This is a genomic window from Enterovirga rhinocerotis (assembly GCF_004363955.1).
GTDB lineage: Bacteria > Pseudomonadota > Alphaproteobacteria > Rhizobiales > Beijerinckiaceae > Enterovirga > Enterovirga rhinocerotis.
Map to the genome: position 1 here is coordinate 1 of NZ_SNZR01000019.1, position 56,651 is coordinate 56,651.

At 69.1% G+C, this 56,651-nt stretch carries 50 protein-coding genes, 1 tRNA gene and 1 pseudogene; 23 read left to right on the forward strand and 29 right to left on the reverse strand.

Going from position 1 to position 56,651, the window contains the following annotated elements; all coding sequences use genetic code 11:
• Positions 1 to 277: 277 nt before the first annotated feature.
• The 4 genes from EV668_RS24150 to EV668_RS24165 form a co-directional block, all read right to left on the reverse strand.
• Positions 278 to 1,276: a DUF6607 family protein gene (locus EV668_RS24150; protein WP_208111623.1), complete on the reverse strand. Its 999-nt coding sequence runs from the start codon at positions 1,274 to 1,276 to the stop codon at positions 278 to 280.
• Positions 1,277 to 1,654: 378 nt separating this feature from the next.
• Positions 1,655 to 5,248 carry a TonB-dependent receptor domain-containing protein gene (locus tag EV668_RS24155; protein WP_166652624.1) on the reverse strand — a complete coding sequence of 1,198 codons (3,594 nt, stop codon included), beginning with the start codon at positions 5,246 to 5,248 and terminating at the stop codon, positions 1,655 to 1,657.
• A gap of 160 nt (positions 5,249 to 5,408) precedes the next feature.
• Entirely contained in the window at positions 5,409 to 6,416 is a 1,008-nt protein-coding gene (locus EV668_RS24160; protein WP_245513436.1) for a FecR family protein, read from the reverse strand.
• Between the two features lie 84 nt (positions 6,417 to 6,500).
• Complete coding sequence (locus EV668_RS24165; RefSeq protein WP_133775094.1) at positions 6,501 to 7,013, reverse strand: RNA polymerase sigma factor; 513 nt, start codon at positions 7,011 to 7,013, stop codon at positions 6,501 to 6,503.
• 413 nt (positions 7,014 to 7,426) lie between these two features.
• Here EV668_RS24165 and EV668_RS24170 point away from each other — a divergent pair, with 413 nt between their 5' ends.
• Positions 7,427 to 8,062, forward strand: coding sequence for a LolA family protein (locus EV668_RS24170; RefSeq protein WP_133775096.1), 636 nt, complete (start codon positions 7,427 to 7,429; stop codon positions 8,060 to 8,062).
• A gap of 9 nt (positions 8,063 to 8,071) precedes the next feature.
• On the opposite strand, the gene EV668_RS24175 is transcribed toward EV668_RS24170, so the two are convergent.
• Positions 8,072 to 8,680 carry an NAD(P)-dependent oxidoreductase gene (locus EV668_RS24175; RefSeq protein ID WP_133775098.1) on the reverse strand — a complete coding sequence of 203 codons (609 nt, stop codon included), beginning with the start codon at positions 8,678 to 8,680 and terminating at the stop codon, positions 8,072 to 8,074.
• Between the two features lie 72 nt (positions 8,681 to 8,752).
• Here EV668_RS24175 and EV668_RS24180 point away from each other — a divergent pair, with 72 nt between their 5' ends.
• Together EV668_RS24180 and EV668_RS24185 are read left to right on the forward strand one after the other, a co-directional pair.
• Positions 8,753 to 9,154, forward strand: a complete 402-nt coding sequence (locus EV668_RS24180; protein WP_166652626.1) for a winged helix-turn-helix transcriptional regulator — start codon at positions 8,753 to 8,755, stop codon at positions 9,152 to 9,154.
• A gap of 117 nt (positions 9,155 to 9,271) precedes the next feature.
• Positions 9,272 to 10,327: an alcohol dehydrogenase gene (locus EV668_RS24185; protein ID WP_133775100.1), complete on the forward strand. Its 1,056-nt coding sequence runs from the start codon at positions 9,272 to 9,274 to the stop codon at positions 10,325 to 10,327.
• A 149-nt stretch (positions 10,328 to 10,476) separates the two neighbouring features.
• On the opposite strand, the gene EV668_RS24190 is transcribed toward EV668_RS24185, so the two are convergent.
• From EV668_RS24190 to EV668_RS24200, 3 genes are read right to left on the reverse strand one after another with little or no spacing between them, the layout of a single operon-like run.
• On the reverse strand, positions 10,477 to 10,920 hold the full coding sequence (locus tag EV668_RS24190; protein ID WP_133775102.1) for a TadE/TadG family type IV pilus assembly protein: 444 nt from the start codon (positions 10,918 to 10,920) through the stop codon (positions 10,477 to 10,479).
• Positions 10,917 to 11,492, reverse strand: coding sequence for a TadE/TadG family type IV pilus assembly protein (locus EV668_RS24195; RefSeq protein ID WP_133775104.1), 576 nt, complete (start codon positions 11,490 to 11,492; stop codon positions 10,917 to 10,919). The genes EV668_RS24190 and EV668_RS24195 overlap by 4 nt, the downstream gene beginning before the upstream one ends.
• Complete coding sequence (locus EV668_RS24200; protein WP_245513437.1) at positions 11,489 to 13,510, reverse strand: pilus assembly protein TadG-related protein; 2,022 nt, start codon at positions 13,508 to 13,510, stop codon at positions 11,489 to 11,491. The genes EV668_RS24195 and EV668_RS24200 overlap by 4 nt, the downstream gene beginning before the upstream one ends.
• 297 nt (positions 13,511 to 13,807) lie before the next feature.
• Between EV668_RS24200 and EV668_RS24205 the strand changes: the two genes are divergently transcribed.
• A complete protein-coding gene (locus EV668_RS24205; RefSeq protein WP_133775106.1) occupies positions 13,808 to 14,593 on the forward strand; it encodes a DUF72 domain-containing protein in 786 nt (261 codons plus the stop codon).
• 9 nt (positions 14,594 to 14,602) lie between these two features.
• Here EV668_RS24205 and EV668_RS24210 read toward each other — a convergent pair whose 3' ends face one another.
• Complete coding sequence (locus EV668_RS24210; RefSeq protein ID WP_133775108.1) at positions 14,603 to 14,887, reverse strand: hypothetical protein; 285 nt, start codon at positions 14,885 to 14,887, stop codon at positions 14,603 to 14,605.
• A 162-nt stretch (positions 14,888 to 15,049) separates the two neighbouring features.
• Positions 15,050 to 15,751, reverse strand: coding sequence for a response regulator transcription factor CtrA (gene ctrA / locus EV668_RS24215; RefSeq protein ID WP_133775110.1), 702 nt, complete (start codon positions 15,749 to 15,751; stop codon positions 15,050 to 15,052).
• A gap of 309 nt (positions 15,752 to 16,060) precedes the next feature.
• On the opposite strand from ctrA, the gene fliI reads away from it, so the two are divergent.
• Positions 16,061 to 17,404 carry a flagellar protein export ATPase FliI gene (fliI, locus tag EV668_RS24220; RefSeq protein WP_133775112.1) on the forward strand — a complete coding sequence of 448 codons (1,344 nt, stop codon included), beginning with the start codon at positions 16,061 to 16,063 and terminating at the stop codon, positions 17,402 to 17,404.
• A 34-nt stretch (positions 17,405 to 17,438) separates the two neighbouring features.
• A complete protein-coding gene (gene fliJ / locus EV668_RS24225; protein WP_133775114.1) occupies positions 17,439 to 17,849 on the forward strand; it encodes a flagellar export protein FliJ in 411 nt (136 codons plus the stop codon).
• A gap of 73 nt (positions 17,850 to 17,922) precedes the next feature.
• On the opposite strand, the gene phoB is transcribed toward fliJ, so the two are convergent.
• From phoB to EV668_RS24260, 7 genes are all read right to left on the reverse strand, one after another.
• Positions 17,923 to 18,615, reverse strand: a complete 693-nt coding sequence (gene phoB / locus EV668_RS24230) for a phosphate regulon transcriptional regulator PhoB (RefSeq protein WP_133775194.1) — start codon at positions 18,613 to 18,615, stop codon at positions 17,923 to 17,925.
• Between the two features lie 247 nt (positions 18,616 to 18,862).
• Positions 18,863 to 19,588 carry a phosphate signaling complex protein PhoU gene (gene phoU / locus EV668_RS24235; RefSeq protein ID WP_133775116.1) on the reverse strand — a complete coding sequence of 242 codons (726 nt, stop codon included), beginning with the start codon at positions 19,586 to 19,588 and terminating at the stop codon, positions 18,863 to 18,865.
• 16 nt (positions 19,589 to 19,604) lie between these two features.
• On the reverse strand, positions 19,605 to 20,450 hold the full coding sequence (gene pstB, locus EV668_RS24240) for a phosphate ABC transporter ATP-binding protein PstB (protein WP_133775118.1): 846 nt from the start codon (positions 20,448 to 20,450) through the stop codon (positions 19,605 to 19,607).
• Positions 20,447 to 21,352 carry a phosphate ABC transporter permease PstA gene (gene pstA / locus EV668_RS24245; RefSeq protein ID WP_133775120.1) on the reverse strand — a complete coding sequence of 302 codons (906 nt, stop codon included), beginning with the start codon at positions 21,350 to 21,352 and terminating at the stop codon, positions 20,447 to 20,449. Before pstA ends, pstB begins: the two co-directional genes overlap by 4 nt.
• A gap of 10 nt (positions 21,353 to 21,362) precedes the next feature.
• Positions 21,363 to 22,316, reverse strand: a complete 954-nt coding sequence (gene pstC, locus EV668_RS24250) for a phosphate ABC transporter permease subunit PstC (protein ID WP_133775122.1) — start codon at positions 22,314 to 22,316, stop codon at positions 21,363 to 21,365.
• Between the two features lie 107 nt (positions 22,317 to 22,423).
• Positions 22,424 to 23,455, reverse strand: coding sequence for a phosphate ABC transporter substrate-binding protein PstS (pstS, locus tag EV668_RS24255; RefSeq protein WP_133775124.1), 1,032 nt, complete (start codon positions 23,453 to 23,455; stop codon positions 22,424 to 22,426).
• Between the two features lie 144 nt (positions 23,456 to 23,599).
• Positions 23,600 to 24,835: a sensor histidine kinase gene (locus EV668_RS24260; protein ID WP_245513438.1), complete on the reverse strand. Its 1,236-nt coding sequence runs from the start codon at positions 24,833 to 24,835 to the stop codon at positions 23,600 to 23,602.
• 263 nt (positions 24,836 to 25,098) lie between these two features.
• Between EV668_RS24260 and EV668_RS24265 the strand changes: the two genes are divergently transcribed.
• A complete protein-coding gene (locus tag EV668_RS24265; protein ID WP_133775127.1) occupies positions 25,099 to 25,509 on the forward strand; it encodes a hypothetical protein in 411 nt (136 codons plus the stop codon).
• 100 nt (positions 25,510 to 25,609) lie between these two features.
• Entirely contained in the window at positions 25,610 to 26,335 is a 726-nt protein-coding gene (locus EV668_RS24270) for a pyrimidine 5'-nucleotidase (protein ID WP_133775129.1), read from the forward strand.
• 139 nt (positions 26,336 to 26,474) lie between these two features.
• On the opposite strand, the gene EV668_RS24275 is transcribed toward EV668_RS24270, so the two are convergent.
• From EV668_RS24275 to EV668_RS24325, 11 genes are all read right to left on the reverse strand, one after another.
• The gene (locus tag EV668_RS24275) at positions 26,475 to 27,179 is read right to left on the reverse strand and encodes an outer membrane protein (RefSeq protein ID WP_166652627.1); all 705 of its coding nucleotides are present in this window, start codon (positions 27,177 to 27,179) and stop codon (positions 26,475 to 26,477) included.
• Between the two features lie 439 nt (positions 27,180 to 27,618).
• Complete coding sequence (eda, locus tag EV668_RS24280) at positions 27,619 to 28,257, reverse strand: bifunctional 4-hydroxy-2-oxoglutarate aldolase/2-dehydro-3-deoxy-phosphogluconate aldolase (RefSeq protein WP_133775133.1); 639 nt, start codon at positions 28,255 to 28,257, stop codon at positions 27,619 to 27,621.
• A gap of 43 nt (positions 28,258 to 28,300) precedes the next feature.
• Positions 28,301 to 31,435 carry an efflux RND transporter permease subunit gene (locus EV668_RS24285; protein WP_133775135.1) on the reverse strand — a complete coding sequence of 1,045 codons (3,135 nt, stop codon included), beginning with the start codon at positions 31,433 to 31,435 and terminating at the stop codon, positions 28,301 to 28,303.
• 3 nt (positions 31,436 to 31,438) lie between these two features.
• The gene (locus tag EV668_RS24290) at positions 31,439 to 32,527 is read right to left on the reverse strand and encodes an efflux RND transporter periplasmic adaptor subunit (protein WP_133775137.1); all 1,089 of its coding nucleotides are present in this window, start codon (positions 32,525 to 32,527) and stop codon (positions 31,439 to 31,441) included.
• The gene (locus EV668_RS24295) at positions 32,524 to 33,159 is read right to left on the reverse strand and encodes a TetR/AcrR family transcriptional regulator (protein ID WP_133775139.1); all 636 of its coding nucleotides are present in this window, start codon (positions 33,157 to 33,159) and stop codon (positions 32,524 to 32,526) included. Before EV668_RS24295 ends, EV668_RS24290 begins: the two co-directional genes overlap by 4 nt.
• A 179-nt stretch (positions 33,160 to 33,338) precedes the next feature.
• Entirely contained in the window at positions 33,339 to 33,644 is a 306-nt protein-coding gene (locus tag EV668_RS24300; RefSeq protein ID WP_133775141.1) for a hypothetical protein, read from the reverse strand.
• A 51-nt stretch (positions 33,645 to 33,695) separates the two neighbouring features.
• Positions 33,696 to 34,754 (reverse strand): selenide, water dikinase SelD, encoded by a 1,059-nt coding sequence (selD, locus tag EV668_RS24305; RefSeq protein WP_133775143.1) that lies wholly within the window; start codon positions 34,752 to 34,754, stop codon positions 33,696 to 33,698.
• An 11-nt stretch (positions 34,755 to 34,765) separates the two neighbouring features.
• Positions 34,766 to 35,914, reverse strand: coding sequence for a cysteine desulfurase family protein (locus tag EV668_RS24310; RefSeq protein WP_133775146.1), 1,149 nt, complete (start codon positions 35,912 to 35,914; stop codon positions 34,766 to 34,768).
• A gap of 4 nt (positions 35,915 to 35,918) precedes the next feature.
• Entirely contained in the window at positions 35,919 to 36,137 is a 219-nt protein-coding gene (locus tag EV668_RS24315; protein WP_245513439.1) for a sulfurtransferase TusA family protein, read from the reverse strand.
• 20 nt (positions 36,138 to 36,157) lie between these two features.
• Complete coding sequence (locus EV668_RS24320; RefSeq protein WP_133775148.1) at positions 36,158 to 37,285, reverse strand: transglutaminase-like domain-containing protein; 1,128 nt, start codon at positions 37,283 to 37,285, stop codon at positions 36,158 to 36,160.
• Positions 37,282 to 37,821 (reverse strand): TlpA disulfide reductase family protein, encoded by a 540-nt coding sequence (locus EV668_RS24325; RefSeq protein WP_133775150.1) that lies wholly within the window; start codon positions 37,819 to 37,821, stop codon positions 37,282 to 37,284. The genes EV668_RS24320 and EV668_RS24325 overlap by 4 nt, the downstream gene beginning before the upstream one ends.
• 243 nt (positions 37,822 to 38,064) lie before the next feature.
• Here EV668_RS24325 and fdnG point away from each other — a divergent pair, with 243 nt between their 5' ends.
• The 15 genes and pseudogenes from fdnG to EV668_RS24400 all read left to right on the forward strand — a co-directional run bounded on the left by fdnG (position 38,065) and on the right by EV668_RS24400 (position 56,098).
• On the forward strand, positions 38,065 to 41,142 hold the full coding sequence (fdnG, locus tag EV668_RS24335; protein ID WP_166652628.1) for a formate dehydrogenase-N subunit alpha: 3,078 nt from the start codon (positions 38,065 to 38,067) through the stop codon (positions 41,140 to 41,142).
• Between the two features lie 14 nt (positions 41,143 to 41,156).
• Positions 41,157 to 42,095, forward strand: coding sequence for a formate dehydrogenase subunit beta (gene fdxH / locus EV668_RS24340; protein WP_133775156.1), 939 nt, complete (start codon positions 41,157 to 41,159; stop codon positions 42,093 to 42,095).
• Complete coding sequence (locus EV668_RS24345) at positions 42,092 to 42,781, forward strand: formate dehydrogenase subunit gamma (protein ID WP_133775158.1); 690 nt, start codon at positions 42,092 to 42,094, stop codon at positions 42,779 to 42,781. Before fdxH ends, EV668_RS24345 begins: the two co-directional genes overlap by 4 nt.
• 96 nt (positions 42,782 to 42,877) lie before the next feature.
• Entirely contained in the window at positions 42,878 to 43,807 is a 930-nt protein-coding gene (gene fdhE / locus EV668_RS24350) for a formate dehydrogenase accessory protein FdhE (RefSeq protein WP_133775161.1), read from the forward strand.
• A gap of 121 nt (positions 43,808 to 43,928) precedes the next feature.
• Positions 43,929 to 45,371, forward strand: a complete 1,443-nt coding sequence (selA, locus tag EV668_RS24355; RefSeq protein ID WP_133775163.1) for an L-seryl-tRNA(Sec) selenium transferase — start codon at positions 43,929 to 43,931, stop codon at positions 45,369 to 45,371.
• On the forward strand, positions 45,368 to 46,186 hold the full coding sequence (locus tag EV668_RS24360; protein ID WP_133775165.1) for a tetratricopeptide repeat protein: 819 nt from the start codon (positions 45,368 to 45,370) through the stop codon (positions 46,184 to 46,186). Before selA ends, EV668_RS24360 begins: the two co-directional genes overlap by 4 nt.
• Positions 46,183 to 48,012 (forward strand): annotated as a pseudogene (gene selB, locus EV668_RS24365) (selenocysteine-specific translation elongation factor); the annotation flags it as partial. The gene EV668_RS24360 and the pseudogene selB, both read left to right, overlap by 4 nt.
• 129 nt (positions 48,013 to 48,141) lie before the next feature.
• A tRNA-Sec gene (locus tag EV668_RS24975) sits at positions 48,142 to 48,237 on the forward strand.
• Positions 48,238 to 48,269: 32 nt separating this feature from the next.
• Entirely contained in the window at positions 48,270 to 48,857 is a 588-nt protein-coding gene (locus EV668_RS24370) for a hypothetical protein (protein WP_133775169.1), read from the forward strand.
• Positions 48,844 to 49,245: a hypothetical protein gene (locus tag EV668_RS24375; protein WP_133775171.1), complete on the forward strand. Its 402-nt coding sequence runs from the start codon at positions 48,844 to 48,846 to the stop codon at positions 49,243 to 49,245. Before EV668_RS24370 ends, EV668_RS24375 begins: the two co-directional genes overlap by 14 nt.
• Positions 49,242 to 50,156 carry a lipoate--protein ligase family protein gene (locus EV668_RS24380; RefSeq protein ID WP_133775173.1) on the forward strand — a complete coding sequence of 305 codons (915 nt, stop codon included), beginning with the start codon at positions 49,242 to 49,244 and terminating at the stop codon, positions 50,154 to 50,156. Before EV668_RS24375 ends, EV668_RS24380 begins: the two co-directional genes overlap by 4 nt.
• Positions 50,153 to 50,530, forward strand: coding sequence for a DsrE family protein (locus EV668_RS24385; RefSeq protein WP_133775175.1), 378 nt, complete (start codon positions 50,153 to 50,155; stop codon positions 50,528 to 50,530). Before EV668_RS24380 ends, EV668_RS24385 begins: the two co-directional genes overlap by 4 nt.
• A gap of 131 nt (positions 50,531 to 50,661) precedes the next feature.
• Entirely contained in the window at positions 50,662 to 52,392 is a 1,731-nt protein-coding gene (locus tag EV668_RS24390) for a hydantoinase B/oxoprolinase family protein (RefSeq protein WP_245513440.1), read from the forward strand.
• A complete protein-coding gene (locus EV668_RS24395; protein ID WP_133775178.1) occupies positions 52,382 to 54,400 on the forward strand; it encodes a hydantoinase/oxoprolinase family protein in 2,019 nt (672 codons plus the stop codon). The genes EV668_RS24390 and EV668_RS24395 overlap by 11 nt, the downstream gene beginning before the upstream one ends.
• 207 nt (positions 54,401 to 54,607) lie before the next feature.
• A complete protein-coding gene (locus tag EV668_RS24400; protein WP_133775180.1) occupies positions 54,608 to 56,098 on the forward strand; it encodes a M81 family metallopeptidase in 1,491 nt (496 codons plus the stop codon).
• Positions 56,099 to 56,131: 33 nt separating this feature from the next.
• Here EV668_RS24400 and EV668_RS24405 read toward each other — a convergent pair whose 3' ends face one another.
• Positions 56,132 to 56,620 carry a GNAT family N-acetyltransferase gene (locus EV668_RS24405; protein WP_133775182.1) on the reverse strand — a complete coding sequence of 163 codons (489 nt, stop codon included), beginning with the start codon at positions 56,618 to 56,620 and terminating at the stop codon, positions 56,132 to 56,134.
• Positions 56,621 to 56,651 lie beyond the last annotated feature (31 nt).

The following is a 56,651-nucleotide window of genomic DNA, read 5'->3' on the forward strand; positions in this document are numbered from 1 at the left end:
GCGCCCCGGCCGGCGCCGCGATGAGCAGCACCATCGCCGCGAGCCTCACGGCCCGCAGAAGAGCGCCGCAGCCACCCCGCCCGGCCCGGCCGGCCTCATGCGGGCGGACAGTCTCGATTACTCTGCGCATCCCTGTCTCTTCTCGTCGTCCCAGAAAGAGCGCCCGCTGGCTGGCTAACGGCCGTCTCCGGCCCTGGCTGGCTCGCGGTGCCATTCCCCAACAAAGGGGAAGCCGCATCCGTGTCGCGCCCGTCTCAGAGCCGCGGCGCGCCGACCGTCACCGCGTCGGTCCCGCGCCTTCTCCCGGCGCCCCGACCCAGGGGCGGAACAGCTCGCGGATCGATGCATCGCTCACGGGCAATCCGAACCGGGCCGCTTCAGACTGCCAGTACATCGCCCAGATCATCGTCATGCCTTCGACCGGGTATCGCAGGTGGATCCCCTGGTTCTGCTCGATGTTCCGGGCCCATTCGGCGCGAATGCGACGCCAATAGGATTCCGTCGCCTTCCAGTAGTGGTACCCGCCGCCGAAATCGTATCCCTTGATGCGCTGATAGGTGTTCATGCCCTTCTCGCGCACGAGAACCGACGCCGTCCGGCCGCCCTCTCTCCTGATCTTGGCGTTGTGCTGTTCGTGCTCCCAGCCCTGATCCGTGATCCGGTGGATATTGACGACCCGGAGGGCATTGTAGTCGCTGCGCTTCGTGTATTCGCGCCGCGGCAGCGGACGCCAGCCGAGATCGGACTTCCAGACCGCCGTACCGCCCGCATAGGTCCATCGCCCCGTGCCGCAATAGCGCGGCGCGTCGCTGACCTCGTAGACGCATTGCGTCCAGCCGCCGCGGGTCGTGGCCGCGGGGATCGAACGCACACGCCACGTCTGGTCGGCGACGAATTCCAGGCGCCGCGGCGCCTCGTAGTGCCAGTCCTGGCGCCAGTGCTTGAGCACGAAGCCCAGCGTCCGGTGCACCAGGAGATGCTGCAGCACGATGCGGCGGCCGGTATCCTCGGCGACAAGCACGACCTCATAGGCCTCGCTGCGCGACGGCGGCTTCGGCTGATAGCCGCGCGACGGAGCATGCTCGGCAAAGGCGAAAGTGACCTTGTACTCGCCGACCATCGACAGGATGGCCTGCCGGTCGCGCTCGGGGCCGCGCGTCTGCGCCACGGCCTCGAGGCGCCCCTGATCGCCGATGGGCCTGACGTTCTCCGTCGACAGGCAGCCGCCCAGCGTCAGGGACGCGCCGATCACGAGGGATAACGAGAGAGGTTTCATGAGGTTTCCTGCCAGATTTCGAATGGACGGTGCCGTGCCGTCGGTCGTTCGCCGGGCCGCATGACCCGACGCGGTCGATGTGTTCCGGCCGGAGGCCGCACGCCCCGCCCGGAGATTTGCGTGCCGTCTTCGAGCGATCCGACGCCGCGGATCGCGGCGATGGAATGCCTCGCCAGCAGCGAGGCCCCGAAGCCGAGGATCGCGGCCGCGGCGAGCGCGCCGACGACGAGGGCACCGAGAAAGACAGCCGGCGCCGTGCGCCCCCACCACGTCCTGAGAGACATCGCGACGGTCCCGGTCTTGGCGGCGCGCGGGGCGCCGGGCATCCGGCTGCGGCCCAGGATGGCCGCAGCCGGATGAAGCTCCACGCCCCGACGCTCAGAAGCGGTAGTTCACGCCGAGCTTCACCAGCGGAACGTCGAGCGTGCTCGTCATCTTGCGCCCGTTGATCGTGGTGTACGTCACAGGGAAACTACCGCGCGCGGCAGGGCTCACGACGCCGAGGCGTGCGTCCGGGAACGAGAAGGTCTTCGACGTCTGGAAGGAGTTCAGAAGGTATTCGCCCTTCACCGACCAGCCGTCGCCGATCGCGTATTCCACGCCGCCGCCGATCGCGAAGCCGACCCGCGAGACCCGATCCGTCTCGGTGAAGCTCGGAACCGTCACGAACTGGGCGACCGCCAGCGTGCTGGTGCCGTACGTCATCGTGGCGAACTGCGTGCGGCGCTCCACCTGCTCGGCGAAGGCGATGCCGCCGGTGCCGTAGATCATGAGATTGTCCGTCAGAGCGAAACCGAGGCGGCCGCGGATGGTCGACAGCCACTCGATGTCGCTCGCCCTGACCGCCTCGAGCTGACGGGTGAGATAGAGGTCCTGGATGCCGCCGCGGTTGGAGCCTTCGACCGCATAGGCGAATTGCGAATGCCCGGTCTGCGGCTTGACGATGTCGCCTTCGATACCGGCGACGATGCCGTTGCTCAGATGGTAATTGTAGCCGGCATTCGCGCCGAAGACGAAGCCGCGCCCGATCTTGTTCGGCCGCTCGAGAGCCGGATATCCCGCCATCGACCCGTCCGCAGCCGTCATCGTGCCGGTGTTTCGGCCTTCGCTGTAGCCGCTATGTCCGCCGACATAGAACCCCGTCCAATCGGTCTTGCCCTTGTTGCCCGGGAATAGGTCGGCGAAGGAGATGGGGGCGAACGGATCGCTGCCGCCGAACTTGCCGGTCAATCCGATGCGGACGATCCGTCCCGGCGCCGGGTTCGGAACCAGGCTGAGAGGATCCACGTAATAGGTGTCGGTCAGGTTCTCGACATTCGCCCAAGCGGTCAGGCTTTCGCTGAGCTTGTATTCCGCGAAGGCGTCGACCGTGTAGTACGGCTTCCACTTGACCAGCGCGATCAGGGTCGCGAGGCCCGAGATCGGATCGCCGTGCTTGACGTTGCGCGGTCCGGCATGCGTGACGCGGCCGCCGATCGTCAGCCTGTCGTTCAGCAGCTTCTGGGACGCGGTGAAACTGACCTGATATTGCGGCGGAATCTGATTGGTCGCGAAATCGGCCGAGATCGTGCGCGTCATGCAGCCCGAAAGGCTCTCGCAGAACTCGATGTTCGTATAATAGTTCGCCGCCAGATCGGCCGTAAATCCCTTGTATTCATAGCGACCCGACACCTCAAGACCTTCGAATTTGGCCTTTGGTATATTTACTGCTTGAAGAGCCGCATATGAGTAGCCGCTAGGGTGCTGCAGCGTAAGATTTAGTCTCGACACATAGTCTTTGATATTCCAGCTGAAATACCCAAACTTGATCATCGCCTTGTCTTCGTCGGCGAAGACGTTGTCGCGCGAGACGTTCACCCCGATGTCCCAGTTGCGCGCGCGCTCCGGCTTGATGTCGTCGTTCACGATCCCGATGAAGCTGGACACCGTCTCGAACAGGCTCGGCATCCGCAGCGTGCTTGAATAGTTCGCGTAGAACTGAGTGCCCTTCCAGGGCTCCAGCAGGATGCCGGCGGAGGGGCTCGACCCTTCTCCCTTCCGTTTCGGATTCGGGTTGTTCATGTCGGGGCGATTGAGGGCCGCGTTCACATTGAGATCGTGGCTCAGGTAGTTCGTGTACTTGATCCCCGTATGCAGGGTCAGCCAATCGACGGGCTTGTACGACAGCTTGGTGAAGACCGAAGCTTCTTCTCTCTTCCCGTGACGCGACGGGATATTGTTCAGTGCATCCGTGAACCGGGTCGGGTGGGTCGATTCCCACAGATACGATGCGCCGTAATCGAGCTGGAACGAGCCGATCCGACCCCATTCCCAGCGCGACGTATTCGACGCATCCGCTCCCCACATGCGCGAATCGAAGCCGATCCGGTGTTCGCGCGGCAGGTAGAAGGTTTCAGGCGAGATGCTCGGGTTTCCCGAGCGGATCGGCCCGCGCAACCGCAGGTCCGTGACCCAGAGATTGGCCCTCAGGTCGATCAGGTCGTTGTCGGACGGCTTCCAGCGATAGCGCGCGGTCCAGCTGTCGACCTCGGTCCGGGACGTTTGGCGTGCCGCGATCCCCTGGCTCGTGTCGCTCCCGTAGCGCGCGGCGAACATGTCGCCGGCTTCGCTCCGGAAACCGTTATAGCCGAGTTGGAGAGCATGCCCGTCCCCAAGACGAACCGTGCCCTTGAGCAGATAGGATTCGGTATCGAGCTGCGTGTTGCGGACCTCTTCGCCCTTTCTGTAGGTCGTGAGCCCCCCGTTGATGAAGAAGTTGGTGTAATAGGGCCGGCAGCCGGTCCAGGCGTTGCAGGTCGGCCTCGGACCGGTGTCGATCGGCACCGCGCCGCGTCCGTTGTTTCCGGCGAAATAGTTGCCCTGCTTGCGGTGGGCATAGCCGGCCAGGATGTCGAAGGCATCCTCCTTCCAGGCCGCGACCACGCTCCCCGAGCCGCTCGTCGGATTCAGGAGCCCCGGCTGGCTCATGCCGTCCGGCATGGCATAGGGGCGCAGGTTCGGATTGCTCACCAGCCCATGCTGGTTCGACCACTTGTACCCCCCGAGCAGACCCTCGCGAGGGGTATCGGTATTGGTGCCGAAGCCGCTCTTGACGAGGATGCCGAACCTGTCGCCCGGCTTGACGACATCGTTGGCGCTGATCGTCCGGACCGCCACCGTGCCGGCGATCGCACGGGACGAGGTGCTCGCCCCCTTGGTGATGTCGACCCCGCCGATCAGGTCGGGATCGATGAAGGTGCGGTTCGAGATGCCCTGGTAGCCCTGGTGGAGCGTCAGGCCGTTCTCGGCGCCGTCGATCGTGACTGCGACGCGGCCCATGCCCTGCATGCCGCGGATGTTCGGATCGATGCCGCCGGCGCCGTTGCGCGCCTCGCCCGACATGACGCCGGGCGTGCCGCGGAAGATGTCGGCCGGGCTCGAGCCGCGGAAGCGCTCGATGCTCTCCTGCGAGATGAAGGCCGTCGGCGCGGGCGTCGAATAGGGCGTCTCGGGCGTCCCTCCTCCGAACAGGCCCGATCCGCCGGTGCCGCTGACATTGATCGTGTCGAGCGCGATCGCGCCCGCCGGCGCCGCCCCGGCCGCACCGCCCTCCGCCGCCGGCCGCTGGATCGTCACGGTGTTGGCGCCGCTGGCCCTGTAGTCGATGCCGGTCCCTGCGAGCAGCCGCGCGAGCGCCTGCGCGTTGGGCGCCGATCCGCGGAAGCCGGGCGACTGGATTCCCCGAAGCTCCGCGGTGCGATAGGCGAGCTGCATGCCTGACTGATCGGCGAAGAGCCGAAGAGCCGAGGCGAGCGGCTGCGGCCCGATATCGAAGCTGCGGGCGGCCTGGGACGATTGCGCCGCCGCCGGCGCGGCCGGGACGACGAGGAAGAACAGCCCCGAACTCAGGGCCGTCGTCAGCAGAAGCGCCGTCCCGAGCCTTGCGTGAACCGTCCGCAGCGCACCGCGCTGCCTCCTGCCTTCAACCGACATCGAATGCCCCCAACATCGCATGCGCTCAACCGCGAGCAGCCGGACGACCGGCTGCCGGGAAGGGCCTGCGACGTCGCGCTGATGGGGCCCTTCGCAACAGAGACGCGCCAGGGGCGGGTTCACCTAAAGACGATGGTGAAACTTTTTCGAAACGATCGGGCTAGCCGACGACGATCATGATCCCGGGGATGCGCCGCGTCGCGAGACCCTGGGTCTCGGCGAGCGCGGCGATGGCGGCACCGGCCTCCCGGATCGAGAACACCGCGCTGACCGGGTCGCGGGCCCGGTCCCGATCGGCGAGGACGATACGCTCGGGCACATAGCGGCCGAGTTCCGCCAGCGCCTCGGCGAAGGGCCGGCCGTCGAAGATGACCCGGCCGGTTCGCCAGGCGAGTTCCTGACCGAGGTCGACGGCGACGGCCGGCAATGGCAGGCCGCCCGGCCGGTAGCGCGTCTGCTGCGCCGGGTCGATCTCGATCGCCTTCGTCCGCGGCACCGCTGCGGGATCGGACGGGCCGGGAGACACGACCGAGGTCCGCCCCGCCGTCACGGTGACCGCGACCTCGTCATCCGTCGCGCGAACGGCGAAGCTGCCCCAATCCGTGCTCGTGATCCCGTCCTGGGCGGCGACCCGGAACGGCCCGGCACCATCCGCCTTGACGTCGAACAGGGCCTCCCCGCGCAGCAGCGCCACAAGGCGAAGGCCCGGCTCGTACCGGACCGCGAGGGCACTGTCGGTATTGAGCGCGACCCGTGTCCCGTCGGGCAGCGACACCTCCCGCTGCTCGCCCGCGGCGGTGCGGTGATCGGCGTCCCACAGAAGCCTCAGCCGGGGCGCCGCGACCACGACGGCGGAGGCCGCGATCGCGGCGCTGCCCCCCACCAGGAACGCACGGCGGCCGGAATGGGCCTGTCGGGGCGGGCGGCGTTCGAGCGGCGGGCGGGCATCGAGCGCGCCGAGCTCCTGCCAGAACGCCCGCTCCCGCAGGAAGGCGGCGTCGTTCTCGGGCGATGCGGCCCGCCAGGCCTTGAACCGGTCGAGCTCGGCGTCGGACATGGTGCCGGACGAGATACGAGCGACCCAGTCCCGCGCATCCATGCCGGCCTTGTCGCGGATCCCCTCCCCTCGTTCGACGCGGTCGTCCATGGTCTCGCAGATCGTATTCATGGGCGAAGTCGGCCCTTTGGACCGCTTCTACCCTAAAGACGCGCGAGACGCGGCCTTACCTAAGCTGGGAGGGGAAGTTTTTTGTCAGTCCGGCAGGTGCTCGCGGAGCATCGCCAGACGCTCCAGGGCGCGTCGGATATGATAGTAGACGGCCGGCTCGGAGATGCCGAGCTCGGCGGCGATCTCGCGGAACGTCAATCCGTCGAACCGGTTCATCTCGAAGATGCGCTTCGTCTGCGGAGGCAGATCGTCGATCGCCTGGCGCATCAGCGCCACGGCCTGACGCCCGATGAGGATGCGCTCCGGCGAGACCGCATCTTCCGTCTCCCACAGAAGCTCCTGCACCTCGGCATCGAGCGACGCGCGGCGGCGCTCCTTGCGCCGATGGTCCGTCGCCGCGTTCCGCGCGACGCTCCGCACGAAAGCCGAGGGCTGCTCGATCCCGGCCTCCGACTGCTGGGCGAGCTTGATCCAGGCGTCCTGCATGACGTCGGCCGCAGCAACCTCTCCGGCGCGAATCCGAACCGTCGCTTCGATCCGAGACCGCTCGGACGCAAAGACGGCGAAGAGCCGCGAGAAAGAAGTCCTCTTGACCATGGAGCGCAATCGTCAGGGTGACGGATGAGACACGGGAAGCCGTATGCGAGCTTCCTGTTCACCCGATCCGCCTCTATCGACATCGAAAAAGATCGGCAACGCCAATACTTTATAGCCGTTCCAAGAGAAGCCTGTGCAACTTGGAGCGGCTCGAAATCGGTCAGGCTAACACCTTGAAACTTCGTCACGTCGTGCTGGCGTCGTTTAACCTCGCTTGATCCGGCGCCGCCCCGTTTGCCGCCCGTCCGTTGCCCCGACGCAACATCTCGTCGGCTGCCGCCCTCCGCCCGATCGTCGCGATCACCGACAGGTTCTGCCCGGTCGGGCCTCAAACGCCTTTGTTCGGACCACAATCGCAGGCATAGCGGAACGACGCTCGCGGGCGGCCTTGCGCCGCGAGTCCGGAGGCAGGGATGATCTTGCGGGTTTCGGTGGTTCTGACGGCAGCCTTCCTCGTGCTCGGCGGAGGCGCCTTGGCGCAGGGCGCGCGCGAGCCCGCTTCGGCCAAGGCGCTCGACACCCAGACCGCAGTCGCTCGTGCCAATGCGGCGCTGAACAGCTTCCAGACGATGAGCGCATCCTTCTCGCAGGTCGGTGGCGAGGGGCGGCGGATCACGGGCACGGTCTGGGTCCAGCGCCCCGGAAAGCTCCGTTTCGAGTACAACAAGCCTTCGACGCTGGAGGTCGTCTCCGACGGCTCGACGGTGCTGGTCCGCGACCGCAAGCTCAACACCTCCGACCCCTATCCGATCTCGCAGACACCGCTGAAGTTCCTGCTGGCGCCGCAGATCGACCTCGCGCGGGATACGCGCCTGCGCTCGGTCTCCTCCGGAGCGGATGGGATCAGCGTCAACATCGAGGATTCCTCGACGCTCGGCGGCACCTCCCGCATCACGCTGACCTTCGATGCCGGCATCACCGAGCTGAAGCGCTGGCGCGTCACCGATGCCTCCGGCTACACGACGACGGTCACGCTTGCGGGGATCGAGAAGAACAAGCCGATCGATCCCCGCACCTTCATGCTGGGCTTCATGCGTCCGGTGGATTGACGCGGCGCGTCAGTAACCGACGGTGAAGCGGCGGCGCGAATGCGCCGGCTTCTCCAGCTCGTCGACGAGCGCGATCGCGAAATCCTCGAACGAAATGCTGCTGCCCGCCTCGGTCGCGAGAAGCTGATCCGTGCCGAGCCGGAACCGGCCTGTCCGCTCTCCGGGCACGAAGAGCGCCGAGGGCGAAAGGAACGTCCAGTCAACCTCCTGCTCCTGGCGCAGGAGGTCGAGGAAGGCGGCACCGGCCGTCGCCTCGGCCTTGTAGACGGCGGGAAAATCGGGGGTATCGACGAGCCTGACGCCGGGCGCGACCTCGAGGCTGCCGGCCCCTCCGACGACGAGATACCGCGCCACGCGCGAAGCGCGCACCGCCTCGACGAGCTTGCGCGGGTCGCTCGCCGTGAAGTGCACGGCGCTGATCACGGCATCGTGTCCGGCCAGTAGCGCCGTGAGCCCCTCCTGATCGTAGACGTCGCCGCGCTCGGCCGTCACGCCGGGCTGCGAGGGGACGCGGTCGGGTTGACGCACGATCGCGGTGACCCGGTGGCCGCGCCTGACGAGTTCGGCGAGGATGCGGGACCCGGCCTGCCCCGTGGCGCCGATGAGAGCGACGTTCATGATGGTCGTCCTAACAGGTTTCTGATAGGAACTTAGTTCTTGATCGAAACATAAGTGTAAAGAAGGCACTTGATGGCGACTTGGTCACCTTCGGGAAACCCCGAGCCGGCTTTGGGCCCGAACGTCTATGCCGGGCTGTGCCCGACGCGCCTCGTGCTCGACCGGATCGGTGACAAATGGGCCGTCCTCGTTCTCGGATTGCTGGCCGGAGAGCCGCGACGCTTCAACCAGCTGCGACGCGAGATCGAGGGCGTGTCGCAGAAGATGCTGTCGCAGACCCTCAAGAGCCTCGAACGCGACGGGCTCGTCAGCCGCAAGGCCTTCGCGACCGTTCCCGTGACGGTGGAATACAGCATCACGCCCCTCGGGCTGACGCTGGCCGCGACGGTCGATGCTCTGCGGGGTTGGGCCGAGTCCCATATCGACGAGGTCCTGGCCGCCCAGCGGCACTACGACGAGCGCGCGACGGCGTGAGGGGTGACAACCCGCCGGCCCATATCCCGCTTGCCCCCGCGCGATTCCCTGCCATAGGATTTCGGCAACCCCTCCCGTGAGAGGGCCGACACGCAAGCCCCTGGGAGGCGATGCCGCATGAAAGCCTATGCCGTCACGATGTTCTGCGAGCCGGTCGAGGAGATCGACGTCGCGGATCCCGTTCCGAAGGGCACGGAGGTCGTCGTCGACGTCACCCGCTGCGGGCTCTGCCATTCCGACCTGCACCTCCAGGACGGCACCTATGACCTCGGCGACGGCAAGATCCTGAGTCTCGCCGATCGCGGCATCAAGCCCCCGGTCATCATGGGCCACGAGACGCTCGGCCGGCTCTCGGCCAAGGGTCCGGAGGCTCCGATCGGCGACGATCAGATCGGCAAGACCTTCCTCGTCTATCCGTGGCTCGGCTGCGGCGAATGCGAGATGTGCCTCAGCGACCGCACGAACATGTGCGCCAAGCCCAGCTCGGTCGGCGTGCACCGTCCCGGCGGCTATGCGCAGAAATGCCTCGTGCCGCACCCCAAATATCTCGTCGACGTCACGGGCATCGATCCGACCCTCGCCTCGACCTATGCCTGTTCCGGCCTCACCGCCTATAGCGCGCTGAAGAAGCTCGACATGGACAAGGAGAAGGGCTGGCTGCTGATCCTCGGCCTCGGCGGCGTCGGCATGAGCGGTCTCGTGATCGCCAAGGCGCTCGGCTTCCGGAACATCGCGGTCGCCGATATCGACGAGGGCAAGCGCAAGCTCGCCGAGGAGCACGGTGCCAGCCTGGTCCTCGACCCGCGCGATGCGGGCGCGCTCGAGAAGCTGGCCGCGGTCGGCGGCATCGGGGGCGCGGTCGATTTCGTCGGCGCCCGGCCGACGGCCGAGTTCGGCATCGCGGCGCTGAAGCGCGGCGGGTCCTACGTCATCGTCGGGCTCTACGGCGGCAGCATGTCGCTGTCGCTGCCGCTGCTCGTCCTGCGGGCGATCAACCTCCGCAGCTCCTATGTCGGCAATCTCGTCGAGCTGCGCGAGCTGATCGATCTCGTGAAGGCGGGGAAGGTCGCACCGATGCCGGTCGAGACCGTCCCCGTCGCGAAGGTGAACGAGGCCATCGGCCGCCTCCGCGCCGGCAAGGTCAGCGGACGTCTTGTTCTGGCGCAAGGATAGCCGGGACATGGCGGGAGGCCGGCCCGCTCGGGTCAGCCTCCCGATCCCTTGGAGCATGCTTCCAGAAGAACTGAGAGCGCGCTGCCTGCTTCACGGACAACGTCGGCGCGCCCTCACGGATGCGGACGCGAGGTCGGCCCTCCGCCCAATCAGCTCTGGTTGGGGAAGCAGGCGGTCCCCGTCAGCGCAACACCCTGGGCCAAAGGCGTGAAGACCAGCGGAACCGAGGTCCGGAACGTGTAGGTCAGCGTGACCTGCGAAAAGCCCGCGATGCCGGTGCAGGTGGCGCTCGGGTTGAGCGCGATCCCCGCCGCCGGGATCGTCAGCCCCCGCCTGGCGGCGAGCGCCTGCACGCGCTCGACCGTCTTCGTCGCGCTGTAGCTGCCTCCCGGAGCGCAGGCCGTCTCCTTCACGCCCATGCAGCGGGCCGCCGAGATGGCGATCTCGTGCAGCGCGTTCCGGCTCCAGAAGGCGCGTCCGAACTCCGCCGCGGCGAAGACGACGAGCAGAAGCGGCACGGCCAGAAGTGCGAACTCGACGGCCGTCGCGCCGTCGCGCGAAGCCCGGAACCGCGCAACGCAGCCCGTCTTCATTGCGTCTGGATCACCGCGCGCGTGGTGATCTCCCCGTTCCGGACGATTCCGTAGCTCGAGAAGAAGGGCGAGTAGGTCTGCCGCGCCTCGATCGACACGAATTTCCCCGCGAGGCCGCCGCCATCGCAGACGGCGCCGCAGGTCTTGGTCGCGCCCCAGGTGATCGCTCCGCCGCTGGCGCTGGGGCAATAGCAGCGGTCGGCAGCGGATGCGGTGCCGGACGCGGTGATCTCCGATCCGGTGAAGGCCGCCACAGGGCCGTTATTGACGGTGATCGTGCCCGAGGTCGTCTCGCGGCCGCTGCTGCTCTCGACCACCTTGGCGAGCGACTCGGCGAGCCGCGCCCCGTCCGACGAGGTCACCTGCGGCGCGTTGACGAGGGAGAAATTGGCGGCCGACGACACCGCTGCGTCCAGGCGAAAACGCGTGGCGAGCACCCCGCCGAAATCGACGATGCCGAACGTCAGCAGGCAGAAGAGCGGGACGATGAGCGCGAACTCGACCGCCGCGACCGCCTGGTCGTTGCGGATGGCGCCGCGAAGGCGATGCGGGATCCGGCTCGGAACGCTCATTGCACCAGGACCGGTGTTCCGGCACCGCCTCCGGAGGAGCCTGAACCGAGGCATTCGGACGCGGCGGCCGTGCCGCCCGACAGCGAGATCAGGGAGCCGATGATCTGGAGGCATTGTCCGCTGCCGTCGCCGATGCTGGCGCCGCCGCTCAGCGTGATCGGACCCTTGGGAAAATACAGCGCGCCCGAGAGGCTGGTCCCCGATCCGCCCTGCGTGAACGATGCTCCCGCTCGCGAGCCGCCCGTCGGCCCGACCACGGCGAGATTGGCCGTCGCGCCCGTCGTCGGCGCCGTCAGCGCGACACGCGAATAGCCCGCGGCGACGCAGAAGGCCTGGCCCGAGCAGTTTCCGCCCGACGGCGTCGAGGAGCCGCCGATCACGAGCGTGACGCCGGCCCCGGTCATGCCGACGCTGTTGCCCCAGCAGGTGACGCTGCCGCCGCCATTGCCGCCGAGGGCCACATAGCCGCTCACGGTATAGACGCCGGCGCCGAGGATCGTGCCGCCGCCCGTCGCGACGAATCCCTTGATGTCGTGCTGGCCGGAGGCGGGCATGGCGAAACACGAGCCGCCGCCGCTGTCGATGTTTCCGGACACCTTGAACAGGTTCGCGTCGGCGAGCTTGGTGAAGGAGCCGCCGCCCAGGATGAAGGCGTAGCCCGCGCTGCCCGCGCCGATATCGTAGCTGTTGGTCGAGCCGCTTCCCATCGTCAGAGTGGCGCCTCCGTTCACGGCGATCCCGGCCGAGAGCTTGAAGGTGCTCGGGCCGCCGAAGGTCAGCGTCGTGCCCGTATGGCAGATGCTGACGGTGCCGCTGTTCCAGGTGCAGGCCGACGTGCCGGCGCCGAAATGGAACGTCCCCGCGCCGAAGGTCACGGTGCTCCCGCCGCCCGTCGTCAGGCCGCGGGCGAAGGTGAAGGTGCCGTTGCCGAATCTCACGGTGCCGCTGAAGGCGGCGTTGCCGGCGACGACGACGCTGCCATCGCCGAAGGTGTTGGTCCCCGTCAGCGACAGCGAGCCGATCTTGTACGTCCCCGGGCCGAAGGTGATGGTGCCGCTGCTCGCATTGGTCAGCGCGCCGCCGATCTCGTAGACGTTCGAGGCCACTCCGCCCGGATTGAAATCGAGCTTGATGCCGCCCCCGAGCGAGACGTTGCCGAACCGCGCAGTCGAGCCCGGCTGGCAGGTGAGCGTCCAGATGTTGGAACCGCTCGCGAAGCTCGCCGAGCAGCCGGCCGCCGCGGCCCTCTGCTGGGTCGTCGACTGATCCCAGCCGAACTCGATGTCGCTGCCTCCGCTCGGAGCCGTCACGCTCGGCGCGGACGGCCCCGTCTGCGCCGCGACCGTGGCGAGCCGCGACGTCGCCGACGCGACGGCCGGGCTCGAGGCCAGCGGATCGGTCGTCACGGTCTTCTTGATCGATACGGATGCCGTGCCGGCCGGCGCCTTGATCCCGCTGCAGGGCTGGCTCGGCGCGGAGGACGAATTGTAGGTGACCGTCTTGGTCGTGATCGAGGTGCCGCACGGCACCGTCACGGCCGCATTCGAATTGACCGAGCATTTGGGCGCCGAGACCGCCGTCCCGCCGGACAGCGTCACGCCCGACCCGGCGGTATCGAGCGCGACGATGCAGGCGGCCGCGGTCTCGGTCGCGATCTCGGCCCAGGCCCTGGCCCCGACGACGAGGTTCGCGCTGCTCCCGAGCACGGGGGCCAGGAGCAGGAGGTTCGTGCGGGTCACGGAGACGGTCACGGCCTGGTTGCCGTTGCCGCGCGGCGAGGCTTCGACCCAGCCGCGAACCTCCGTGCTCTCGAGGCCGTTCAAAGCCGCGACCTGAGCGATCGCCGCCTCCATGGTCGGGGTCGATGACGACGCGTTGTAGGCGAGAGCGCCGGCATAGGCGGCGAGATCGGCGACGCGCTGGTTCTCGACGCGGGTCACGAGGCCGTGTCCGAATTCGGCCACGAGCGCGGTCATCCCGATCAGGAAGATCAGGATCGCCGATCCCATGATGGCCATGGAGCCCTCGACGTCGCGGGCAAAACGTCCCGCCAGTCTGCGAAGGTAGGTGACCATATCGACGGATGAGGGCGTTTCGTTGCCGGGACGACGCTCAAGGCATTAGGGCATGGACCTGAAGGAACTCCTTACGAACCCAGCGGCATTTCGGCGGACGCCCTCGCCGAACATGTCTCCGATGGGACGAAAGGGCGCCCCGGCGCGGCCAGACGCCGGTCTCGCCGCGATGTTGCATCATGCGCGACGATCGAGGAGAAACCGGACGGTGGCAGAAGGCCTCGGGCAGGAAGTCGGATCATGAGCATCCGGGTCGGGATTGGCGGCTGGACCTACGCCCCCTGGCGAGGCACGTTCTATCCCAAGGGGCTGACCCAGGCGCGCGAACTCGAACACGCCTCGCGCCGCCTCACCGCGATCGAGATCAACGGCACGTTCTACCGGACGCAATCGCCGGCGAGCTTCCGCAAATGGGCCGAGGAGACGCCGGACGATTTCGTCTTCGCGCTGAAGGGGCACCGCTTCGTCACCAACCGCAAGGTGCTGGCCGAGGCCGGCCCGTCGGTCGAGACCTTCCTCGGCTCGGGCGTCACCGAGCTCGGCGGAAAGCTCGGCCCGATCAACTGGCAGCTCGCCGCGACGAAACGCTTCGACCCGGCCGATATCGAGGCCTTCCTGAAGCTGCTGCCGCCGGAGCGCGACGGCATCCGCCTGCGCCACGCGCTGGAGGTGCGTCACGAGAGCTTCGTCACGCCGGAATTCGTCGCGCTCGCGCGCCGCTACGGGGTCGCCATCGTCTTCGCCGACAGCGACGAGCATCCGGCCATTCCCGACCCGAGCGCCGATTTCGTCTATGCCCGCCTTCAGCGCTGCCGCGAGGCGGAGGAGGCCGGCTATCCGGCCGCCGAACTCGACGCCTGGGCCGCACGGGCGCGGGACTGGGAGGCGGGCGGCCTGCCCGCCGATCTCACCGCCGTCGCTCCCTCTCCCGAGACACGGACGGCGCGAGACGTCTTCGCCTTCTTCATCGCGGGCGACAAGGTCCGGGCGCCGGCCGCAGCGGAAGCGCTCATCCGGCGCGTCTGACCGGCTTCGTCAGCGGTTGCAGAGCCGCTCCGGTCCCCAGGGCGTCTGACGGGTAAAGCATCCGCCTTCGGGGCGTTGGGATTCCGCCCAGCCCTGCGGCGGGGCGCCGGGACCGTCCTCGTCGTCATCCTCGTCGAGCCCTTCGGCCGGAGGCGGGCCGGCGACGCCGCCATGACGGTAGCCGTCGTCCCGGACGGGCGGACCGGACCAGCCCCGAGGATCGTCGAGATCGGCGGCGGACGATACGGACGACACGGCGAGCAGCGCGAGACAGGCAAGAAGCAGCGGGCGCATCGATGGCACTCCTCCAATGCGAGGAGGGTCGCAGGGCACCGATGGATCGTGCTTGAACGGCCGGGTCGATCGCCGTTCAGGATCGGCGGAGGCCGACATGCGAAGGCCGGCTCCGCTCGTCGCGGGCCGGCCTTCGAAACGGTTCGGAGGGAGGGGCGATCGTCAGACCGCGATCTTTTCCTCGACCTCGCTCGGCTCGCGCAGCACGTAGCCGCGGCCCCAGACGGTTTCGATGTAGTTCTTGCCCTGGCTCGCATTGGCGAGCTTCTTGCGCAACTTGCAGATGAAGACGTCGATGATCTTGAGCTCGGGCTCGTCCATGCCGCCATAGAGATGGTTGAGGAACATCTCCTTGGTCAGGGTGGTGCCCTTGCGGAGCGAAAGCAGCTCCAGCATCTGGTATTCCTTGCCGGTCAGATGCACGCGCGACCCGGACACCTCGACGGTCTTGGTGTCGAGATTGACGATGAGGTCCGCCGTCGTGATGACCGATTGGGCATGCCCCTTCGAGCGCCGCACGATCGCATGGATGCGGGCGACCATCTCGTCCTTGTGGAACGGCTTCGTCAGATAATCGTCGGCACCGTAGCCGAGCCCCTTCACCTTGTCCTCGATGCCGGCCATGCCCGAGAGGATCAGGATCGGCGTCTTGACCTTGGCGACGCGCAGCGTGCGCAGCACGTCGTAGCCCGTCATGTCGGGCAGGTTCAGGTCGAGAAGGATGATGTCGTAGTCGTACAGCTTTCCGAGATCGATGCCTTCCTCGCCCAGATCGGTCGTGTAGACATTGAAATTCTCGGACTTGAGCATCAGTTCGATGCTGCGTGCGGTCGCGCTGTCGTCTTCGACGAGGAGTACACGCATGTCCAGTCCCCAGACTCGCCATCGAGGCGTTCGGGCAAACAAACCCATCCGTCCGCCGCAGCCCCTCGGCGAACGCCACACCCTCTCGATTCGCAACGCTAACCCCGTTTGGTTAACAAACCCGGAATCTGCTTCGCAAGGGCGCACGACCGATTAATCGGTATGCGCGGGTCGCTGCGTCTTCCAGGGGTCAAAAAAACGGTCGTTCGGCGCTCCGTTCCGAGGTGGCATGCGGTGCCCACCACCCGGAAAGGCGGTAAGGCGTCGGACACCAATGTTAACGGGACGGGTAAACAGGAGGTTACGGAAATGCCGATAAGCGGTTCCGGAGGCGGTCGGATCGCCCGCGCGACGGCCGCGCTCGGCACTGTCGAGCCTCTTCGCGTGTTCGGCCGGGTGGCCGCCGTGCGTGGTCTGCTCGTCGAGGTTGCAGGACCCGTCGCCGCCATGCAGGTCGGCGGGCGCGTCGACATCCTGGTCGACCACGGCGAGAGCGTGATCTGCGAGGTCATCGGCTTTTCCGGCGATCGCGCCCTCGCGATGCCGTTCGGCTCGCTCCAGGGCGTCCGGCGGGGCTGCGAGGCCGTGGCCCGGCAGGCGGCGTCCGGCGTGAGGCCGAGCCCGGCCTGGCTCGGGCGCACCATCGACGGCCTCGGGCGGCCGATCGACGGCCTCGGCCCCCTCCCGGAGGGCGAGACGCTCTATCCCTTCAAGGCCGACCCGCCGCCCGCCCATTCGCGCCGGCGCGTCGGCCCCCCGCTCGATCTCGGCATCCGGACCATCAACACGTTCCTCACCTGCTGCACGGGGCAGCGCATGGGCATCTTCGCGGGATCGGGCGTCGGCAAGTCCGTCCTGCTGTCGATGATGGCACGCTATGCGGCCTCGGACGTCGCCGTGATCGGCCTCATCGGCGAGCGGGGGCGCGAGGTGCAGGAGTTCCTGCAGGACGATCTCGGACCGGAGGGGTTGCAGCGCGCGGTCGTGGTGGTCGCGACCTCCGACGAGCCCGCCCTCATGCGGCGCAACGCTGCCTATCTCACGCTGTCGATCGCCGAATTCTTCCGCGATGCTGGCCTGTCCGTGCTGTGCATGATGGATTCGGTCACGCGCTTCGCGATGGCCCAGCGTGATGTCGGGCTCGCGGGCGGCGAGCCGCCCACCGCCAAGGGCTATACGCCGACCGTCTTCGGCGAATTGCCGCGGCTCCTCGAACGTGCGGGACCCGGAACGGGCGACGGCTCGATCACGGGCCTGTTCACCGTCCTCGTCGAGGGCGACGACCACAACGAGCCGGTGGCCGACGCCGTGCGCGGCATCCTCGACGGCCATGTCGTGATGGAACGGCAGATCGCCGAGCGCGGCCGCTACCCGGCCATCAACGTGCTGCGCTCCGTGTCCCGGACCATGCCCCGCTCCTGCGACCCCGCCTTCTACGACCACGTCCAGCGCGCTAGGCGGATGCTCGCGACCTATGCCGATATGGAGGAACTGATCCGGCTCGGAGCCTACAAGGCCGGCTCGTCCGCGGAGGTCGACGAAGCCGTGGCCTTCATGCCACAGCTTGAGGCTTTTCTAGGGCAACGTAAGGAAGAGGAAACCTCCATCGCGGATGGTTATCGCCGCCTCGAGGCCATCCTCACCGCCGCGTAACGGGCGGATCGGCACGCGTTCGGAGTAGAGATCGATGAAGTCGCGCGATACGCTGATTCGCCTTAAGCGGTTCAACGTCGATGAAAAGCGGCGCCGCGTCGCCCAGATCGAAGCCATGATGGCCGAGTTCGATCGCATGGCGGTCGAACTCGATCGGGAGATCGCGGCGGAGGAGCAACGCGCCGGCATCTCGGACCTCGCCCATTTCGCCTATCCCACCTACGCCAAGGCGGCCCGGACGCGGCGGGACAATCTCCGTGATTCCGCCGACGAACTGAAAGGTCAGCTCACCGAGGCCCAGGCCGAACTCGGCGAGGCCTTCGAGGCTCTGAAGAAGGTCGAGATCCTGCAGGACCGGGAGCGCTCGGCAGACCGCGCCGCCGAGGCGGCCCGGGAGCAGGCCGCGATGGACCGGATCGGGCTGGCGAGGGTCGCGCGGGCCTGAGGCCCGCTCCCTCGTTCACGATCAAAGCCGAGCCGGCCTGCGCTGCCGGACGGCTCCGAACCGGCTCGCCGCCTTACCGGAACGTCTCGTCGAACGAATAGCCGCTGCCGCGCACCGTCCGGATGGGGTCGGTCGCGCCATTCGCACCGACCGCCTTGCGCAGCCGTCCGACATGGACGTCGACCGTGCGTTCGTCGAGATAGACGTCCCGGCCCCAGACGCCGTCCAGCAGCTGCTCGCGGGAAAAGACGCGGCCCGGCTGGCGCATGAGGAATTCGAGCAGCCGGAATTCCGTCGGGCCGAGATGCAGATCCTGGCCGCCGCGCCGGACGCGATGCTGGACACGATCCAGCTCGATATCGCCGAGGACGAGCCGCTCGGCGATCTCGGAGGGCTTCACCCGCCGCAGCAGCGCCCTCACGCGGGCCAGCATCTCGGGAACCGAGAAGGGCTTGACGATGTAGTCGTCGGCGCCGGTCGCGAGGCCGCGCACGCGATCCGCCTCCTCGCCCCGCGCCGTCAGCATGATGATCGGCAGGCGCTGCGTCTCCGGGCGCAGCCTCAGCCGGCGGCACAGCTCGATGCCCGAGAGACCCGGCAGCATCCAGTCGAGGAGGAGCAGGTCGGGGGGCGTCTCGCGGAGCTTCAGCTCCGCGTCGTCGCCACGGGCCGCTTCGTCGACGGTATAGCCTTCCGCCTCGAGGTTGTAGCGCAGGAGGACGGTGAGAGGCTCTTCGTCCTCCGCGATCAGGATGCGCGCCGCCATGTGTCGTGCCGTTGCTGCCTTGCCGCCGGAGCGTGCCGTCATTTCATCGAAACGGCGGCACGCTCGCGCTCAATTGCGATCGCACGCTGTGCGGAAAACCGGATCCCATTCTTCCGCCGCATGCTCTGGAGCGCGCTGGCGTTTCACGGAAACATCAGCGCGCTCTGAGTGATTGTGGGAGCCTGCCGCTATCGGGAAACCGGATTCCACCTTCCCGCAGCCGCTCTCGGCTCCCCATAAGATCCGCCTACTTGCCGGTGGCGGCGTCGACCTCGATCCGGGCCTGGCTCGTGCCGTCGTCCTTCGGGCGCTCCGCCGTCAGGGTCTGACCGGTGACGAGATAATGCACCGTCTCGGCGATGTTGGTCGTGTGGTCGCCGATCCGCTCGACGTTCTTGCCGTAGAACAGAAGATGAGCGCAGAACGAGATGTTGCGCGGATCTTCCATCATATAGGTCAGGAGCTCGCGGAAGAGCGAGGTGTAGAGCGCATCGATCTGGTCGTCGCGCCGCCACACGTCGAGCGCCCGTTCGAGGTCGCGCTGGGCATAGGCGTCGAGCACGTCCTTGAGCTGTTCGAGGACGAGATCGGCCATGCTCTGCACGCCGGTCACGATGCGCGGGGGCTGGAAGCCGCCGGCGATGGCGAGCGTGCGCTTGGCGCAGTTCTTGGCCAGGTCGCCGATCCGCTCGAGGTCGCCCGAGATGCGGATGGCCGAGACGACGTCGCGCAGGTCGACGGCGAGCGGCTGACGGCGGGCGATCGTCATGATCGCCTGCTCTTCGACCTGGCGCTGCAGCGCGTCCAGCCGGTTGTCGGCATTGATGACGCGCTGCGCGAGGACCTCGTCGCGCCGCACCAGGGCGGTCACGGCGTCGGCCAGCATCTTTTCCGAGATGCCTCCCATCTCGGCGATGGAGGAGCGGAGGACTTCGAGGTCTTCGTCGAAGCCAGAGACGATATGGGCGGACATGATGGTCTCCCGTCGCTCAGCCGAACCGGCCAGTGACGTAATCGTGGGTCTGCTTCTTGGTCGGCGTCATGAAGATCTGGTTGGTCGGCCCGAACTCGATGACCTCTCCGAGGTACATGAAGGCCGTGTACTGCGAGATACGAGCGGCCTGCTGCATGTTGTGCGTCACGATCACGATCGTGAACTCGCTCTTGAGCTGGTCGATCAGCTCCTCGACCTTGCCGGTCGAGATCGGATCGAGAGCGGAGGTCGGCTCGTCGAGCAGGATGACCTCCGGCTTCTGAGCGATGGTGCGGGCGATGCAGAGCCGCTGCTGCTGACCGCCCGACAGGCCCATGCCGGACTGGCGGAGCTTGTCCTTCACCTCGGTCCAGAGCGCGGCCTTGCGGAGCGCCTCCTCCACCCGGACGTCCATCTCGGCCCGGCCGATCCGCTGGTTCAGGCGGATGCCGAACGCGACGTTGTCGTAGATCGACATCGGGAAGGGCGTGGGCTTCTGGAAGACCATGCCGACCCGCGAGCGCAGCTCGTTCACGTCGGTGGACGCCGCGAGGATGTTGCGCCCGTCGAGGATGATCTCCCCGGTGGCCCGCTGCTCCGGATAGAGGCTGTAGATGCGGTTGAAGGTGCGCAGCAGCGTGGACTTGCCGCAGCCCGAGGGGCCGATCAGCGCCGTGACCTGCCGGTCACGGAAGTCGAGGTTGATGCTCTTCAGGCCGTGGAAATCGCCGTAGTAGAAATCGACGTTCCTGCAGGCGATCCGGACGGGCTCCGGCTTGGCTGCTGCGGCGACAGGCGCCGGGCCGCTGGTGGGGACCGGGGCCGGCGTCCGAACCTGGGTGGGCTCGATGGCGGTGATCATCGCGCGTTGTCCTTGTTGATGACGTAGCGGGCGAGGATGGAGAGCCCGAGGATGGTGATGGTGATGAGGAAGGCACCGGCCCAGGCGAGCTGCTGCCAGTTCCCGTAAGGCGAAAGGGCGAACTGATAGATCGTCACGGGAAGGTTCGAGACGCCGCCCATGAGGTTCGTGTTGAACCAGAAGTTATTGTTGAAGGCCGTGAAGAGGAGCGGCGCCGTCTCGCCCGCGATCCGGGCCGTCGCGAGGACGAGACCCGTGACGATGCCGGCCTTGGCCGCCCGCCAGGTGACGAGCGTCACGACCCGGGAGGTCGGCGCCCCGAGCGCGGCGGCCGCCTCACGAAGGCCGCTCGGCACGAGGCGGAGCATGTCCTCGGTCGTCCGCACGATCACCGGGACCGCGATGATGGCGAGGGCGATGCTGCCGGCCCAGCCGGAATAGCTGCCGAGGGGAGCGACCGCGAAGGTGTAGACGAAGAGGCCGATCAGGATCGACGGAGCCGAGAGGAGCACGTCGTTGATGAAGCGGATCAGCGCCGCGAGCTTCGAGGTCCGCGCATATTCGGCGAGATAGGTGCCGGCGAGGATCCCGATCGGCGTCGCGATGGCGATGCCGAGGAAGGTGAGCAGGATCGACCCGACGATCGCGTTGGCGAGACCGCCGCCGGCCGTGCCGGGGCCGGGCGTGACCTGGGTGAAGATCGCCGGGCTGAGCGCCGTGATGCCCTCGAAGAGCAGCATCAGCAGGATCCAGCCGAGCACGAAGACACCGAGCACGGTGAAGGCCGTGCAGATGAGCTTGAGCGACCGGTCGGCGATCCGGCGCGAGGCGCGGACCCGGCCCCAATGGGCCTCTTCCGGTGCGAGGACGGTCTCGGGCATGGCAGTGTTGGCCGTGGTCATGTCGCCCTCCTCACTGCTTGCCGATGCGGGCGACGAGCAGCCGCGCCACGATGAGGACCGAGAAGGTGACGATGAAGAGGATGCAGCCGAGGGCCATCAGCGCGGAGAGCTGAAGATCGCCGGCCTCGTTATATTCGTTGGCGATGCGGGAGGCGATGGTCGAGCCCGGATCGAGGAGGGAGGCCGAGAGGCGGTTGGCGTTGCCGACGACGAAGGTGACCGCCATGGTCTCGCCGAGCGCACGGCCGAGGCCGAGCATGACGGCGCCGACGAGCGCGACGGCCGTCTGCGGCACGAGAACGTGGCGGACGACTTCCCAGGTCGTGCAGCCCATCCCGTAGGCGCTTTCGCGCAGGATGGACGGGATCTGGTCCAGCATGTCGCGCGTGATCGAGGCGATGAACGGGATGATCATCAGCGCGAGGATGACGCCCGCAGTGAAGATGCCCGTGCCCGAGGGGACGGCGGAATACAGGATGGTCCCGACGATCGGCACGCCCTCGACGACCGAGTTCAGCGGGACCTGCATGTATTGCGAGACAAGGGGCGCGAAGACGAAGAGGCCCCACATGCCGAAGATGATCGAGGGCACCGCGGCGAGCAGCTCGACGGCCGTCGCGATCGGGCCCTTCAGCCACTTGGGCGAGAGCTGGGTGAGGAAGATCGCGATGCCGAGCGAGATCGGCACGCCGATGACAAGGGCGATCAGGGCGCAGAGAAGCGTGCCGGCGACGGCAGGCCAGGCTCCGAAGACCTCCTGGGCGACGTTCCAGCGGCTGCCGGTGAGGAAGCCCCAGAAGCCGAATTCGCGGAAGGCGGGCCAGCCGCCATACACGATCGAGCCGAGAATTCCGATGAGGACGAGAAGGACGGTCGCGGCGCTCAGCATGCAGAGCACGCGGAAGCTACGATCGAAGACGGCATGGCTGCGCCTGGCAGCCGGTGCTGTATCGCTCAGGTGCATGACCTGCTCTGTGACGGCGGCGGACACGGGATCGATCCCTTAACCGAGGAAAAGGTCGGGCGGCGCCAGGCGCCGCCCGTGGTTTGGCTTCGGACGGATGGCCGACGTCAGTTCGTCTTGGCCTGGCCGAAGGCCTTCGCCTCGACTTCCGAGACCAGCTTCTTCGGCAGAGCGACGTAGTCGAGATCCGCCGCCATCTTGCCGCCCTTCTCGAGCGACCAGCGGAAGAACTTGATCACCTCTTCGGTCTTCTTCGGGTCCTTGGCTTCCTTCGGGAGGAGGACGAAGGTCGGCGCCGTGATCGGCCAGGAGGCGTCGCCCGGCTGGCTGGTCAGTGAGATGCCGAAGCCGGGAGCGGCGTTCCAATCGGCACCGGCAGCCGCGGCCTCGAAGGAAGCCGCGTCGGGAGCGACGAACTTGCCGGCCTTGTTCTGCAGCGTGATGTAGGACAGCGTGTTCTGCTTGGCGTAGGCGTATTCGACGTAGCCGATCGCGTTCGGGACCTGCTTGACCGTCGCGGCCACGCCCTCGTTACCCTTGCCGCCCTGGCCCGTCGGCCAATCGATCGCGGTGCTGGCGCCGAGCGCGCTCTTGAAGGGAGCGGATTGCTCGGAGAGGTAGGTCGAGAAGATCGCCGTCGTGCCCGAGGCGTCGGAGCGGTACACGGTGGTGATGGTGGCGTCGGGGAGCTTCACGCCCTCGTTCAGCGCCGCGATCTTCGGATCGTTCCACTTCTTGATCTGGCCGCGATAGATGTCCGCGAGGACGTCGCCGGTCAGCTTGATCTCGCCGGGCTTGATGCCGGGGATGTTGACGACCGGCACGACGCCGCCGAGCACCGTCGGGAACTGGATCAGCTTGGCCTCGTCGAGATCTTTGCCGGAGAGGGGGGCGTCGGTCGCACCGAAATCGACGGTCCGCGCCTTGATCTGGCGGATGCCGCCGCCGGAACCGATCGACTGATAGTTCACCGCAACGCCGGTCTCGGCCTTATAGGCCTCGGCCCACTTGGCGTAGACGGGGAAGGGGAAGCTCGCACCCGCGCCGGTGACCGACTGGGCGGAAGCCGCGCTCGCGAAAGTGAGCGCGACCGTCACGGCCGCAGCGCTCGCGGCTGCGAGGAAAGATCGCTTGTTCATCCGAAACTCCATCGTGGCCCGATCAGGGCCATACGGGCCTGCCGGCCGGGCCGGAGACCACTTGCCCCCTGCGGCGGGACCTCTAGGCGGCCTCGGCTGTGCTTCTATGACGCCGACATGACAGTTCAGTGACGCGCCCCGGGATCACAGGACGGGCCGCCTCCCGGCAATGGCGGGGAACAGGATCCGGACGGTCGTGCCGCGGCCGAGCTCGCTCTCGATCGTCAGGCGTCCGCGGTGCCGGCCGACGACGTGCTTGACGATGGCGAGGCCGAGCCCGGTCCCCCCGCGCGCCCGGCTCTCGGCTTCGTTGACGCGATAGAAGCGCTCCGTCAGCCGCGGCAGGTGTTCGGGGGGAATGCCCGGCCCGTGATCCGTGATGGCGAGTTCCACGGCCCGCCCCTGATCGGCGGGACGCAGCGACACCTCGACGGTCCCCTCGCCGCCATACTTCATCGCATTCGCGATCAGATTCTCGACGACCCGCAGGAGTTCGTCGCGATCGCCGGGTACCGTCAGCGGCTCGGGCGCGCGATCGAGGGTGATCGTGACCTTCCGGTCCTTCGCGAGCGGACCCATGATCTCGATCATATGCATGACGAGCCCGCCAAGCTCGACGGGCGCGGTCGGCGCGACATGCTCGTGGAGTTCGACGCGCGAGAGCTGGAGCAGGTCGTCGACGAGCCGCCGCATCCGCTCGGCCTGATCGCGCATGATCCCGAGAAACCGGTCGCGCGCCCGCGGATCGTCCCGAGCCGGCCCCGCCAGCGTCTCGATGAAGCCGGTCAGCGACGCCAGCGGCGTGCGCAGCTCGTGGCTCACCGTCGCGATGAAGTCGACGCGCATCGCCTCGACGCGGCGCTCCTTGGTGCGGTCGGAGAAGAAGAGCGCGACGGCCGGAGAGCGCGGATCGGGTCCGCCCTGAAGCGGGCGCAGCCGCACGGCGAGAAAGGCCTCCGCTCCCGTCCGCCCACCATATTCGATCTCTCCGGGCTCGCCGGTCGAGATGGTGCTGCGGAGCGCTTCGAGAACCTCCGGCGCCCGCAGCGTGAAGGCGAGCGGCACGCCGACCCGCAAGCCCGGCAACATCGCGAAGGCGGCGTCGTTCGCGGCCGTCACGACGGCGCGGCGATCGACGGCGACGACAGGGTCTGGACTGGTCAGCAGAGCATCCCTGCCCGGCCGGCCCGGCGTCTTCGCGGTCGGCTCGGCCTGCGGCACCACGCCCCGTCCGAGGAAGCCCCAGATCGCCATCCCGGCCAGGAACACCGTTCCCGCGGCGCCGGCCCAATCCCCGCGAGACAGTGCGAGCACCGGAAGGACAACCGCCAGGCCGCAGGCCGTCACGAGGACGAGGCCCTTCACGATGCGAGATACCAAGGCTTCCCCCACTGATCCGATCGGCCGCCGCGCGTCGGATCGTCAATCCGGCCCGAGAGGTCAACGGGGCATGGAGCGGATCGCACGGGACCGGCCGGGATTCGTCCCGTTCCGTCCGCGCTCTTCCCGCCACACTCGGGCGTCGATCACGCCGTCGGCCGTCCAACCCAATTGTGAAGGCGGGACGCCGCGGTTACGTGAAGAGGGATCGTCGGCCGCGATGGCCGGCCCTGAATCGGTGGGCGACGAGGATGATGTTCAGCATGGCGAGCCCCTCAATCCGCTCGAGGACCGGGGCGACGTGGTCATGGCGCGCGCCGATCGCGGTTGCTTCGATCGCAGTCGGCCTGTCGGCATGCAGCCACGCCGTCCCGATCCGCGACGTCGTCTCCCCGGCCGATGTGTCGTCCTGTCGCCGGCTCGGCGAAGTCGGCATCACGCGGACGGATGGGATCGCCCCTCGGGGTCTCGCGCACCTGACGACGCCGGTCCGGGTCCATGCGCGGCCCGGCGAGGCGACGCCGGCGGAGATCTCGGGCCCGAATTTCGGCGCGACGCTCGATCACATGCGGGAATCGGCCTACGCGCTCGGCGCGACCGACCTGCTCCTCAGCCGCCGCATCTACCGCGACTGGTCGTATGTCGCCGGAGTGGCCTATCGTTGCTCCCGCTGAGCCGGGGGTGGTGCCGGGGCCGTCTCGCAAAACGCGGTCGGGCTGCCTACATTGACGCTCCGGGGCCGAGGCGGCCCCTTCTCGTCGGCCGAAGGGCCTCATGACCGGAACAGATCCTCTACCCCCCGCGGGGCTGGCCGCACGCGGCTTCGCGCATGTCGACACCTGGATCTTCGACCTCGACAACACGCTCTATCCGCACGAGGCGCGCGTCTGGCCTCAGGTCGACGAGCGCATCACCCTGTACATCATGGAGCTGTTCGGCCTCGACGGCATGTCCGCGCGCTCGCTGCAGAAGTACTTCTATCATCAGCACGGCACGACGCTACGCGCCCTGATGGACGATTATGCGGTCGACCCCGAGGACTTTCTCGACTTCGCCCATGACATCGACCATTCGACCATCGAGCTGAACCCGCTTCTGGGCGACGCGATCGAAAAGCTTCCCGGCCGCAAGCTGATCCTCACCAACGGATCGCGCAAGCACGCCCAGAACGTCGCGATGAAGCTCGGCATCTTCGACCATTTCGAGGACGTGTTCGACATCGCCGCGGCCGATTTCGTGCCGAAGCCGGCACGGCGCGCCTATCTCAGCTTCCTCGACCGTCACAAGGTCGATCCGGCGGCCTCGGCTCTGTTCGAGGACATCGCCAAGAACCTCGTCGTGCCGCACGATCTCGGCATGACGACCTGCCTCGTCGTGCCGAAGACGCCCGACCCGTTCCGCGACACCGCCGAGCAGGAGGCCGTGGTCGCGCCGCATGTCGATCACGTCACGAGCGATCTCGCCGGCTTCCTCGGCAAGCTTATCGGCCCCGCCGCCTGACAGGCGGCCCGCGCCGCGACGCAGGCGGGGATGCCGAGCGCCACATCCGACGCAGCCCCGGCCGCACCATAAAAAAAACCCGCCGGCACGAGGCCGACGGGTAGAAGTCTCGGGAAGTCCGGCCCGAAGGCCGGATTTCTCAGAAGGCGTTGAACTTGTAGTTCAGGCCGACCTTCAGGAGGTGCGTGTCGATGGCGACTTCGGTCAGGTTGCCCGCGCGGACCTTCTCGAAGTCCACGTAGAGGTACTCGGCCTTGAGCGACAGGTTCGGGTTGACGGCGTATTCCACGCCGCCGCCGACCGTGTAGCCGTTGATGCCCTTGGTCGCCGAACCGACGCTGTAGCCGATGGGAGCATAGGCCGTGGTCGAGACGCGCGCCTCGGAGAAGGCCCAACCACCGGTGGCGTAGAACAGCCAGGGGCCGTGCGCATAGCCGAGACGGCCGCGGATGGTGCCGAGGTAGCCGTCGATGCCAGCCTTGGTGCTGTATCCGACGCCGTTGATGGCCGAGCCCGAGCTGCCGGCACCGATATCGGCGTAGCCGAGGTCACCCTCGATGCCGAGGACGATGTTGTTCGTCAGCTGATAGTTGTAGCCGATCGTACCGCCGACGAGGAAGCCGCCCATCCGGTCCGAGATGGAGCCGGTCGGATCGGAGACGGTGAAGTCGCCGCCGACAGCGCCGCCGGCGTTCAGGCCAACGTAGAAGCCGGTCCAGGTGAAGGCCGGGGGAACATAGGCCGCGATCGGGGCCGGGGCCGCGCGGCGATACGGGAGGTCGGCGGCGAGAGCCACACCCGACATCGCGGTCAGCGCGGTTGCGGCCAGGAGGAACTTCTTCATGACAGGGGAATCTCCAGAACGGATGATGATGTTTACCGCAGGCCAGTGGATTCGTGGTTGCGCGAATGCAACACAAGAAACTGACTGCATTCCAAGTCGATCTTGCTGCCCATCGAACGGGCACGCGCCCCGAGAGCGAACGCAATCATAGAACACGGCGCCTCCCTCTGAGGGGAGAACCTGTCGCCGCCTGCACAGCACGGCGTGGATTGCTCAAAGTGCGCTTTCGCACACTCCTGACTGGCGCAGGTTCGACAAGGAATCTTGAGACTATCGTTAGCGAAATACTAATAGGCCGTCAGGCGGTTTTCAGCGAAAGTCAGACAAGCCCAAGACATTGGAATGTCTCCAGATTGTCATGTCCTGGGTTTAGGGGGACGATGCCGAGGTTTGCGCAGTCCCGGTCGGGCAGCGCGCGGCCCGCTCGTTCGGGTGCGGTTCAGGAGCGGGGAAGAGCCGCCGCGTCGCGGGCGAGGCTGCCGATCCGGCACCAGTCGCGTGCCCTCACCGCATCGTTCGGCACCATCCACGATCCGCCGATGCAGGCGACGTTGGGCAAGGCGAGATAGGCCGCGGCGGACCCGGCATCGATCCCGCCCGTCGGGCAGAACCTGAGCTCCGGACACGGGCCGAGGACGGCCTTCAGCCAGGCCGGTCCGCCCGCGGCGCCCGCGGGGAAGAACTTCAGATGGGTGAAACCCTGCGCGGCCAGCGCCAGGGCTTCCGTGACGGTGGCGCAGCCCGGCATGGCCGGAAGCGCGCCCACGGCCAGCGCCGCGGCGAGGCTGGGCGGCGTGCCGGGCGTCACGATCATGCGCGCGCCGGCCCGCGCGACCGTCGCGATCTGGTCGGGGCGCGTCACCGTGCCCGCGGCGACGACGGCCTCCGGCACCTCGCGCGCGATCCGTTCGATCGCGTCCAGTGCGGCGGGCGTGCGGAGCGTCACCTCCGCCACCGGCAGCCCCGCCTCGACGAGCGTGCGGGCGAGGGGCACGGCATCCTCGGCATCGAGGATGGTCAGGACCGGTATCGCCGGTGCGAGCGCGGCGTAGCGGGCGACGAGATCGGCGTGGGACATGACCTGTTGTGGTCGTGAACCGCCGCGAAGTCGATGGCCGCGGCTATTCCGCCGGAGCCAGGGCCGCGGCCGCCTTCGCCTTCCGCTCGGCCCGCGCCGTCCTCCGGCGCGCCCGCCATTCCGACAGGTTCGCGACGACCATCAGCATGGCCGGCGTGATGACGAGCGTCAGGATGGTCGCGAAGCCGAGGCCGAAGACGATCGCGGTCGAGAGGTTGATCCACCATTGCGTCGACGGCGCGCCGACCGCGAGATCGCGATGGACGAAGTCGACATTGATCCCGAAGGCGACGGCGAGCACGCCGAGCACCGCCGTGACCGCCGTCAGCACCACGGGACGCGCGCGCTCACGGCACGTCTCGATGATCGCCTCGCGCGCCGCCATGCCCTCCGCCCGCAGACGGTCATAGGTGTCGATCAGGACGATGTTGTTGTTCACGATCACGCCGGCATTGGCGATCACGCCGATGCCGCCCATCACGACGCCGAAGGCCTGCCCCATCACCATGAAGCCGATCAGGACGCCGACCGTCGACATCACGACGGCCGACAGCGTGATCAGGACGGAGGAGAACTTGTTGAACTGGGCGAGCAGGATGGCGAAGATCAGGAAGATCGCCGCGCCGAAGGCCTTGACCAGGAACGCGCCGGCCTTGGCGCGCTCCTCGTCCTCGCCCTTCATCCGGACCGAGACGCCGGGGCCGAGATCCATCCCGGCGAGGGCGGCCGCGACCTCGCCCTGAACCACCGCGCTCTGGACATGCTCGCCGACATTGGAGGTCACGTTCACGACGCGCATCGAGTTGACGCGGTTGATCTGGCCGACCTTCGCCGCCGGCTTGCGGGTCACGAAGTTGCCGATCGGCACCGAGCCCATCGGCGTGTTGATGCGCAGGTCGTCGAGCTGGTCGAGCGAGCGCCGGTCCTGGGGGAACCGCACCAGCACGTCGACCTCCTTGTCGGTGTCGACCGGCCGGTACTCCGTGACCTTCATGCCGTTGGTGACGAGCTGGACGGCCGCACCGACCGATAGCGGCGTCGCGCCGTACTTGGCCGCCTCGGCCTTGTCGACCTCGAGGCGCCAGTCGATGCCCGGAAGGGGCAGGCCGTCGTCGACGTCGCGGGTGTCGGACCGGGCCCGCAGGAGATCGGCGACCTTGCGGGCGGCGGCCGGCAGAGCCTCCGGATTATAGGCCGAGAGCTGGACGGTGACGGGCTTGCCGACGGGCGGGCCGGCCCGCGGCTTCGTCACCTCGATCAGGACCCCCGGGATGTCCTTCGTGCGCTCGCGGATCTCGTCCATGATGAGCGAGGCGGGCCGGCGCAGGCGCCAATCGACGAACTCGAACTGGATCGTGCCGACCGTGTCCTCCGTGACCTCGTCCGAGCCGCGCTGCCCCTCTCCGGCGCGGGCATAGATGGTCGAGAGCTCCTTCATGCCGAGCATCCGGCTCTCGACGGCGCGGACGAGGTTGTCCTTCTCGGTGATCGAGATGTTGCCGCGGGCACGGACCTGGACGAGGCCGTAATCCGGCTCGACATCGGGGAAGAACTCGACCCCGTGGCCGAAGCGGCCATAGGCCACGACGACGCTCGCGAGCACGGCCGCGCCGATGACGAGCGTCGAGATCGGGCGCGCGACGGCGGCGCGGACGACGCGCATATAGGCGTTCCGGTCGCCCATGCGCTCGTCGTGATGCTCGCCCGTCGAGGCCCGGCCGAGCAGGGCGCCGAGGGTCGGCGTGAAGAACAGGGCGACGACGAGCGAGGCGGACAGCGTCGCGATCAGCGTCAGCGGCAGGTACTTCATGAACTCGCCGACGATCCCCGGCCAGAACATCAGCGGCGAGAAGGCGGCGACGCGGGTGAGCGTCGCCGAGATGACCGGCCCCGCCATGCGTTTGGCGGCGAGGGAATAGGCCTCCTTCGGCGCCATCCCTTCCCCCATCCGGCGCTCGGCGAATTCGGAGACGATGATCGCATCGTCGACCAGCATGCCGACCGCGAGGATGAGCGCGAAGAGCACGACGATGTTCACGGTCAGCCCGGCCATCTGGAGGCCGAGAATGCCCGTCAGGAACGAGGCCGGGATGGCGATGCCGATGAAGATCGAGGCGCGTCCGCCGAGCGCCACCAGCATGATGACGAAGACGAGGAGAACGGCCGTGATGACGGCGTTCTGCAGCTCGTGCAGCATGTCGCGGATCGTCTTCGACTTGTCCTGCGTGAACGAGACCTCGACGGTCGCGGGCCAGGACTGCTTGAGGCGCTCCATCGCCGCCTTCACGCCGTCCACGGTCTCGATCAGGTTCGCGCCGGTCCGCTTGACCACCTCGACGGTGATCGCGCTCTTGCCGTTGATGCGGGTGATCGAGGTCGCGTCCTTGAAGGTCGGCCGAACCTCGGCGACGTCGCCGAGCGTGACGGAGGCGGCTCCGCTCGCGGCGATCGGGTATTTCAGCACGTCGGCCGGGGTTTCGATGAGCGAGGGCACCTTCACCGCGAAGCGGCCCGAGGCGCTCTCGATGGCGCCCGCCGCGACGAGGGCATTGCCGGCCGAGAAGGCGTTGGTGAGGTCGGTCAGGTTGATGCCGTAGCTCTTCATGAGCATCGGCTCGGCGATGATCTCGACGGCCTCGTCGCGGGCGCCCCGCAGATCGGCCGAGAGGACCCCCGGAAGGCCTTCGAGCATCGTCTTCGCCTGCCGCGCGAAGCGCAGCAGCGTCCGCTCCGGCACGTCGCCGCCGAGGGCCACGACGATGACCGGGAAGAGGGACAGGTTGACCTCCTGCACCAGCGGCTCGTCGGCATCCCGCGGGATGTCCTTCTTGGCCATGTCCGTCTTGGCGCGGACATCGGCGATGGCGCGGTTCGGATCGAACCCGGCCACGAACTCGACGAGCACGTAGCCGCCGCCCTCGAAGGCCTGGGAGCGCATCTCCTTGATGTTCGAGACGGATTTGAGCTGCGTCTCGAGAGGCCGCAGGATCAGCCGCTCGGCATCCTCCGGCGAGATGCCCCGCTGCGTGACCATCACGTAGACGATCGGGACCTTGATGTCCGGCTCGGCCTCCTTCGGGATCGAGATATAGGCCGACAGTCCCGCGACCAGCAGGAAGGCGAGGATGGAGAGCGTCAGCCGGGCATGGCTGATCGCGTAATCGACGGGGTTCTGCACGGCTCAGCCCCGGGCCGCGGCGACGACCGTCTCGACGGCCTCGCCCTCCTTCACGAAATCCTGGCCCTCGACGATGACGCGGGCTCCGTCCGGCAATCCGGCCAGCCACAAGTCCTTCAAGGCGTCCTCGACGATCTCGACCGGCGCGAAGGCGACCTTGCCGTCCTCGCCGACATGGCGCACGCCGATGCGGCCTTCGGCCGAGAAGGTGAGCGCCGAGCGCGGCACCCTCGCCGAGGGAACGGGCGCCAGGAGAAGATCGACTTCGGCGGTGACGCCATCCGGAATCCGGCCGTCGGGGTTCTCAAGCTCGACATCGACCCTGTAGGTGCGGGTCGTCGGGCTCGCCTTCTTCGAGACGAAGCGGATCGTGCCGCGCGCGGTGTCGCCGGTGACGAGCTTCACCTCGGCCGCGCCGCCGACCTGGATGCCGTTGAGCTGGCGCTCGGCGATCTCGACCACCGCCAGCATCGGATCGAGGGCGATGATCTCGGCGACGTTCGCGCCCGACATGAAGACCTGGAGCGCCGTGCCGACCTCGACCGGCACGTCGTTGACGACGCCGGAAAGCGGCGCGATCACCTCGCCCTTGATGCGCTCGGCCTCCGCCTGGGCGAGGCCGGCCGCCGCCGCGCGCAGCTCGGCTTCGAGCAGCGGCTTGTTCAGCGCCGGATAATTGCCCGTCTCGATCAGCCGCAGCCGCGCCGTCGCCTCGGCCGTGCGCTGTTCCAGCCGCGCCTTCGCCTGAAGCACCTGCGCCTCGCGCGCCTCGTCCGACAGGGTCGCGATCACGTCGCCCGCCTTCACGACCGAGCCGCGCCGGACCTTGAGGTCGAGCACGACACCGGAGACGCGGGCGACGGCCCACATCTTCTTGTCCGCCTCCGTGCGGCCGGACAAGACGACCCGCCGCCGATGCAGCGTGTTCGAGACCGGCAAGACGGCGACCTTGAACCGGGCGGCGGCAGGCGGCGCCTTGGCGGCTTCGAGCGCGGCCTCCTTCGGCTGCGCGCTGCGTCCGAGCACGCCCGAGCCGATCCAGGCGGCTCCCCCGACGAGGAGGAGAATGGCGGCGATGCGGGAGGGCTTCATGAGGTGGTTTCCGCGGCCGCATCGGCGCAGCCGGCGGTCGTGATCCGGCCCGCGACGAGCGCGCCGATGAGGTTCAGGACGGGTGGAATTTCGGCCTCCGCATCGAAGTCCGGAACGATCGCGCGGCGGACGAACAGCCCGTCGGCCAGCGTCGTGACGATGCGGGCGATGGCCCGCGGCTCCATGGCCGGAGCGATGTGGCCGGCATCGCGCGCGGCCTCGAGCAAGGTCGTCAGACGGTCGACGATATCCCGGGTGAAGGCCGAGACGACCTCGCCGACGCGGTCGGAGCGGGTCGCCTCGGCCCAGATCTGGAGGCACAGCACCGCCTTCTCCCGCGGCTCCTCCTCGAAATGCTTGCGGCCCAGCGCGGCGAAGACCGCCATGAAGTCCCGAGCGCCCTCGAACGCCGCGAAATCGGCCGCGACCTCGCTCCGGTCGCGCTCGCACAGCCCCTCGACGAGGGATTCCTTGGACGGGAAGTAGCGATAGAGATTGCCGGCGCTCATGCCGGCCTCCGACGCGATGGCCTGCATCGTGGCCTGATGGAAGCCCGATCGCACGAAGCAGCGCTCGGCCGCGTCGAGGATCAGCGTCCGGCGATCAGGTTGTTCAGGGCTGATCTGCAGCATTCCGTGCCCGACCCCGATGAGAATGAACGTTCATTCTCAGAAGTCGGCGACGGGTGCAAGGGGCGCGCTTGTCGCGACCGTCGCGGGGACGCGCCCGGCATATCGCGGCCGCAACGCGGGCCTGCGTCAGAAGGGACGAGGCCCGCTCCGTTCGCCTGGCCGGCCCGGGACGCCCGCGTTCAGCAATTGGCGGGCTTGTCCGGCTTCGTCGGATCGAGGCCCTGGGCCGTCGGCGGTTGCGGGTTCGGAGAGGCGGCGGTCGGGGCATGGGGGCTGGTTCCGCCGTACGATCCGCCCGTGCCGCCGGTCCAGCCGGTCGAACCCGAGCTTCCGGGCGCGGTGCCCGATGCCGGGCCCTGGGCTTGCGGGGTGGCGGCCCCCGACGACTTCGTGTCCGCGCAGCCGGGCTTCGCCGGATCCTGGGCGAGCGCAGGCATGGACGCGGTCAGCAAGGCGGCGAGAGCCGCGAGAACGGGGATGCGCATGGACGTCTCCTCTGCGCATCGCAACGCCGCGCGGCGGTTCGCGTTCCGGCCTCAGGCCACGACGCGCACCCGGCCCGAGCCTTCCGTCGCAAAGCCGATCCGCCGCGCGGCGGGATAGCCGGCGGACCGGACCCGCGCGAGGATCTCGTCCGCCTTGGCCGCATCGCAGGCAACGAGAAGGCCGCCGGAGGTCTGCGGATCGGTGAGGAGGTGGCGCCGCCACGCAGGGAGATCCGACGGCAGGTCGGTCTCGGCGCCGTAGCTGTCCCAGTTGCGGTGCGAGGCGCCCGTCACGGTGCCCGCCTCCGCCAGGGCCTCCGCCTCCGAGAGCCAGGGCAGAGCGGCCAGCGACAGGTCGAGATCGACGCCCGAGCCGCGCGCCATCTCGAGCCCGTGCCCGAGGATGCCGAACCCGGTCACGTCCGTGATCCCGTGCACGTCCGGGTCGCGCGCGAGTTCGGCGCCGATGCTGTTCAGGAGCGTCGTCGAGGCGATCATCTCGGCATAGGCCGCCTCGGACAGGATCTCCTTCTTGAAGGCGGCCGAATAGATGCCGACGCCGAGGCCCTTGGTGAGGATCAGCGCATCGCCCGGCCGGGCCCCGGTATTGCGGCGGACATCCTGCGGGCGGCAGGTGCCGATGACCGCGAGCCCGTAGATCGGCTCCGGCGCGTCGATCGAATGGCCGCCGGCGATCGGGATGCCGGCGGCGGTGCAGGCCGCCCGCCCGCCATCGAGGATCGAGCGCACGGTCTCGGGCGCGATCTTGCCGAGGGGCATGCCGAGGATGGCGAGCGCCATCACGGGCCGCCCGCCCATCGCATAGACGTCGGAGATCGCGTTGGTCGCCGCGATCCGTCCGAAATCATGCGGGTCGTCGACCACCGGCATGAAGAAATCCGTCGTCGCGACGATGCAGGTGTTCTCGTCGACCTGCCAGACGGCCGCATCGTCCCCGGTCTCGGTGCCGACGAGAAGCTGCGCGAAGGGCGGCGCCGCCGCCCCCGCCAGCAGCTCCTGCAGAACGGCCGGAGCCAGCTTGCAGCCGCAGCCGCCGCCATGGGCGAGGCTCGTCAGACGGACGGGCGGGATCGAAACGGGAGCATTCATCTTCGTCTCCTTCAGGCGGCTTCGCGGGCGGCGAGGCGCCGCCACGCCGCCGCCAGGGATCGCGCGGCACGGTCGATCTCGTCCCCGCTCGTCGTCCGCCCCAGCGACAGCCGGACCGCGCCGACGGCCCGGTCGGGCGCGAGGCCGAGCGCCAGGAGGATCGCGGAGGGAAGGTCGCTGCCCGCATGGCAGGCCGACCCGGTCGAGGCGAGGATCTCCGGGCAGGCCGCGAGGAGCGCATTGCCCGTCACGCCCGGGAACAGCACGTTCACCGTGTTCGGCAGCCGCCGCTCGGGATGTCCGACGAGGATCAATCCGGGCACCTCCTCCCGCAGGCGGCGCAGGAGATGGCGCGCGAGCCCGTCCTGCCGGGCGGCGTCCTCGGCGAGGCGCGCCGCCGCGATCCGGCAGGCCGCGCCGAGCCCGGCGATGAAGGCGACGTTCTCGGTGCCCGGCCGGCGGCCCCGTTCCTGCCCGGCGCCGACGAGCAGCGGCGCGAGCCCGGTCCCGGTGCGCGCGTAGAGCGCCCCGATCCCCTTCGGCGCATAGAGCTTGTGCCCGGCGATGGTGAGGAGGTCGACGCCCAGCGCGTCGACCTCGACCGCCACCTTGCCGACCGATTGCGCCGCATCGGCATGAACGAGCGCCCCGGCCCGGCGCGCCGCCCGGCTCACCTCGGCGATGGGCTGGAGCGTGCCGATCTCGTTCTGGGCGTGAATGAGCGTGACGAGCGCGGTCCGCCCGTCGATCCCCGCCTCGACCCGCGCGGGATCGAGACAGCCGTCCGGACCCGGCGGAATGCGGCGGATCGCCATGCCGTCGCGCTCCAGCAGCGCGCAGCAGGCTTCGGTCGCCGGATGCTCGATCGTCGAGGTCACGACCACCGGGCGCTCGCCGCGCCGCGCCGCCGCGCCCCGGATCGCGATGTTGCTGGCCTCCGTCCCGCCGCTGGTGAAGGTGACCTCCTCCGCGCGGGCGCCGATCAGGGCCGCGACCGCCTCCCGCGCCGTCTCGACGGCCTCCCGTGCGCGCCGTCCGAGCGCGGTCGCGGAGGAGGGGTTGCCGAATTCCTCGCGCAGATACGGCAGCATGGCCTCGAGGACAGCCGGATCGACCGGCGTCGTCCCGTTATGATCGAGATAGACGGGATGCTGGTCCATGGGCTCAGGCCGCCTTCACGATGCGGAACACGAAGAGGCCGCCCTCCCGCCGCTCCTGCGCGGCGAGGCGGTGGCCGGTCTGCCGCGCGAAATGCGGCACGTCGATCTCGGTCAGCGGGTCGGTGCATTCGAGCACCAGCGCCCCGCCGACCGGCAGGCCGCGCAGGGCCGTCTTGGCCCGCAGCACCGGCTGCGGGCACCAGAGGCCCCGCAGGTCCAGCACGACCTCCGCGCGATCCTCGCTCAGACCGACACCTCCCGCGCCCGGATCGTGTATTTGAACCCGTCCGGATCGAGGCAATCGAGGCGTGCGCCCTTGATCTCGGCCTGCGGGTACATCAGGAACTCGACCTTCGGCCCCGCGGCGCCGGGCAGCGCGACGTCGTGAGCGAAGTTGTAGGCGAGCCAGTTGCCCTCCCAGCTTCCGAACAGCGCCGTCCTGGCCGCGGCGACCTTCGGATCGTCGATGGCGAGCTTGCCCGGCGGCTCCTCCAGGACGACCTTGCGCACGTCGGCGGGATCGACCGCGACCCAGCCGTGGCCGTCGAGCCAGGCCTCGGCGCGGCAATGCTGCGCCTTGGTGACGACCTCCGAGCCCGCCCCGAGGCTCTTGTAGCCGAATTGGGAAGGCGCGACGCGCAGCCCGTAGACGTCCCGCGCCGGGATGCCCGCCGCGCGGGCGAGACCCACGAACAGCGCGTTGAGATCGGCGCATTTGCCGCCGAGATTGCCGCTCGTCAGCATCGCCGCGATGTCGCCGATGCCGCAGCCGCGCGTCGCGGCGTTGCGGAAGCTGTTCTCGACGACCCAGTCGTAGATCGCCCGCGCCTTGTCGAGATCGCTCGCCTTGCCGGCGACGATCCTGTCGGAGGTCGTCTTCACGATGCCGCCGGTCGGGATGAGGTCGGTCGCCGAGAGGTACAGCTTGCGGTCCGCCTCGCCGAGCGGGCTGCCGCCCTCGGGCTTGCCGAGATCGGCGGCGCGGTCCCTCGCCTGGACGCGGCTCGTGACCTCGAGCACCGGCTTCTCGGCGCCGCTCGCCCAACGGGCATGGACGGCGCGCGCGCCGTAGACCGGATCGGCGACGAGCTTCGCCTCCCCGCCCTGGACGCTGAACGTCGAATCCGAGGAGCGGAACCAGCCAGCCTCGTTCACCGACGGCACCGGCACCCAGGCCTGGGCATCGCCAGCGGGCAGTTCGACCCGGGTGACGACCTCGTAGGTGCGCCAGGCGCCCGGCTTCGGCGCGAACAATGCGGGCGCCGGTTGAGCGAAGGCGGGGCGCGCGAGGAGCGCAGCCGCAGCCCCGCCGCCGAGCGCGAGAAGATGGCGGCGATGCAGAGGATGGCTGTGATGGATGTCCTTCGTCATGGTCGGTCCCCTCCCGTTCGTCTTGGTTCGGTTTCGTCCAGCAGATCGTCGAGGGCCGCGCGCACCTCCGCGCGCTGCCAGTCGAGATCGCCGCGCACGGCAAGGCGCGGCACGCCCCACCGATCGAGCACGACCGTGCTCGGCAGGGCTTCGATCGCCCAGGCCCGCGACGCCGCCCGGTCCTGATCGAGCAGGATGGCGAAGGAGACCGGCTGCTCGGCGAAGAAGCGGCGCAGCCGCATCTCCGGCTCGGCGACGCTGACGGCCAGGATCTCGACGCCGCGGGGCCCCATCTCGCGGTTCAACCGGTCGAGGCTCGCGAGTTCGGGCCGGCACGGCTCGCACCAGGTGGCGAAGAAATGGACGAGGACGACACGCCCGCGATGATCCGCGGCCTCGCGGCGCCCGCCCCCGAGGGCGCCGAGCGCCAGCGTGCGGGGCGTGATGTCGGCGGCGGCCTCGAGCCGGTTCTCAGGATCGGTCGCAGACGCCCGCATCGGCGCGGCAGCGATCAGCGCCAGCGCAACGATGCCCATCACGACGCCCCGCCACGCGGGAGCGAGAGCTTGTCTCACGGCTGCGAGACTGGGCGCGAGCCACCGACGCCGTCAAGAGCCGTCCAAGGACAAGCCCCTTCGTTATATTCAAGATGACATAACGATACTTTGGAACTATCTTCCGTCCTCCGCCCTTTTGACATAGAATCATTCGCAAGTACTCTGCTTGAGTCTTGCGATGTGGCCGTCCCCCGTGAGGGGCGCTTGGGAGGAGCCCGTTCGATGAACATGGAGCTCTCGCGGCGCGCTTTCATGCGCGGGGCGGGTGCGGGTCTCGCCGGTACGGCGATGGGAGCCCTCGGCTTCGGCGACATCGAGGCGGCCCATGCCTCCTCGATCCGCGCCTACAAGCTGCTCGGCACCACCGAGACTCGAAACACCTGCACCTATTGTTCCGTCGCCTGCGGCATCATCACCTACGCCAAGGGAGACTTGGCGAAGGGCGAGAAGGCCACGATCATCCATATCGAGGGTGACGTCGACCATCCGACCAATCGCGGCACGCTCTGCCCCAAGGGCGCGGCGCTGCTGGATTACGTCCATTCGGAGACGCGCCTGACGCAGCCCAAGGTCAGGAAGCCGGGCTCCGACCGGTTCGAGACGGTCTCCTGGGACTACGCGCTCGACCGCATCGCGCGCCTGATGAAGGACGACCGGGACCGCAACCTCGTCGAGAAGAACAACGACGGCGTCACGGTGAACCGCTGGACGACGACGGGCTTCCTCGCCGCTTCGGCGACGACCAACGAGACCGCGTGGCTGACCTACAAGGTCGTGCGCAGCGCGGGCATGGTGGTGTTCGACAATCAGGCGAGGGTTTGACACGGCCCCACGGTGTCCAGTTTGGGCCCGACTTTCGGCCGTGGCGCGATGACCAATTCGTGGACCGACATTCGGAACACGGACCTCGTCGTCATCATGGGTGGGAACGCCGCCGAGGCGCATCCGTGCGGATTCAAGTGGGTCACGGAGGCTAAGGCCAACCGGGGCGCGAAGCTCATCGTCGTCGATCCGCGCTTCACGCGGTCGGCTGCGGTCGCCGATTTCTATGCCCCCGTCCGCCAGGGCACGGACATCGCGTTCCTGCTCGGCGTGATCAGGCACTGCATCGAGACCGACAAGGTCCAGTGGGAGTACGTCAAGAACTTCACCAACGCGAGCTATCTCGTGAAGGACGGTTTCGCGTATTCCGACGGTCTCTTCGTCGGCTACGACGAGCAGAAGCGCGACTACAACCGCACCGACTGGGAGTACAAGATCGGCGCCGACGGCTTCGTCGAGACCGACCCGACGCTCCAGGATCCGCGCTGCGTCTGGAACCTCCTGAAGGAGCACATCGCGGTCTACACGCCCGAAATGGTCGAGCGCATCTGCGGCACGCCCAAGGCCAAGTACCTGAAGGTGTGCGAGATGATCGCCGAGACGTCCTCGCCGCAGAAGGCGATGACGTCGATGTACGCGCTCGGCTGGACGCAGCACTCGAAGGGGTCGCAGAACATCCGCGGCATGGCGATGCTGCAGCTGATCCTCGGCAATATCGGCATCCGCGGCGGCGGCATGAACGCGCTCCGCGGCCACTCGAACATCCAGGGGCTGACCGATATCGGGCTCATGTCGAACCTGATCCCGGGCTACATGACCCTTCCGGTGGAGCGGGAGGTCGACCGATCGACCTATATGTCGACGCGCGGCTTCAAGCCTCTTCGTCCCAACCAGACCAGCTTCTGGCAGAATTACGGGAAGTTCTTCGTCTCGTTCCAGAAGGCGATGTGGGGTCCGGCGGCGACGAAGGAGAACGACTTCGCCTACCAGTACCTGCCGAAGCTCGACGTCCCGGCCTACGACGTCCTGCGTGCCTTCGAACTGATGCACCAGGGCAAGATGACGGGGTATTTCTGCCAGGGCTTCAACCCGCTGCTCGCCTTCCCCAACAGGGCGAAGCTGACGGCGGCCCTCGCGAAGCTGAAATTCCTCGTGACCATGGACCCGCTCGAGACCGAGACTGCGCGCTTCTGGGAGAACCACGGCGAGCACAACGAGGTCGATCCGACGGCGATCCAGACGGAAGTCATCCAGCTTCCGACGACCTGTTTCGCGGAAGACGAGGGCGCGGTCGTCAACTCCGGACGCTGGCTGCAATGGCACTGGCCGGGCGCGACGCCTCCCGGCGAGGCCAAGACCGACGTCTGGATCATGGCGCAGATCCATCTGCGGCTGAAGGCCCTCTACGCGAAGGAGGGCGGCAAGTTCCCGGATGCGATCCGCGATCTGACCTGGAACTACAAGGACAGGGAGGATCCGCATCCGGCCGAACTCGCGAAGGAGCTGAACGGCTACGTCGTCGAGACGGTCGCCGATCCGTCCGACCCCGCGAAGGTGCTGCTTGAAAAGGGCAAGCAGGTCGCGGCGTTCGCGCTCCTGCGGGACGACGGCACCACGGCCGCGGGCTGCTGGATCTATACCGGCTGCTTCACCGAGGCGGGCAACATGATGGCCCGGCGGGACAATTCGGACCCGGACGCCACGGGCGCCTATCCGAAATGGACGTTCTCCTGGCCGGCCAACCGCCGCATCCTCTACAACCGCGCCTCCGCCGACATGAACGGGAAGGCCTGGGATCCGACCCGCAAGCTGATCGAATGGGACGGCTCGCGCTGGTCCGGCTACGACGTTCCGGACATCGCGCCGACCGCGAAACCCGATCAGGTCGGTCCCTTCATCATGAACCCGGAGGGCACGTCGCGCCTCTTCTCCCGCGGGATGATGAGGGACGGCCCCTTCCCGGTTCACTACGAGCCCTTCGAGGCGCCGATCGCGAACGTGATCGCGCCCCGGATCCGGGGCAACCCGGTCGCGCGCGTGTTCCGGGGCGACATGGAGCAGTTCGGCGAGGCACGGGAGTTCCCCTATGCGGCGACCTCCTACCGGCTCACCGAACACTTCCACTACTGGACCAAGAACAACCACATCAACTCGGTCCTGCAGCCCGAATTCTTCGTGGAGATCTCCGAGGAGCTCGCCAAGGAGAAGGGCATCAGGCCGGGCGGCTGGGTCCGGGTCTGGTCGAAACGCGGCTCGATCAAGGCCAAGGCGGTCGTGACCAAGCGCATCAGGCCGCTGATCTGCGACGGCAAACCCGTCCACATCGTCGGCATCCCGCTGCATTGGGGCTTCATCGGTGCCGCGAAGAAGGGTTTCGGCCCGAATTCGCTCACGCCCTATGTGGGTGACGCCAATATCGAGACGCCCGAATACAAGGCGTTCCTGGTCGACATCGAGCCCATTTCGGGCGTGGCATAGGGAGGGGCGGGACCATGACCATCACCGTGAATCCTCCCGTCGCAGCGACAGCTCCGGCTTACGGCGAGCAGGACCTCCTGCGCCGGTCGGCCTCCTCGGTGCCGGCCCCCGGCCGGCAGCTCGAGGCGGTCTCGAAGCTCATCGACGTCTCGAAATGCATCGGCTGCAAGGCCTGCCAGTCGGCCTGCCTCGAATGGAACAACCTGAAGGAGGAGATCGGGGTCAATACGGGCACCTATCAGAACCCGCACGACCTGACGCCGAACACCTGGACGCTGATGAAGTTCACCGAATGGGTGAACCCGCAGACGGACAACCTTGAATGGCTGATCCGCAAGGACGGCTGCATGCATTGCGCCGATCCGGGCTGTCTCAAGGCCTGTCCGTCGCCCGGCGCCATCGTCCAATACACGAACGGCATCGTCGATTTCGACCGCGAGAAGTGCATCGGCTGCGGCTATTGCGTGAAGGGCTGCCCCTTCAACATCCCGCGCATCTCGAACGTCACCCACAAGGCCTACAAGTGCTCGCTCTGCTCCGACCGGGTCGCGGTCGGCCAGGGGCCGGCCTGCGCCAAGGCATGCCCGACCAAGGCCATCGTCTTCGGCACCAAGGAGCAGATGAAGGCCCACGCCGACAAGCGCATCGCGGACCTGAAATCGCGCGGCTTCGACAAGGCCGGCCTCTACGATCCGCCGGGTGTCGGCGGAACGCATGTGATGTACGTGCTGCATCATGCCGACCAGCCCTCCCTCTATGCCGGGCTGCCCGACAATCCGCGCATCAGCCCGATCGTCGAGGCCTGGAAGGGCGTCACGAAATATGCCGGCTTCGCCGTCATCGGGCTCGCGGCCGCCTTCGGCTTCGTCCACCATCTCGTCGCCGGGCCGAACAAGGTCACGGAGCATGACGAGGAAGAGGCGGCGCGCCTGACGGAAGGACGCTCGCCATGAGCGACGCGATCCGCCCGGCCCCGGAGACGCCCGAACCGCGCGTGACCGTGCGGCGCTATTCGGCGCTGACCCGGATCAATCACTGGACGCTCGCGGGCAGCTTCGTCCTCCTGACCCTGTCCGGGATGGCGCTGTTCCATCCCAGCCTGTTCTGGCTCTCGACCTTCTTCGGGGGCGGGCCGACCTTGCGCTGGCTGCATCCGGTCTTCGGCTGCGTGCTGATCGTCGCCTGGCTGTTCATGTTCCTGCGCTTCGCCTGGGCGAACCTGCCGGAGCGGACGGACTGGGTCTGGATGACGAAGGTCCGCGATGTCCTCAGCGGCCGCGAGGAGAACCTGCCCGAGGTCGGCAAGTACAATGCGGGCCAGAAGCTGGTCTTCTGGTCCTTCGCGCTGCTCGTGCCGGCCCTCTTCCTCACCGGTCTCGTGATCTGGGACCAGTATTTCTACGACTGGACCACGATCCCGCAGAAGCGCGTCGCGGTCCTCGCCCATGCCCTCCTCGCCATCGGCATGATCACGGTCTGGATCGTCCATGCCTATGCGGCGATCTGGGTCCAGGGCACGATCCAGGCGATGACGCGGGGCTACGTCACGGGTGGCTGGGCCTGGCGGCATCACCGCAAATGGCTCCGCGACCTCGTCTCGGGCCGGAAGCGTACCCCACCGGCGACGCCGGCGGAATGAAGGTCGGCGGCGGGAGAAGCTTGGCCCCGCCTCGGCGCGGCTCGAAGGACACGGTCTGCGGTCCCACGTGACCCGTGCGGTTCGTGAGGAGGAAACATGGCTCAGCTCGGCTCTCCCGGGCACGATGCGGTCCCGATCGGCGAGGTCGTCGCACCGCCTTTCGCGAAGACGCCCGACCCGTCCGCGCTCTTCCGCGACAGGTCTGCCCGCCTCCGGGATCTCGCACCCGGCCATCGGCTCGGCGCCTATCTGACCTTCCTCGCGGGCCTGACGGAGGTTCAGGCGGCGCTCGCGGAGGATCTGCCGCCGCCCGATCTGCCGGACGCCGAGGCGCTGGCCCGCTCGCGCGCACACGGCATGCCGGCGCTCGACCGCGAGCGCTTTCCGCACGATCCGGCCTGTCGCGACACGCTGCGGCGCTTCTTCGCCGGCGCCTCGGCGATCGAGATGCCGGCCGAAAGCCGGCAGGCGCTCTCGGCGATCGCTTCGGCGGATGACGAGACCCTCGCCTGGATGGTGCAGAACGTCGTCCGGGATTCGATCCCGGCCCATGACGCCGCGCCGCACGTCTTCGTCGCGGCCGGCACCGCGCTCCACGCCGCCCGTTGCGCGAGCGCGGTGGATGCCTCCTGGCTCGTTCCGGTCGGCGAAGGCGCCTGTCCGGCCTGCGGCTCGGCGCCCGTCTCGTCGGTGATCGTGGGCTGGGAGGGCGCACATGGGGCACGCTTCTGCGTCTGCTCCCTCTGCGGGACGCTCTGGAACGCCGTCCGCATCCGCTGCACGGCCTGCGGCTCGACGAAAGGCATCTCCTATCAGGAACTCGACGACCCCGAGGCCGCGGAGGGAGCCGTGAAGGCCGAATGCTGCTCGGAATGCCGCACCTATCTCAAGGTGATGCAGCAGGCGAAGCACCCCGCGCTCGATCCCGTCGCCGACGACGTCGCGACCCTCGCGCTCGACCGGCTCCTGGCCGAGGACGAGGACCTCCGCCGCAGCGGCCGCAATCCCTACCTCCTGGGCTATTGATGAACGCGCGGGCATCCACCCTCTCGGCGCCCCCACCGCCCACCCTCCCCCCGCTTGCGGTGGGGAGGGTGGGCCCGGCCGAGCTGTATGAATCCGATAGCCCTCCAGGGGATGGCTGACGATGTCCAGCGCGCCGTCGCCCTCGCTTCGCGACCTGCCCTCCGTCGACGAGGTCCTGACCTCGGAGGCCGGCATCGCGGCCATCGCCGCCCATGGCCGGCAATCCGCCCTGGCCGCCGCGCGCGCCATGCTGGCGACAGCGCGCGAGGAGGTTCGCGCGGGCCGCCCCGCGCCGAATGCCGGGGATGTCGGCCGGGCCGCGCTCGACCGGCTCGACCGGCTCGACCGCGCCGCCCGCCCGAACGTGCGGGCGGTCTTCAACCTGACCGGCACGATCCTGCACACCAATCTCGGGCGCGCGCTCCTCGCCGAGGCCGCGATCGAGGCGGCGACCCTCGCCATGCGCGGCGCCGTCGCGCTCGAATTCGATCTCGACACCGGCCGGCGGGGCGAACGGGACGCCCTCGTGCGAGACCTCCTCTGCGAATTGACGGGCGCGGAGGATGCGACCCTCGTCAACAACAACGCCGCCGCCCTGATGATCGTGCTGAACACGCTCGCGAAGGATCGCGAGGCGATCGTCTCGCGGGGCGAGCTGATCGAGATCGGCGGCGCCTTCCGCCTCCCCGACATCATGGCGCAATCGGGAACGCGCCTCGTCGAGATCGGCACCACCAACCGCACCCATCCCCGCGACTATGCGGGCGCGATCGGGCCTGAGACGGGGCTCCTCCTCAAGGTCCACACCTCGAACTTCCTGATCCAGGGTTTCACGGCCTCGGTCGCCGCGCCGGCCGTCGCCGAGATCGCGCGCCAGGCCGCCGTGCCCTTCGTCAACGATCTCGGTTCGGGCACGCTCGTCGACCTCCGCCGCTTCGGGCTCGACCACGAACCCACCGTCGCGGAGGCGGTCGCGGAAGGGGCCGATCTCGTCACCTTCTCGGGCGACAAGCTGCTGGGCGGCCCCCAGGCCGGCTTCATCGTCGGCCGGCGCGACCTCATCGCGCGCATCAACAGGAACCCGATGAAGCGCGCCATGCGGGTCGACAAGATCCGCCTCGCCGCCATCGAGGCGACGCTGCGCCTCTACCGCAACCCGGACGCCCTCGCCCTCCGGCTGCCGACGATGCACCACCTGACGCGCGCCGTCCCCGATCTCGCCGCCCTGGCGGAGCGCATCCGGCCAGGGCTTCAGGAGGCGCTGGGCGCGGGGTTCGAGGTCACGATCGCCCCCTGCGCGAGCCAGATCGGCTCCGGCGCCCTGCCGCTCGCGACGCTCCCGAGCATCGGCCTGCGGATCGCACGCACCTCCGACCCTCCCCCTCCAGGGGAGGGTGGGAAGCGCGGCTCCCTCGAGAGGCTCGCGGCGGCCTTCAGGGCGCTGCCCATCCCGGTGATCGGGCGCATCGAGGACGGGGCGCTCTGGTTCGACCTGCGCTGCCTCGAGGACGAGAAGGGCTTCGTCGGCAACCTCGCCGGGCTCGATCAGACGGCCTCGCCATGACCTGGCTCGCGCGTCTCCTGCGCCGCGACGCGCCGTCATCGCCGGCCGATCGTGGCGAGATGGATCTGGCGCTCGCCCGCGAGCGGGCCGAGGCGGGCGATTACGAGACCGCGCTCGCGTTGTGGCATCCGCTGGCGAAGGCCGGCCATGCGCGCGCGCAGAACAATATCGGCGCCTGTTTCGCCGAGGGGCTCGGCGTCGAACGCGACGCCGGCATGGCGGAGCGCTGGCTCACGCTATCCGCAGCGCAGGGAGACCCCATCGGGCAGCGGAACCTCGCCGCCTTGCTGTTCAAGGGCGAGGGGATCGAGCCGGATTTCCGGCGCGCCCTGTCGCTCTACCGCGCCGCCGCCGAACAGGGCGACGCGGTCGCGCAGGACATGCTGAGCTGGATGCTGCTCGAAGGCGAGGAGGCCGAGCCCGACCCCGTCGAGGCGCGGCTCTGGGCGGAGAAGGCGGCCGCCGCGGGCATCGCCTCGTCGATGACCCGGATCGGGATGCTGCACCACAACGCGCTCGGCACCCCGCGCGATCCGGCCGAGGCCGCTCGCTGGTGGCGCCGCGGTGCGGAGAGGGGCGATGCGGACGGGGCGGCCATGCTCGGGGCCGCCTTGGTCCTCGGCGCGGGTGCCGCGCGCGATCCCGAACGAGGCCTCGCCTGGCTGCTGCGGGCGCAGGCCGGCGGCAGCGCGCTCGGCGCGGCCTTCTTTCCCGCGGCGCGGGCCGCGCTCGATGCCGATGCGCAGGCGCGGGCGGAGCGGGAGGCGGCCGGGCCTTTGCCGGACGTCTCGTCCGCTCGGGAGGAGGCGGCGTGATCATCGGCACGGCCGGCCATATCGATCACGGCAAGACGGCCCTCGTCGGCGCTCTGACGGGCGTCGAGACCGACCGGCTGAAGGAGGAGAAGGCGCGCGGCATCACCATCGATCTCGGCTTCGCCTATCTGCCCGTGCCGGACGGCGGACGGCTCGGCTTCGTCGACGTGCCGGGCCACGAGCGCTTCGTCCACACGATGGTGGCCGGGGCGAGCGGCATCGATTTCGCCCTCCTCGTCGTCGCGGCCGATGACGGACCGATGCCGCAGACGCGGGAGCATGTCGCGATCCTCGACCTCCTCGGGATCGAGGCCGGGCTCGTCGCGCTGACGAAATCGGACCTCGCGGATCCGGCGCGCCTCGCCGAGGTCGAAGGCGAGATCCGAGCCGCCCTCGCCGGCACGCAGCTCGCCGGGATCGACATTCTGCCCGTCTCAGCCCGCACCGGGGACGGAATCGACCTCCTGCGCGAGACGCTGCTCGACGCGGCGCGCGCCCATGCGGCACGGCGCAGCGACGGGCTGTTCCGCCTCGCGGTCGATCGCAGCTTCACGCTCGCGGGCGCCGGCACCGTCGTCACCGGCACGGTCCTGTCCGGGCGCGTCCATGTCGGGGATCGGGTCGTGATCGGCCCTTCCGGCAAGCCCGCCCGCATCCGCGCGATCCACGCCCAGAACGTTACCGCCGAGGAAGGCCATGCGGGCGAGCGCTGCGCGCTGAACCTTGCCGGCGACGGGATCGGCAGGGACGCGGTCCATCGCGGCGACGTCGTCTCGGACCCACGCCTGCATGCGCCGACGGCCCGGATCGACGCGCGCTTCCGCCTCCTGCCGAGCGAGCGGAAAGCCCTCGCCACCTGGCTGCCCGTGCGCCTGCATCACGCCGCGGCCGATGTCGCGGCGCGGCTCGTGCCGCTCTCCGCCGAACCACACCGGCCCGGCGAGGAGGGCTTCGTGCAGCTCGTCCTGGAGCACCCGATCGCGGCGGCGATCGGCGACCGCTTCGTGCTCCGGGATACGTCGGCCCAGCGGACGCTCGGCGGCGGCAGCTTCCTCGATCTCCGCCCGCCCCTGCGCAAGCGCCGCAGCCCCGAGCGGATCGCCCAGCTCGAGGCCGCATCCCTCCGGGAGCCGGCGGAGGCCCTCGCGGCCCTCCTCGCGGCACCGCCCCATCATCTCGACCTCGGCCTCTTCGCCCGCGACCGGGCCCTCGCGCCGGAGGCCGTGCGGGACATCGCCGAACGCCTGTCGCTGGTCCGGCTCGCGATCGGCGAGGCAAGCGTCGTCCTCCTGCCCGAAACGGAGGCGCGCACGGAGCGCGCCATCGCCGCCCGGCTGGAGGAGTTCCATGCCGCCCATCCCGACCTGATGGGAATCGGGCTCGAACGACTCCGCCTCGCACTCGAGCCCCGTCTGCCGGCCCCCGCCTTCCGCGCCTTTCTCGCGCATCTCGCGCAGGACGAGCGCGTCGTGATCGAGGGCGCCTGGCTGCGCCTGCCGGGCCATACCGTGCGGCTTTCGGCGCAGGACGAGGATCGCTGGGCCCGGATCGCGCCGCTGCTCGGCGGCGAGGTCCGGTTCCGCCCGCCGCGCGTGCGCGACATCGCGGGGATGGAGGACGAGCCCGAGGGCGAGATCCGCCGCCTCCTCAAGACGCTCGGCCGCCTCGGCCGGGTCGACGAGGTCGCACACGACCACTTCTTCCTCCGCGCCACCGTCTCCGAGATGGTCGACATCATCGTGCGGCTGGGCCACGACGGAGAGAAGGGCGAGTTCAGCGCCGCCCTGTTCCGGGATCAGGTCGAGAACGGCCGCAAGGTCGCGATCCAGATCCTCGACTTCTTCGACCGCCACGGCGTCACCCTGCGCCGGGGCGATCTGAGGCGGGTCAATCCGCACCGCCTCGACCTGTTTCGCGTCGTCGCGGCCGCCGATCGGGCGGCCGCGGCGGCATCTGGAGGAGAAGCATCCCCGGTGGGGCGTCCGGACTTCAAATCCGGGAGGGGCCGCGAGCCGGTCTCTGGTGGGTTCGACTCCCACTCTCCTTCGCCAATCGACCCTGCACCAATCGACCGGAGTCCCGCGTGACCCGCCTCTCCCTCTGGCTCGACGAACTCGGCCGGGCGACCGCCGCCGCCGAGACGGCCGAGCAGGATTACCGCGCCGATTTCGCCCGCCGCGTCGCCGCCCTCGCCGAGGAGCGGGCCGTCGCCTATCGCCGGGCCAATCTCGTCCGGGCGGTCGCGGAAGCGGTCGCGGGCGCCGAGGACGAGCAGGCCGCCGTGGCGCACGGGCTCGCGGTCCTGCGCACGCGGCTCGGCTGGTCCTCGGACAGCGAAGCCCGCACCGAGATCCTGTCCCGCTTCGCCCCCGTCTGCGCGGCGGCGTTCTCCGCCCGTGATCCCTCCCCTTCAGGGGAGGGCGAGTCGGCGCCAGCCGACCGGGGTGGGGTGACACCGCAGCCCGGTTTTCCCCACCCCGGTTCGCCCCCGGAACAGGTCCGGGGGCGACTCGGCCCTCCCCTGCAGGGAGGGATCGGCGACGACGAGTTTATGGCCGACCCCGCCACCGCCCTCGCGGCGTTCGAATCCTGGTATCTCTCCGCCAGGGGCACGCCTTTCTGGCTCCTGTTCGAGAACGTCATGCCGGAGACGCCGCTTGTCGACTTCTGAGAGGCCGGGCGACGGCGGCACCCAGTTCGAGGCCTGGCTCGCGGCCGAGTTCGAGGAGGGCGGCTCCTTCACGGCGCTGATCGTTCTCGTCGAGATCGGCGAGACGACGGTGACACCGCTCTGCTCGACCCATGTCAACATCATCGGGACCGAGGTCTCCTGGGGCGACCTCGTCGTGATGTTCGCCGGGGCGGGCCACGACTGGCAGGGCGCCGCCTTCTTCCCGCGGCGCGACCGGAACGGCCGACCGCTCGACAACCCGACCGCGCGCCTCCTCCTGCGCGAATTGGAGGGACGCCTCGACGAGGATCGGCTCGTGCTCAACGAGGGCCATTTCTTCGACGGCTTCGGGCGGCGGATGACGATCGAGGAGATGACGAAGCAGTGAGCGGACGGCTCCGCATCCTCGGGACCGGCCTCGGCCCGGCGCGCTGGAACGTCGCGACCAGCGCGGCTCTTCTGCGCAGCATCGACGACGGCGGCTGCGACACGCTGCGGTTCTATCGTTTTCCGATGGCCTGCGTCATCGGCCGCAACCAGGATGCCGGCATCGAGCTCGACCTTCCTGCCTGCGAGGCGGAAGGCGTCGAGATCGCCCGCCGGGTGACGGGAGGCGGGGCCGTGATCATGGGGCCGGGCATCCTCGCCTTCGACCTCGTCCTCGGCACGCAGGGCCGCGACATCCACCAGATCACGCGGCGGGCGGGAGAGGCGCTGACGGCGGCACTGACGGCTCTCGGATTCCCCGCAATCCTCGCGACGCCGGGCAGCGTCGAGATCGGGGGACGCAAGATCTCGGGCTCGGCCGGCCGCCTCGGCCGCCGCGCCGCCCTGCACCAGGCGACGCTGATCCTCGACCTCGCCGAGGCCCCTCCCCTCGCGCTGCTGCGCCGTCGGACGGAAGCCGGAAAGCCGACGCCCGATCCGACGCACCGCGTGACGAGCCTCGCGGCCGAAGCCGCAGGCGCGGCGCCGTCCGCGCCGGATCCCTCCCCTGCAGGGGAGGGCGAGTCGGCGCCAGCCGACCGGGGTGGGGTGACGCCCCGCCGGAGTTCTCCCCACCCCGGCTCGCCCCGGGAACAAGTCCGGGCGCGACTCGGCCCTCCCCTTTGGGGAGGGATCGGCGCGGCGAGGTTGGAGATGCATCTCGCCCGCGCCTTCGCGGAGGCCTTCGATCTCGCACCCGAGCCCGGCGACCTCACCGCCGCCGAACGCGCGCTCGCGGCCGAGATCCTGGCGCGAGAGGCCGGGCGCGACGATTACGTGCTGGAGAACGCCCGGCCGATGGAGGTGGCATGAGCCGACGGCTGCTCATCGTCCTCGCGAATACGGATCCGCGCCACGCCGAGGAGCTGGGCGTTCCCTTCTACCATGCGGCCGTCGCGGCCGCGATGGATTACGAGGTGGACGTCGTCTGCACCGCCGCCGCGGGCCGGCTGATGCGCCGGGGCGTCGCGGCGGAGCTTCGGGTCGATCCCGACGATCCCAAGACCGTCTACGACTGGATGCGCGAGGCGCATGACCAAGGTGCGCGCCTTTGGGCCTGCCCGGCCAATCTCGGCCTCACCGGCACCTCGGCGGAGGACCTCATCCCCGAATGCAGCGGCCTGATGGGCGCGGCCACGATGATCCAGGCCATCATGGACGACGACGTGCGGGTGCTGACCTACTGAAGCCGCGTTGCGGCCCGGAAGCTTCGTCCGAGCGATGTCCTCGTTGCATGGGTCTTGCTAGAGACGCGCCTTGACGCGCGAAAGCCCCGCTTCGCACAATCGCGCGACTCCCGCCTCTCAAGGACGATGCATTGGCCGCCTGTGATCCCGTGACCCTCGAAATCATCCGGGGCGCCATCCGCGCGGCCCAGGCCGAGATGGAGGCCCTGCTCGAACGGACCGCGATCTCGGCCTTCATCCGCGAGAAGAAGGATTTCTACACGGCCCTCTTCGACGCGACCGGCGCGATGGCCGTCGGCTCGAACGTGCCGATCTTCGGCGACGTCGCCGGACCCGTCCTGAAGCACTTCCCGCTGGAGACGATGCGGGACGGCGACGTCTACTGGTACAACGACTGCTACGGCTCGCGCGGCGCGGTCTCGCATTCGAACGACCAGGTCTTCCTCGCCCCCATCTTCCACGACGGCACGCTCTCCGCCTTCGTGATGAGCTGGGCGCATTTCTCCGATATCGGCGGGCTGCGGCCCGGCTCGATCTCGTCCGACGCCGCCGACATCTTCCAGGAGGGCATCATCGTGCCGCCGACGAAGCTCGTCGATGCGGGCACGACGAACGAGGCGGCGCTCGAGATCTTCTACCGGAACTCCCGCTATCCGGATCAGAACCGCGGCGACACGCGCGCGCTGATGGCGAGCGTCCAGCTCGGCCGCCGACGCATGGAGGAGATCCTCACGCGCTTCGGCGGGGACATCGTCGCGGATGCTCTGGCCCAGCTTCTCGCCCGCACCGAGGCGCTGGTGCGCAGGCGGCTGAAGGAGACCTTCCCCGTCGGCACCCATTCCTTCGAGGACGCGATCGATTCCGACGGCCACGGCAACGGGCCGTTCCACATCCGCTTCGACCTCACGCGGACGCCCGACGACCGCTTCATCCTCGACACGACGCGCACGGACGACCAGGCGCCGGGGCCGGTGAACTTCCTGATGAATCCCGACGTGCCCGGCATGGCGCTCGGGCTCTTCTTCCTCGGCGGCGATCCGAGCCAGGTCTGCAATGCCGGCGGGCCCCGCGCCATCGACGAGGTGAAGCTGCGGGACGGCTCGCTGCTGCAGCCGCGCTTTCCGGCGCCGCTCGGCATGCGCGGCCTCACCATGATGCGCGTGCTCGCGACGCTGAACGGCCTCGTGAACCAGGGACGCGGCGGGGCGCCCGCCTCGCATTCGGCCTATGTGATCATCATGTTCCGGGGCCGGGCGCACGGTAAGCCCTTCCTCCTCTCGGACGGGGTCGGGGTCGGCTACGGCGCGCGGCCCGATGCGGACGGCATCGACGCGGTCTATTTCGTCGCCCAGGAGAATTATCCGGTCGAGTTCCTGGAACTCGGCTACCCGTTCCACCTGAAGAGCTACGGCTTCAACCGCGACAGCGCCGGAGCCGGCCGCTTCCGCGGCGGCAGCGGGCTCGTGCGGGAATACGAATTCCTCGGCGACGAGGCGATGCTGTCGATGCGCATCGACAGCGTGAAGAACCCGACCTGGGGCATCGCCGGCGGCCTGCATGGCGGATCGGGACGGGCGGTGATCAATCCCGGCCGCGCGGACGAACGCGTGCTGCGGCCGCTCTCGGACGGCAATCTCCTGCGGCACGGCGACGTGCTGAGGCTCGAGACGGGAGGCGGAGGCGGCTACGGTCCACCCGCCGAACGCCCCGCCGCGCAGGTCCTCGCGGACGTGCTCGACGGCTTCGTCTCACGGGAGGCGGCGCGGGACCGCTATGGGGTCGCGATCCGCGAGGGGCGCGTCGACGAGGCCGCGACCGCGACGCTGCGGGCCGCCCTGCTGGGAGCCTCCCATGCCGCGTGATCGCTCCCTCGCCCTCGCCGTGGATATCGGCGGGACCTTCACCGACGTCACCCTTCAGGAGCCCGGCGCCGACCGGGCTTGGCACGCCAAGACGCCCTCGACCCCGGCCGACCCCTCGGTCGGTTTCGTCAACGGACTGCGTCTCGTGCTCGACGCCGCCGGCGCCTCGGCCGCCGAGGTCACGGGCGTCCTGCACGGCACCACCGTCGCGACGAACCTGATCCTGGAGAACAAGGGCGCGCGCACCGCGCTCGTCACCACGGCCGGGTTCCGCCACGTGCTGGAGATCGGCCGCGCGGATATTCCCCGCGCCGCGAACCTCTATAGCTGGATCAAGCCGCGCCGCCCCGTGCCGCCGGCCCGCATCTTCGAGGTCGAGGAGCGCGTCGCGGCGGGCGGCGAGGTTCTCGTCCCGCTCGACGAGGCAAGCGTCCTCGCGGCCGCGGAGGCCTGCCGGGCCGCGGAGGTCGAGGCCGTCGCCATCTGCCTCCTCCATTGCTTCGCCCATCCCGAACACGAGCGGCGCGTCGCCGAGATGCTGCGCGAGGCCCTGCCGGGCGTCGCCGTCACGGCGTCCATCGAGGTGCTGCCGGTCGTGCGCGAGTACGAGCGCAGCCTCGCGACGGTCCTCAACGCGACGGTGATGCCGGCCGTTTCGACCTACGTGACGCGGCTCGCCGACCGGCTGCGTAGCGAGGGGATCGAGGCCCCGCCGCTGATCATGCAGTCGAATGGCGGCGTCGCGGGCGTCGAGGCCATCCGGCGCGCGCCGGCCGTCACCGCCCTGTCGGGGCCGGCGGCGGGTGTCGTCGGCGCGCGCGAGGTCGCCGCCGCAGCCGGGATCAAGGACCTGATCACCGTCGATATCGGCGGCACCAGCGCCGATATCTGCCTCATCGCGGGCGGGCGGATCGCCCTCACCCAGGCCGGGCGCGTCGGCGAATGGCCTCTGCCCCTGCCGATGGTGAACATGGTCACGATCGGGGCCGGCGGCGGGTCGATCGCCCGCGTCCGGGACGGCGCGCTGGCGGTCGGCCCCGATAGCGCGGGCGCGAGGCCGGGCCCGGCCTGCTACGGCCATGGCGGCAGCGAGCCGACCGTGACCGACGCCCATCTGGCGCTCGGCCACCTGCCCCCGAGCATCCTCGGCGGGCGCATGAATCTGGACCGGGACCGCGCGATCGCGGTGGTGCAGGGGGGCGTCGCGACGCCGCTCGGCCTCTCCCTCGCAGAGGCGGCGCGCGGCATCCTCGCCATCGCCGATTCCGCCATGGTCGGCGCGATCCGCGTCGTCTCGGTCGAGCGCGGCCACGACCCGCGCGACTTCACGCTCGTCCCCTTCGGCGGCGCGGGGCCGCTCCACGGCTGCGCCCTTGCCGAGATGCTCGGGATCGGCAGCGTGCTCGTGCCTCCGGCGCCGGGCGTCCTCTGCGCCGAGGGACTGTTGGCGGCCGACCGCAAGTCGGAATTCGGCCGCACCCTCGCGGGGCCGGACGACGAGGCCGGGACCGAAGCCGTGTTCACGGTACTCGAAGGGATGGCCGCCGACTGGTTCACTCAGGAGGGTGTGCGCGCGGAGGATCGCCGGACCCGGCGCGTCGCCCTCATCCGCTACGAGGGGCAGGGCTCCGAACTGGCCGTGCCATGGCCGGGCGACAAGGCGGGCGCGGCGCGCGATTTCGCCGCCGCCCATCAGGCGCTCTACGGCTTCACGCTCGACATGCCGGTGAAGCTCGTCACGCTCCGGGTCGAGGCCGAAGGCATCCTGCCGCCACCGGTCAAGCCGAAGCTCGTCGCCTCCGGCGCCGCCGAGCCGGTCGGGACGAGCCGCATCGCCTTCGCCGACGGAGAGCGGGAGGCGCCCGTCTTCGACCGGGCGGCCCTCGCCGCCGGCACGCGCTTCCCGGGACCCGCCATCATCCAGCAGCTCGACGCGACGACCCTCGTACGCCCCGGCTGGGAGGTCGAGGTGCTGGAGGCCGGCTCCCTCCTGCTTCGGCGGATGTGACGGACCCGACGCCCACCCTCCCCTGGAGGGGGAGGGTCGACGGCGAAGCCGGCGGGGTGGGGTGAAACACGCCGCTGGTCATCATCGACGGTCTCGGGGCGGAGCCCCCGTGCCACCCCGCCCCGGACCTCCGGTCCGACCCTCCCCCTCCAGGGGAGGGTGAGTTGCGAAGCCCGAAAACGGCTCAGCCAGAGCAAAGGCAATCCCATGGCCCGGATCGCGATCGGCGGTTTCCAGCACGAGACGAATTCCTTCGTCGAGCCGAAGACGGACTTCGCCTATTTCGCCAGCCACCGCGACCGGCCGCCGCTGGTGCGGGGCGGGGACGTCGTCTCCTGGCTCACCGGGACGAGCTTCGCCATGGCGGGCTTCATGGCGGCGATGCCGGAGCACGAGCTCGTCCCGCTGCTCTGGACGAGCGGCGGGGCCGGCGGCACCGTGACCGCCGATGCCTTCGAGCGCATCGCGGCCGAGCTGGTGGGACGGCTGTCGGAGGCGATGCCGGTCGACGCGGTCTATCTCGACCTCCACGGCGCCATGGTGTCCGAGCGCTTCGAGGACGGCGAAGGCGAGCTCCTGCGCCGCCTCCGCGACGCGGTCGGTCCGGACATGCCGATCGTGATCAGCCTCGACTACCACGCCAATGTCACGCCGGAGATGGCCGAACTCACCGACGGCATCCTCGCCTACCTGACCTATCCGCATGTCGACCGGGTCGAGACGGGCGAGCGCGCGGCGCGCGTGATGGAGGCGGTGCTGGCGCGCGGCCGGCCCAGGGGCCGGGCGATCCGCAAGGCACCGTTCCTGATCCCGCTCAACGGGCAATGCACGCTGGTCGAGCCCTCGAAGGGCGTCGTCGGCGAGACGGCGACCTGCGCGGGCGACGTCCTCAGCCTGTCCTATCTCGCCGGATTCCCGCCCTCCGACCTGCATGGGTGCGGCCCGACGGCCGTCGCCCACGCCTGGACGCAGGAGGCGGCGGATCGGGCCGCCGAGGCGATGATGGCCCGGATCGAGGCCGAGGAGAGCCGGTTCGCGGAGCGGATGATCTCGCCGGAAGAGGCCGTCGCCGAAGCGATGCGGCTCGCCGCAGGCGCGAGCCGGCCGGTGGTGATCGCCGATACGCAGGACAATCCCGGCTGCGGCGGCACCGCGGACACGACGGGGGTGCTCCGCGCCCTGCTCGACGCAAAGGTCGAGAGCGCGGCGCTCGGCTTCCTCTGCGATGCCGAGGCGGCGGCTGCGGCCCATGGCGCCGGAGAGGGCGCCGAGGTGACCCTCGCGCTCGGCGGGCGGTCGGGGCCCGAGGGCGTCTCCCCCCTCGACGGCACGTTCCGCGTGCTGCGGCTGGGCGACGGGCGGTTCCGGACCTCGGGCGCCGTGTCCGGCGGCCGGGCGATCGATCTCGGGCCGATGGCTCTTCTCGGCATCGGCGGCATCAAGGTCGCCGTGACCTCGAAGCGCATGCAGGCGCTCGACCAGGAGCCGTTCCGCCATCTCGGCATCGAGCCGAAGGACGAGGCCATCCTCGCCCTCAAGAGCACCTGCCATTTCCGGGCGGAGTTCGAACCGCTCGCCGAGGCGGTGATCGTGGCGCTGGCGCCGGGCTATTACCGCGCGGACCCGACCACCTATCCCTTCCGGCGCCTGCGTCGGGGCGTGCGGCTGAAGCCGATGGGGACGCCGTTCGACGGCTGACGCGCTTCCGAAGCGAGGCGCCAGAGCCGCCGGCTACAGCGTCTTCTCGAACCAGTGGTGGGCATAGGGATTGTCATTGTAGCGGCCGATCTCGCGATAGCCCCGGCCGCGATAGAAGGCCTGCGCCTCGACGAGAGCGCGGTTCGTATCGAGCCGCAGGGTCCGAAAGCCCATCTGCGCGGCACGCCTCTCGAGATCGCTCAACAACCGGCCGGCGATGCCAAGGCCCCGGACGGAGGGCGAGACCCACATCCGCTTCACCTCGCCCGTCTCGTCCGCGAGCCTTCGGAGGCCGCCGCAGGCGACGGGGCGACCATCCAGCCGGCCGAGGATGAAGCGGCCCTGCGGCGCGACGAGATCGTCGTCCTGCGAGGCGTTCGCGAGGGCGAGATCGAAGCCCTCGACGAACCGCTCGGCGAGTTCGGTGAAATAGGCCTCGCGGCAGGCCAGGGCCTCGGCACTCGCCGGGCTGTCCTCGGTGAAGACGATGGTGGCCGCGCCGGCCGGGTCGATCGGATCCATGGCCGGAGTCTAGGCGTTGCCGGTCCGGCGC

Bases quoted from the DNA above. Each gene is read 5' to 3' on its own strand.
- EV668_RS24310 (WP_133775146.1), bottom strand. From the start codon at position 35,914: ATGGACCAGCATCCCGTCTATCTCGATCATAACGGGACGACGCCGGTC.
- pstA (WP_133775120.1), bottom strand. From the start codon at position 21,352: ATGACCACGGCCAACACTGCCATGCCCGAGACCGTCCTCGCACCGGAA.
- fliJ (WP_133775114.1), top strand. From the start codon at position 17,439: ATGAAGTCGCGCGATACGCTGATTCGCCTTAAGCGGTTCAACGTCGAT.
- pstC (WP_133775122.1), bottom strand. From the start codon at position 22,316: ATGCACCTGAGCGATACAGCACCGGCTGCCAGGCGCAGCCATGCCGTC.
- EV668_RS24150 (WP_208111623.1), bottom strand. From the start codon at position 1,276: ATGAAACCTCTCTCGTTATCCCTCGTGATCGGCGCGTCCCTGACGCTG.
- EV668_RS24155 (WP_166652624.1), bottom strand. From the start codon at position 5,248: ATGTCGGTTGAAGGCAGGAGGCAGCGCGGTGCGCTGCGGACGGTTCAC.
- EV668_RS24160 (WP_245513436.1), bottom strand. From the start codon at position 6,416: ATGAATACGATCTGCGAGACCATGGACGACCGCGTCGAACGAGGGGAG.
- EV668_RS24165 (WP_133775094.1), bottom strand. From the start codon at position 7,013: ATGGTCAAGAGGACTTCTTTCTCGCGGCTCTTCGCCGTCTTTGCGTCC.
- fdxH (WP_133775156.1), top strand. From the start codon at position 41,157: ATGACCATCACCGTGAATCCTCCCGTCGCAGCGACAGCTCCGGCTTAC.
- EV668_RS24290 (WP_133775137.1), bottom strand. From the start codon at position 32,527: ATGAAGCCCTCCCGCATCGCCGCCATTCTCCTCCTCGTCGGGGGAGCC.
- EV668_RS24275 (WP_166652627.1), bottom strand. From the start codon at position 27,179: ATGAAGAAGTTCCTCCTGGCCGCAACCGCGCTGACCGCGATGTCGGGT.
- pstS (WP_133775124.1), bottom strand. From the start codon at position 23,455: ATGAACAAGCGATCTTTCCTCGCAGCCGCGAGCGCTGCGGCCGTGACG.
- EV668_RS24300 (WP_133775141.1), bottom strand. From the start codon at position 33,644: ATGCGCATCCCCGTTCTCGCGGCTCTCGCCGCCTTGCTGACCGCGTCC.
- EV668_RS24185 (WP_133775100.1), top strand. From the start codon at position 9,272: ATGAAAGCCTATGCCGTCACGATGTTCTGCGAGCCGGTCGAGGAGATC.
- selA (WP_133775163.1), top strand. From the start codon at position 43,929: ATGTCCAGCGCGCCGTCGCCCTCGCTTCGCGACCTGCCCTCCGTCGAC.
- EV668_RS24175 (WP_133775098.1), bottom strand. From the start codon at position 8,680: ATGAACGTCGCTCTCATCGGCGCCACGGGGCAGGCCGGGTCCCGCATC.
- EV668_RS24270 (WP_133775129.1), top strand. From the start codon at position 25,610: ATGACCGGAACAGATCCTCTACCCCCCGCGGGGCTGGCCGCACGCGGC.
- EV668_RS24210 (WP_133775108.1), bottom strand. From the start codon at position 14,887: ATGCGCCCGCTGCTTCTTGCCTGTCTCGCGCTGCTCGCCGTGTCGTCC.
- EV668_RS24205 (WP_133775106.1), top strand. From the start codon at position 13,808: ATGAGCATCCGGGTCGGGATTGGCGGCTGGACCTACGCCCCCTGGCGA.
- EV668_RS24295 (WP_133775139.1), bottom strand. From the start codon at position 33,159: ATGCTGCAGATCAGCCCTGAACAACCTGATCGCCGGACGCTGATCCTC.
- EV668_RS24170 (WP_133775096.1), top strand. From the start codon at position 7,427: ATGATCTTGCGGGTTTCGGTGGTTCTGACGGCAGCCTTCCTCGTGCTC.
- EV668_RS24400 (WP_133775180.1), top strand. From the start codon at position 54,608: ATGGCCCGGATCGCGATCGGCGGTTTCCAGCACGAGACGAATTCCTTC.
- EV668_RS24200 (WP_245513437.1), bottom strand. From the start codon at position 13,510: ATGGCCATCATGGGATCGGCGATCCTGATCTTCCTGATCGGGATGACC.
- EV668_RS24385 (WP_133775175.1), top strand. From the start codon at position 50,153: ATGAGCCGACGGCTGCTCATCGTCCTCGCGAATACGGATCCGCGCCAC.
- EV668_RS24405 (WP_133775182.1), bottom strand. From the start codon at position 56,620: ATGGATCCGATCGACCCGGCCGGCGCGGCCACCATCGTCTTCACCGAG.
- eda (WP_133775133.1), bottom strand. From the start codon at position 28,257: ATGTCCCACGCCGATCTCGTCGCCCGCTACGCCGCGCTCGCACCGGCG.
- EV668_RS24325 (WP_133775150.1), bottom strand. From the start codon at position 37,821: ATGGGCATCGTTGCGCTGGCGCTGATCGCTGCCGCGCCGATGCGGGCG.
- phoB (WP_133775194.1), bottom strand. From the start codon at position 18,615: ATGGCGGCGCGCATCCTGATCGCGGAGGACGAAGAGCCTCTCACCGTC.
- phoU (WP_133775116.1), bottom strand. From the start codon at position 19,588: ATGTCCGCCCATATCGTCTCTGGCTTCGACGAAGACCTCGAAGTCCTC.
- EV668_RS24345 (WP_133775158.1), top strand. From the start codon at position 42,092: ATGAGCGACGCGATCCGCCCGGCCCCGGAGACGCCCGAACCGCGCGTG.
- EV668_RS24180 (WP_166652626.1), top strand. From the start codon at position 8,753: ATGGCGACTTGGTCACCTTCGGGAAACCCCGAGCCGGCTTTGGGCCCG.
- EV668_RS24395 (WP_133775178.1), top strand. From the start codon at position 52,382: ATGCCGCGTGATCGCTCCCTCGCCCTCGCCGTGGATATCGGCGGGACC.
- pstB (WP_133775118.1), bottom strand. From the start codon at position 20,450: ATGATCACCGCCATCGAGCCCACCCAGGTTCGGACGCCGGCCCCGGTC.
- EV668_RS24265 (WP_133775127.1), top strand. From the start codon at position 25,099: ATGGCGAGCCCCTCAATCCGCTCGAGGACCGGGGCGACGTGGTCATGG.
- fliI (WP_133775112.1), top strand. From the start codon at position 16,061: ATGCCGATAAGCGGTTCCGGAGGCGGTCGGATCGCCCGCGCGACGGCC.
- ctrA (WP_133775110.1), bottom strand. From the start codon at position 15,751: ATGCGTGTACTCCTCGTCGAAGACGACAGCGCGACCGCACGCAGCATC.
- EV668_RS24320 (WP_133775148.1), bottom strand. From the start codon at position 37,285: ATGACGAAGGACATCCATCACAGCCATCCTCTGCATCGCCGCCATCTT.
- EV668_RS24190 (WP_133775102.1), bottom strand. From the start codon at position 10,920: ATGAAGACGGGCTGCGTTGCGCGGTTCCGGGCTTCGCGCGACGGCGCG.
- EV668_RS24360 (WP_133775165.1), top strand. From the start codon at position 45,368: ATGACCTGGCTCGCGCGTCTCCTGCGCCGCGACGCGCCGTCATCGCCG.
- fdhE (WP_133775161.1), top strand. From the start codon at position 42,878: ATGGCTCAGCTCGGCTCTCCCGGGCACGATGCGGTCCCGATCGGCGAG.
- selD (WP_133775143.1), bottom strand. From the start codon at position 34,754: ATGAATGCTCCCGTTTCGATCCCGCCCGTCCGTCTGACGAGCCTCGCC.
- EV668_RS24195 (WP_133775104.1), bottom strand. From the start codon at position 11,492: ATGAGCGTTCCGAGCCGGATCCCGCATCGCCTTCGCGGCGCCATCCGC.